General features: G+C 52.8%; 47 protein-coding genes and 1 tRNA gene. 21 read left to right on the forward strand and 27 right to left on the reverse strand.

Features of this window, described 5'->3' with window-relative positions; translation table 11 throughout:
- Nucleotides 1–139 precede the first annotated feature (139 nt).
- The gene (locus tag DBR37_RS15505) at nucleotides 140–727 is read left to right on the forward strand and encodes an NUDIX hydrolase (protein ID WP_124575430.1); all 588 of its coding nucleotides are present in this window, start codon (nucleotides 140–142) and stop codon (nucleotides 725–727) included.
- Nucleotides 728–804: 77 nt separating this feature from the next.
- Here the strand turns inward: DBR37_RS15505 and DBR37_RS15510 are convergent, their stop codons facing one another.
- Complete coding sequence (locus DBR37_RS15510) at nucleotides 805–2,007, reverse strand: ammonium transporter (protein ID WP_124575367.1); 1,203 nt, start codon at nucleotides 2,005–2,007, stop codon at nucleotides 805–807.
- Nucleotides 2,008–2,188: 181 nt separating this feature from the next.
- On the opposite strand from DBR37_RS15510, the gene aat reads away from it, so the two are divergent.
- The 3 genes from aat (at nucleotide 2,189) to DBR37_RS15525 (ending at nucleotide 4,864) form a co-directional block, all read left to right on the forward strand.
- Nucleotides 2,189–2,923 carry a leucyl/phenylalanyl-tRNA--protein transferase gene (gene aat, locus DBR37_RS15515; protein WP_124575368.1) on the forward strand — a complete coding sequence of 245 codons (735 nt, stop codon included), beginning with the start codon at nucleotides 2,189–2,191 and terminating at the stop codon, nucleotides 2,921–2,923.
- Nucleotides 2,924–3,018: 95 nt separating this feature from the next.
- Complete coding sequence (locus DBR37_RS15520) at nucleotides 3,019–3,768, forward strand: arginyltransferase (protein ID WP_124575369.1); 750 nt, start codon at nucleotides 3,019–3,021, stop codon at nucleotides 3,766–3,768.
- 58 nt (nucleotides 3,769–3,826) lie between these two features.
- On the forward strand, nucleotides 3,827–4,864 hold the full coding sequence (locus DBR37_RS15525; RefSeq protein WP_124575370.1) for a quinone-dependent dihydroorotate dehydrogenase: 1,038 nt from the start codon (nucleotides 3,827–3,829) through the stop codon (nucleotides 4,862–4,864).
- Nucleotides 4,865–4,961: 97 nt separating this feature from the next.
- Here DBR37_RS15525 and clpA read toward each other — a convergent pair whose 3' ends face one another.
- Both clpA and clpS read right to left on the reverse strand, forming a co-directional pair.
- Entirely contained in the window at nucleotides 4,962–7,265 is a 2,304-nt protein-coding gene (gene clpA / locus DBR37_RS15530; RefSeq protein WP_124575371.1) for an ATP-dependent Clp protease ATP-binding subunit ClpA, read from the reverse strand.
- On the reverse strand, nucleotides 7,262–7,570 hold the full coding sequence (gene clpS / locus DBR37_RS15535; RefSeq protein WP_011871837.1) for an ATP-dependent Clp protease adapter ClpS: 309 nt from the start codon (nucleotides 7,568–7,570) through the stop codon (nucleotides 7,262–7,264). Before clpS ends, clpA begins: the two co-directional genes overlap by 4 nt.
- Before the next feature lie 333 nt (nucleotides 7,571–7,903).
- Here clpS and DBR37_RS15540 point away from each other — a divergent pair, with 333 nt between their 5' ends.
- The 3 genes from DBR37_RS15540 (at nucleotide 7,904) to DBR37_RS15550 (ending at nucleotide 9,549) form a co-directional block, all read left to right on the forward strand.
- Nucleotides 7,904–8,107: a cold-shock protein gene (locus DBR37_RS15540; RefSeq protein WP_009665919.1), complete on the forward strand. Its 204-nt coding sequence runs from the start codon at nucleotides 7,904–7,906 to the stop codon at nucleotides 8,105–8,107.
- Nucleotides 8,108–8,431: 324 nt separating this feature from the next.
- The gene (locus DBR37_RS15545; protein WP_124575372.1) at nucleotides 8,432–8,995 is read left to right on the forward strand and encodes a pseudouridine synthase; all 564 of its coding nucleotides are present in this window, start codon (nucleotides 8,432–8,434) and stop codon (nucleotides 8,993–8,995) included.
- 98 nt (nucleotides 8,996–9,093) lie between these two features.
- Nucleotides 9,094–9,549, forward strand: a complete 456-nt coding sequence (locus DBR37_RS15550; protein ID WP_124575373.1) for a DUF192 domain-containing protein — start codon at nucleotides 9,094–9,096, stop codon at nucleotides 9,547–9,549.
- Between the two features lie 96 nt (nucleotides 9,550–9,645).
- On the opposite strand, the gene rpsT is transcribed toward DBR37_RS15550, so the two are convergent.
- Nucleotides 9,646–9,909 carry a 30S ribosomal protein S20 gene (rpsT, locus tag DBR37_RS15555; protein ID WP_012080371.1) on the reverse strand — a complete coding sequence of 88 codons (264 nt, stop codon included), beginning with the start codon at nucleotides 9,907–9,909 and terminating at the stop codon, nucleotides 9,646–9,648.
- Nucleotides 9,910–10,238: 329 nt separating this feature from the next.
- On the opposite strand from rpsT, the gene murJ reads away from it, so the two are divergent.
- Both murJ and DBR37_RS15565 read left to right on the forward strand, forming a co-directional pair.
- Nucleotides 10,239–11,789, forward strand: coding sequence for a murein biosynthesis integral membrane protein MurJ (murJ, locus tag DBR37_RS15560; RefSeq protein ID WP_124575374.1), 1,551 nt, complete (start codon nucleotides 10,239–10,241; stop codon nucleotides 11,787–11,789).
- Nucleotides 11,790–11,858: 69 nt separating this feature from the next.
- On the forward strand, nucleotides 11,859–12,698 hold the full coding sequence (locus tag DBR37_RS15565) for a SirB1 family protein (protein WP_124575375.1): 840 nt from the start codon (nucleotides 11,859–11,861) through the stop codon (nucleotides 12,696–12,698).
- Between the two features lie 59 nt (nucleotides 12,699–12,757).
- Here DBR37_RS15565 and DBR37_RS15570 read toward each other — a convergent pair whose 3' ends face one another.
- Nucleotides 12,758–14,668 (reverse strand): ATP-binding cassette domain-containing protein, encoded by a 1,911-nt coding sequence (locus DBR37_RS15570; RefSeq protein WP_124575376.1) that lies wholly within the window; start codon nucleotides 14,666–14,668, stop codon nucleotides 12,758–12,760.
- 160 nt (nucleotides 14,669–14,828) lie between these two features.
- Between DBR37_RS15570 and DBR37_RS15575 the strand changes: the two genes are divergently transcribed.
- Nucleotides 14,829–14,903: transfer RNA gene (locus DBR37_RS15575), tRNA-Arg, on the forward strand.
- Between the two features lie 90 nt (nucleotides 14,904–14,993).
- Here DBR37_RS15575 and DBR37_RS15580 read toward each other — a convergent pair.
- Nucleotides 14,994–15,914, reverse strand: a complete 921-nt coding sequence (locus tag DBR37_RS15580) for a hypothetical protein (RefSeq protein WP_124575377.1) — start codon at nucleotides 15,912–15,914, stop codon at nucleotides 14,994–14,996.
- A 66-nt stretch (nucleotides 15,915–15,980) separates the two neighbouring features.
- On the reverse strand, nucleotides 15,981–16,673 hold the full coding sequence (locus tag DBR37_RS15585) for a hypothetical protein (RefSeq protein WP_199739133.1): 693 nt from the start codon (nucleotides 16,671–16,673) through the stop codon (nucleotides 15,981–15,983).
- 310 nt (nucleotides 16,674–16,983) lie between these two features.
- On the opposite strand from DBR37_RS15585, the gene DBR37_RS15590 reads away from it, so the two are divergent.
- Complete coding sequence (locus DBR37_RS15590; protein WP_124575378.1) at nucleotides 16,984–19,191, forward strand: tetratricopeptide repeat protein; 2,208 nt, start codon at nucleotides 16,984–16,986, stop codon at nucleotides 19,189–19,191.
- Nucleotides 19,192–19,220: 29 nt separating this feature from the next.
- On the opposite strand, the gene DBR37_RS15595 is transcribed toward DBR37_RS15590, so the two are convergent.
- From DBR37_RS15595 to DBR37_RS15615, 5 genes are all read right to left on the reverse strand, one after another.
- Complete coding sequence (locus tag DBR37_RS15595; RefSeq protein WP_124575379.1) at nucleotides 19,221–19,850, reverse strand: pyridoxamine 5'-phosphate oxidase family protein; 630 nt, start codon at nucleotides 19,848–19,850, stop codon at nucleotides 19,221–19,223.
- A 214-nt stretch (nucleotides 19,851–20,064) separates the two neighbouring features.
- Nucleotides 20,065–22,032 (reverse strand): family 2A encapsulin nanocompartment cargo protein cysteine desulfurase, encoded by a 1,968-nt coding sequence (locus DBR37_RS15600; protein WP_199739134.1) that lies wholly within the window; start codon nucleotides 22,030–22,032, stop codon nucleotides 20,065–20,067.
- A 9-nt stretch (nucleotides 22,033–22,041) separates the two neighbouring features.
- A complete protein-coding gene (locus DBR37_RS15605; protein WP_124575380.1) occupies nucleotides 22,042–22,974 on the reverse strand; it encodes a family 2A encapsulin nanocompartment shell protein in 933 nt (310 codons plus the stop codon).
- Nucleotides 22,975–23,087: 113 nt separating this feature from the next.
- A complete protein-coding gene (locus DBR37_RS15610) occupies nucleotides 23,088–23,357 on the reverse strand; it encodes a helix-turn-helix domain-containing protein (protein ID WP_041296589.1) in 270 nt (89 codons plus the stop codon).
- Nucleotides 23,358–23,376: 19 nt separating this feature from the next.
- A complete protein-coding gene (locus tag DBR37_RS15615) occupies nucleotides 23,377–23,844 on the reverse strand; it encodes a rhodanese-like domain-containing protein (protein ID WP_124575381.1) in 468 nt (155 codons plus the stop codon).
- A gap of 387 nt (nucleotides 23,845–24,231) precedes the next feature.
- Between DBR37_RS15615 and DBR37_RS15620 the strand changes: the two genes are divergently transcribed.
- Nucleotides 24,232–24,762: a glycine zipper 2TM domain-containing protein gene (locus DBR37_RS15620; protein ID WP_124575382.1), complete on the forward strand. Its 531-nt coding sequence runs from the start codon at nucleotides 24,232–24,234 to the stop codon at nucleotides 24,760–24,762.
- Between the two features lie 266 nt (nucleotides 24,763–25,028).
- Complete coding sequence (locus DBR37_RS15625; RefSeq protein ID WP_124575383.1) at nucleotides 25,029–25,727, forward strand: GntR family transcriptional regulator; 699 nt, start codon at nucleotides 25,029–25,031, stop codon at nucleotides 25,725–25,727.
- 68 nt (nucleotides 25,728–25,795) lie between these two features.
- Here DBR37_RS15625 and DBR37_RS15630 read toward each other — a convergent pair whose 3' ends face one another.
- From DBR37_RS15630 to DBR37_RS15665, 8 genes are all read right to left on the reverse strand, one after another.
- Nucleotides 25,796–27,391 carry a gamma-glutamyltransferase family protein gene (locus tag DBR37_RS15630; RefSeq protein ID WP_124575384.1) on the reverse strand — a complete coding sequence of 532 codons (1,596 nt, stop codon included), beginning with the start codon at nucleotides 27,389–27,391 and terminating at the stop codon, nucleotides 25,796–25,798.
- A 106-nt stretch (nucleotides 27,392–27,497) separates the two neighbouring features.
- The gene (gene oxlT, locus DBR37_RS15635; RefSeq protein WP_124575385.1) at nucleotides 27,498–28,823 is read right to left on the reverse strand and encodes an oxalate/formate MFS antiporter; all 1,326 of its coding nucleotides are present in this window, start codon (nucleotides 28,821–28,823) and stop codon (nucleotides 27,498–27,500) included.
- Nucleotides 28,824–29,345: 522 nt separating this feature from the next.
- The gene (locus DBR37_RS15640) at nucleotides 29,346–30,071 is read right to left on the reverse strand and encodes an ABC transporter ATP-binding protein (protein WP_124575386.1); all 726 of its coding nucleotides are present in this window, start codon (nucleotides 30,069–30,071) and stop codon (nucleotides 29,346–29,348) included.
- On the reverse strand, nucleotides 30,071–30,841 hold the full coding sequence (locus DBR37_RS15645; protein ID WP_124575387.1) for an ABC transporter ATP-binding protein: 771 nt from the start codon (nucleotides 30,839–30,841) through the stop codon (nucleotides 30,071–30,073). Before DBR37_RS15645 ends, DBR37_RS15640 begins: the two co-directional genes overlap by 1 nt.
- 9 nt (nucleotides 30,842–30,850) lie before the next feature.
- Nucleotides 30,851–32,065 (reverse strand): ABC transporter ATP-binding protein, encoded by a 1,215-nt coding sequence (locus DBR37_RS15650; RefSeq protein ID WP_124575388.1) that lies wholly within the window; start codon nucleotides 32,063–32,065, stop codon nucleotides 30,851–30,853.
- 9 nt (nucleotides 32,066–32,074) lie between these two features.
- Nucleotides 32,075–33,004 carry a branched-chain amino acid ABC transporter permease gene (locus DBR37_RS15655; protein ID WP_124575389.1) on the reverse strand — a complete coding sequence of 310 codons (930 nt, stop codon included), beginning with the start codon at nucleotides 33,002–33,004 and terminating at the stop codon, nucleotides 32,075–32,077.
- Between the two features lie 352 nt (nucleotides 33,005–33,356).
- Nucleotides 33,357–34,286, reverse strand: coding sequence for a 4-hydroxy-3-methylbut-2-enyl diphosphate reductase (gene ispH, locus DBR37_RS15660; protein WP_124575390.1), 930 nt, complete (start codon nucleotides 34,284–34,286; stop codon nucleotides 33,357–33,359).
- Between the two features lie 110 nt (nucleotides 34,287–34,396).
- Entirely contained in the window at nucleotides 34,397–34,852 is a 456-nt protein-coding gene (locus tag DBR37_RS15665) for a peptidylprolyl isomerase (protein WP_124575391.1), read from the reverse strand.
- A 103-nt stretch (nucleotides 34,853–34,955) separates the two neighbouring features.
- Here DBR37_RS15665 and radC point away from each other — a divergent pair, with 103 nt between their 5' ends.
- The 4 genes from radC (at nucleotide 34,956) to bluB (ending at nucleotide 37,043) form a co-directional block, all read left to right on the forward strand.
- The gene (gene radC / locus DBR37_RS15670) at nucleotides 34,956–35,630 is read left to right on the forward strand and encodes a DNA repair protein RadC (protein WP_124575392.1); all 675 of its coding nucleotides are present in this window, start codon (nucleotides 34,956–34,958) and stop codon (nucleotides 35,628–35,630) included.
- A 233-nt stretch (nucleotides 35,631–35,863) separates the two neighbouring features.
- Complete coding sequence (gene rpmB, locus DBR37_RS15675) at nucleotides 35,864–36,100, forward strand: 50S ribosomal protein L28 (protein ID WP_041296590.1); 237 nt, start codon at nucleotides 35,864–35,866, stop codon at nucleotides 36,098–36,100.
- A 22-nt stretch (nucleotides 36,101–36,122) separates the two neighbouring features.
- Nucleotides 36,123–36,290 carry a 50S ribosomal protein L33 gene (gene rpmG / locus DBR37_RS15680; protein ID WP_011871858.1) on the forward strand — a complete coding sequence of 56 codons (168 nt, stop codon included), beginning with the start codon at nucleotides 36,123–36,125 and terminating at the stop codon, nucleotides 36,288–36,290.
- Between the two features lie 108 nt (nucleotides 36,291–36,398).
- A complete protein-coding gene (gene bluB / locus DBR37_RS15685) occupies nucleotides 36,399–37,043 on the forward strand; it encodes a 5,6-dimethylbenzimidazole synthase (protein ID WP_124575393.1) in 645 nt (214 codons plus the stop codon).
- A gap of 6 nt (nucleotides 37,044–37,049) precedes the next feature.
- On the opposite strand, the gene DBR37_RS15690 is transcribed toward bluB, so the two are convergent.
- The 7 genes from DBR37_RS15690 to mdcA are packed head-to-tail and all read right to left on the reverse strand — an operon-like array spanning nucleotide 37,050 to nucleotide 43,189.
- Nucleotides 37,050–37,997 (reverse strand): ACP S-malonyltransferase, encoded by a 948-nt coding sequence (locus DBR37_RS15690; protein WP_124575394.1) that lies wholly within the window; start codon nucleotides 37,995–37,997, stop codon nucleotides 37,050–37,052.
- Nucleotides 37,998–38,026: 29 nt separating this feature from the next.
- Nucleotides 38,027–38,938 carry a triphosphoribosyl-dephospho-CoA synthase MdcB gene (gene mdcB, locus DBR37_RS15695; protein WP_124575395.1) on the reverse strand — a complete coding sequence of 304 codons (912 nt, stop codon included), beginning with the start codon at nucleotides 38,936–38,938 and terminating at the stop codon, nucleotides 38,027–38,029.
- Nucleotides 38,935–39,606: a malonate decarboxylase holo-[acyl-carrier-protein] synthase gene (gene mdcG / locus DBR37_RS15700; protein WP_124575396.1), complete on the reverse strand. Its 672-nt coding sequence runs from the start codon at nucleotides 39,604–39,606 to the stop codon at nucleotides 38,935–38,937. The genes mdcB and mdcG overlap by 4 nt, the downstream gene beginning before the upstream one ends.
- Entirely contained in the window at nucleotides 39,590–40,306 is a 717-nt protein-coding gene (locus DBR37_RS15705) for a biotin-independent malonate decarboxylase subunit gamma (RefSeq protein WP_124575397.1), read from the reverse strand. The genes mdcG and DBR37_RS15705 overlap by 17 nt, the downstream gene beginning before the upstream one ends.
- Nucleotides 40,303–41,202, reverse strand: coding sequence for a biotin-independent malonate decarboxylase subunit beta (locus DBR37_RS15710; protein ID WP_124575398.1), 900 nt, complete (start codon nucleotides 41,200–41,202; stop codon nucleotides 40,303–40,305). The genes DBR37_RS15705 and DBR37_RS15710 overlap by 4 nt, the downstream gene beginning before the upstream one ends.
- Nucleotides 41,199–41,513, reverse strand: a complete 315-nt coding sequence (gene mdcC, locus DBR37_RS15715; RefSeq protein ID WP_124575399.1) for a malonate decarboxylase acyl carrier protein — start codon at nucleotides 41,511–41,513, stop codon at nucleotides 41,199–41,201. Before mdcC ends, DBR37_RS15710 begins: the two co-directional genes overlap by 4 nt.
- Nucleotides 41,514–41,521: 8 nt before the next feature.
- The gene (gene mdcA, locus DBR37_RS15720) at nucleotides 41,522–43,189 is read right to left on the reverse strand and encodes a malonate decarboxylase subunit alpha (RefSeq protein WP_124575400.1); all 1,668 of its coding nucleotides are present in this window, start codon (nucleotides 43,187–43,189) and stop codon (nucleotides 41,522–41,524) included.
- 276 nt (nucleotides 43,190–43,465) lie between these two features.
- Here mdcA and DBR37_RS15725 point away from each other — a divergent pair, with 276 nt between their 5' ends.
- The 4 genes from DBR37_RS15725 (at nucleotide 43,466) to DBR37_RS15740 (ending at nucleotide 45,560) form a co-directional block, all read left to right on the forward strand.
- Nucleotides 43,466–44,137, forward strand: a complete 672-nt coding sequence (locus DBR37_RS15725) for a GntR family transcriptional regulator (protein ID WP_124575401.1) — start codon at nucleotides 43,466–43,468, stop codon at nucleotides 44,135–44,137.
- A gap of 135 nt (nucleotides 44,138–44,272) precedes the next feature.
- Nucleotides 44,273–44,728, forward strand: coding sequence for an NUDIX hydrolase (locus DBR37_RS15730; protein WP_124575402.1), 456 nt, complete (start codon nucleotides 44,273–44,275; stop codon nucleotides 44,726–44,728).
- Nucleotides 44,721–45,272, forward strand: a complete 552-nt coding sequence (locus tag DBR37_RS15735; protein ID WP_124575403.1) for a GNAT family N-acetyltransferase — start codon at nucleotides 44,721–44,723, stop codon at nucleotides 45,270–45,272. Before DBR37_RS15730 ends, DBR37_RS15735 begins: the two co-directional genes overlap by 8 nt.
- Before the next feature lie 15 nt (nucleotides 45,273–45,287).
- Nucleotides 45,288–45,560, forward strand: coding sequence for a hypothetical protein (locus DBR37_RS15740; RefSeq protein WP_124575404.1), 273 nt, complete (start codon nucleotides 45,288–45,290; stop codon nucleotides 45,558–45,560).
- Nucleotides 45,561–45,829: the final 269 nt, after the last annotated feature.

Raw genomic sequence — 45,829 nt, forward strand, 5'->3', positions numbered from 1 at the left:
TGAAGATATGAAGTATATATGGTATCGCTACGCAAAGCAATCTTAATTGCAGCTTCTTTATGCGGTGATACACTTCTCACCTTGCAATCATGTCTGCAATGATCCGGATAACCAGGCTTTTCAACGATTTGTAATGCTTATGAAATTTTGTTCCGAGTGCGCGCACCCAGTAACCCTGTTAATTCCTGAGGGTGACAATCGCCCGCGTTATGTATGCAGCAATTGCGGCACCATCCATTACCAGAACCCAAAAATGGTATTAGGCTCGATCCCGGTCTGGGACGAAGACGGTGATATGCGCATTCTGCTTTGCAAACGCGCAATCGAACCACGCCTCGGTTACTGGACGCTGCCAGCCGGCTTCATGGAAAACAATGAAACCACCAGCAATGCAGCGATCCGCGAAACCACCGAAGAAGCCGGCGCCAACATTCGCCTGCATGAATTGTTTTCTTTATTAAATGTGCCGCATGTACATCAGGTGCATATGTTTTACCGCGCCACCTTGCTCGACCTGAACTACGAAGCAGGCATTGAAAGCCTGGAAGTCAAATTATTCGCCCCCGAAGATATCCCGTGGGAAGACATAGCCTTCCCTACCGTGCATCACACCTTGCAATTCTTTCTGCAGGATCACGCCAACCGCAAGAATGGAGGCTCCTATGGCTTCCACACACTGGACATATTGAAGCCCATGTTGAGCCCGGAAGCATTTACCCCGACCTGACAAATAACAGATGCAAACAAAAATGGCGACTCACACTAGTTGAGCCGCCATTTTTTTAACCTCGATTCATTATTGCATCACCAATATGTTTCACGCTCCGGTGTCGCGCTGACATTGTGTATCGACAAATCAGCGCCATTAAATTCCTGCTCCGGATCAAGTCGTATGCCTACCGTCACTTTCAACGCACCATAAATCAGGAAGCCGCCTACCAGCGCAATCGAAATACCCAGGCCGGTTCCTATCAATTGCGACATGAAGGAAACACCACCCATACCACCCAATGCCTGCAAACCAAAGATACCGGCCGCGAGTCCACCCCATGCGCCGCACAAGCCGTGCAAAGGCCAGACACCCAGCACGTCATCTATCTTCCATTTGTTTTGTGTCAGCGCAAAAGCCCAGACGAAAATAAGGCCAGCAATAACACCTGTAATCAGCGCCCCCAGCGGATGCATAACATTGGAACCCGCACAGACAGCAACCAGTCCGGCCAACGGTCCGTTATGTACATAGCCGGGATCATTTTTACCCGCCAGGAATGCCGCCAGCGTACCGCCCACCATCGCCATCAATGAATTCACAGCGACCAGACCATTCATCTGTTCCATGGTCTGCGCACTCATGACGTTGAAACCAAACCAGCCGACGGTCAATATCCATGCACCCAGTGCGAGGAAAGGAATACTGGAAGGCGGATGCGCAGCGATCGTACCCTCCCTGGTATAGCGTCCACGACGCGCACCCAGCAGCAGCACGGCAGGCAAGGCGATCCAGCCGCCGACTGCATGCACGACAATGGAACCGGCGAAGTCATGGAAGTTTGCACCGAAGGTGCTATTAAGCCAGGCTTGTATGCCGAAGTGCTGGTTCCACGCGATACCCTCAAAGAACGGATACACCACGCCGACGACTAAAGCGGTGGCCAGCAATTGCGGATGAAAGCGCGCGCGCTCGGCGATGCCGCCGGAAATAATCGCCGGAATCGCAGCAGCAAAGGTCAGCAGGAAAAAGAATTTCACCAACTCATATCCATTACGCTGCGTCAGCACTTCGGCACTGCCAAAAAAACTCACACCATACGCAATGCTGTAACCAACGAAAAAATAGGCGATGGTCGAAACAGCAAAATCGACTAATATTTTGACCAGGGCGTTGACCTGGTTTTTCTTGCGCACCGTACCCAGCTCAAGAAAGGCAAAACCGGCGTGCATCGCCAGGACCATGACAGCACCGAGCATGATGAATAATGCGTCTGTGCCGTGTTTAAGTGCATCCATGCAAAAATCTCCCAATATGTGTGCGTAACGGATAAACGGATGCACCATAAAAGCAAAAATCGTTCCATTTTGGTGATTTTTATAAGACGTTGATTTTTAAAGATAATATTTACTTGCATTACGGAAACCCGGATAACGCACCAAAAATGAACGAAGGTATGAGCCAAAACAGGGAAAACGCATGATTCCATGGCTGGAAGCGGATGATCCTTTTCCGAATGTCTCTAGTGCATTAACCGAGGCGGATGGTGCGGCTGGCTTGCTGGCTGCCGGTGCCGACCTGTCACCCGGGCGCTTGCTGGAGGCTTATCGCAATGGGATTTTTCCGTGGTTTTCCGAAGGCCAGCCCATACTCTGGTGGAGCACCGATCCGCGCATGGTCTTGTTCGTCAAAGACTTCAGGATTTCACATAGCCTCAAAAAGAAGCTGAAACAGATCCATCGCAGCATCTGCAATCGCGACGGCCGCTGGGAAGTTCGTTTCGACCATGCGTTCGAAGAAGTCATGCGCGCCTGCGCCGAGCCACGTGATGGTGAAGGCGGCACCTGGATTTCCGATGAGATCATTGCCGGCTATGTCGGCCTGCATAAACTTGGGTATGCACACTCTTCCGAGCTGTGGCTGGATGGCGTACTGGTAGGTGGTGCTTACGGCGTCAGCATAGGACACATGTTCTATGGTGAGTCGATGTTTGCACGCGTACCGGATGCATCCAAAATTGCATTGAGCTACCTCGTACACTTCTTGCGAAATCATGGTGTTTCGATGATAGACTGCCAGCAGGAGACCTCGCATTTAGCTACGCTGGGCGCAGCGCCGATCGCACGATCAGAATTCATTTCACGCTTGCGTCAGGCTGCAGGTGGCCCGCAAATTAAAGACTGGCAGCCAATTGCATTGTTTCCAAACACATGAAGTAGTATTGTTACATCAGCTGTCTGATATTGATCTGGCCGACGAAGTCGCGAACTCGGGACGCACGAATTCGAAACTTAATTAAGTACGCAATCATGACGCACCCTAAGGAATTACCGTTCTCAACACTCCAGTTCTACGCAACTGCACCTTACCCGTGCAGCTATCTGGATGGACGGCAGGCGCGCTCGCAAGTTGCCACCCCATCACACCTGATCAACGCAGACGTCTATTCCGAACTGGTCAAGAGCGGCTTCCGTCGCAGCGGCATTTTCACATACCGTCCATATTGCGACGGCTGCCAGGCTTGCACACCGGTGCGCATCAAAGTCGCCGAATTCGTTCCAAATCGCAGCCAGCGCCGGGCGCAAGCCAGACATAGTGATTTACAAACCTCTGTTACCAAACTGACCTATCTGGCCGAACACTACGACCTGTATCTGCGCTATCAGACCGCACGCCATGCCGGTGGCGGCATGGATCAGGACAGCCGAGAGCAATATGCGCAGTTCCTGCTGCAAAGCAAAGTCAACACACGGCTGGTGGAATTCCGCGAAGACGACGGCACTCTGCGTATGGTCAGCATCATTGATGTGCTGGACGATGGCTTGTCATCGGTCTATACCTTCTACGATCCGGCACCACAAAACGCTTCTTACGGCACCTACAACATCCTGTGGCAAATCGCGCAGGCACAGGCGCTGCAGATGCCTTACATCTATCTGGGCTACTGGATCAAGGAAAGCCCGAAAATGTCGTATAAAACCAATTTCCAGCCTCTGGAAGCCTTGCAACAAGGCGAATGGATCCCGCTTCCGCCCCTCGATCCATCGTCCACGCGGTAAAATACAGGGTTCGCAAATCAGTTGATTTGCCCTTTGATTTACCAACCTGATCCTTACCGTGTCCGACAAACTTCTCTACGCTCTCGCGCGCCCCTTTCTGTTCGCCATCGATCCGGAAGCCGCCCATAACCTGACCCTGCCGGCACTGCGTCGCGCCGCTGCACTGGGCCTGACCTCTTCCATCGTCAAACCTGCACACGATCCACGCACCGTGATGGGCATCACCTTTCCAAACCCGGTCGGCCTGGCCGCCGGTCTGGACAAAGACGGCGCCTATATCGATGGCCTGGCCACATTGGGATTCGGTTCGATAGAGGTTGGTACCGTCACACCACGCGCACAACCTGGCAACGCGATGCCACGCATGTTCCGCCTGCCACAGGCAAACGCCATCATCAATCGCATGGGCTTCAACAATGGTGGCGCGGATGCTTTCGTTGCCAACGTCAGGGCTTCGAAGTTTTATCAAAACAAGGAAGGTGTGCTCGGCCTGAATATCGGTAAGAACGCCGACACGCCTATCGAACGTGCGGTGGAGGATTATCTGATTTGCCTGGAAAAAGTGTATCCGTACGCCAGCTATGTGACGGTCAACATCTCTTCACCGAACACCAAAAACCTGCGTCAGTTGCAAGGCGCATCCGAACTCGATGCATTGCTGTCGCAATTAAAAGAAGCACAGCAACGTCTGTCCGACCAACACAAACGCTATGTTCCGATTGCCCTGAAAATCGCACCGGATATGGAACTGGAACAAATCCAGACGATTGCGCAAGCATTGTTGCGCCACAAAATGGATGGTGTCATCGCGACCAACACCACCATCAGCCGCGACGCAGTGAAGAATCTCAAGCACGCAGAAGAAACTGGTGGCTTGTCCGGTGCACCGGTATTTGAAGCATCGAACAAAGTCATACGCGCACTGAAGAGCGAGCTTGGTGACGCACTGCCTATCATAGGCGTGGGCGGGATTTTATCCGGCAGCGATGCGCAAGCGAAGGTCGCCGCGGGTGCTTCACTGGTACAACTGTATACCGGCCTGATTTATCGTGGCCCGGCGCTGGTCAAGGAATGCGCTGCTGCATTGCATGCCTGAACGTTGAAGAGTTAACGCCAGCCTCAATTCTCACGCACGAAATTAAAAAGCCCGGACCACTGAGTGGTTCGGGCTTTTTATATTGAGCAGACAGCGCTTATTCGACTTCAACTGTCTCCGGTGTTGCAGCCGGAGGAGCCGTATCACCTTCACTGAAGTCCAGCTTGATCTGATCTTTATCATCCAGATCAACTGTGACTTTACCGCCAGTGACCAGGCGACCAAACAGCAATTCATCAGCCAGTGCCTTGCGTATCATGTCCTGAATCAGACGCGACATCGGACGGGCACCCATCAACGGATCAAATCCTTTCTTCGCGAGGAAAGTACGCAGCTTCTCGGTGAAGATCGCTTCTACTTTCTTCTCGTGCAGTTGTTCTTCCAACTGCATCAGGAATTTATCGACCACACGCAGGATGATTTCTTCATCCAGTGCACGGAAGCTGATGATGGCATCCAGACGATTGCGGAATTCAGGCGTAAACATACGCTTGATATCGGCCATCTCGTCGCCGGTTTCTTTCTTCTCGGTGAAACCGATAGTGCGTTTCTGCAGGCTTTCAGCACCGGCATTCGTCGTCATGATGATGATCACATTGCGGAAGTCCGCTTTACGACCATTGTTATCAGTCAGCGTGCCATGATCCATCACCTGCAACAGGATATTGAAAATATCCGGATGCGCTTTTTCGATTTCATCCAGCAGCAAGACCGCATGCGGCTTCTTGGTAATCGCTTCAGTCAGCAAACCACCCTGATCGAAACCGACGTAACCCGGAGGCGCACCAATCAGGCGGCTGACCGCATGACGTTCCATGTACTCGGACATATCAAAGCGTATCAGGTCGATGCCCATGATGAAGGCCAGCTGTTTCGCCGCTTCGGTTTTACCGACACCGGTAGGACCGGAGAACAGGAAGGAACCAATCGGTTTATCCGTTTTACCCAGACCTGCACGTGCGACCTTGATCGCCGAACCCAGTGCTTCCAGCGCCGGATCCTGACCGAACACGACATTTTTCAAATCGCGGTCTATGGTCTGCAATTTCGATCGATCATCCTGATTGACCGTTTGCGGAGGAATACGCGCGATCTTGGAAATGATGTCCTCGATCTCGGATTTGCCGATCGTTTTCTTTTGCTTCGACTTCGGCAAGATGCGTTGTGCTGCGCCCGCTTCATCGATCACGTCGATAGCCTTGTCCGGCAAGTGACGGTCGTTAATAAAGCGTGCGGCCAACTCAGCTGCTGAAGTCAACGCCGATGCCGAATACTTCACGCCATGATGTTCTTCAAAGCGCGATTTCAAGCCACGCAAAATCTGTATGGTTTGTTCGACGGTAGGCTCGTTCACATCGATCTTTTGGAAACGACGTGACAGTGCATGGTCTTTTTCAAAGACACCGCGGAATTCGGTAAACGTGGTCGCACCGATACATTTCAACTGACCATTCGACAAGGCCGGTTTCAGCAAGTTGGATGCATCCAGCGTGCCGCCCGAAGCCGAACCCGCACCGATGATGGTGTGGATTTCGTCGATGAACAGGATGCCGTTAGGATTATCTTTCAGTTGCTTGAGCACTGCTTTCAGGCGTTGCTCGAAGTCGCCGCGATATTTGGTACCAGCCAGCAAAGCACCCATGTCCAGTGAATAGACAACAGCGTTTTGCAAAACTTCAGGTACATCGCCCTGCGTGATGCGCCATGCCAGACCTTCCGCGATTGCGGTTTTACCGACACCAGCCTCACCTACCAGCAGTGGATTGTTTTTACGACGACGGCACAAGGTTTGAATCACGCGCTCGACTTCGCCTTCGCGGCCGATCAGCGGATCGATCTTGCCTTCGCTCGCCATCTTGTTCAGATTTTGCGTGAACTGATCCAGCGCGCTTTCTTTTTGCTGGCCTTCAGCCGATGGCGCATCCTCGGCACCTTCAGGTGCTTTTTGCGCATCGCTTTGCTGATCCTTGCGCACGCCGTGCGAAATGAAATTGACCACGTCCAGACGCGTCACACCTTGCTGATGCAAGTAGTAAACAGCGTGCGAATCTTTTTCACCAAAGATGGCAACCAATACGTTTGCGCCTGTCACTTCCTTCTTACCATTGGAAGCGGACTGCACGTGCATGATCGCGCGTTGGATCACGCGTTGGAAACCAAGTGTAGGTTGGGTATCGACCTCTGCGGCGCCAGGCACCGTAGGCGTATTGTCGCCAATAAAATTCGTCAGCGTTTTTCGCAGGTCTTCGATATTGACCGCACAAGCACGCAGAACCTCGGCCGCTGATGGATTATCCAGCAGCGCGAGGAGCAAATGCTCGACGGTGATGAACTCATGGCGCGCCTGTCTTGCTTCGACAAACGCCATATGCAAACTGACTTCTAATTCCTGCGCAATCATACTTCCTCCATCACGCACTGCAGGGGATGCCCCGCTTTTCGGGCGTGGTTCAAAACCAGCTCAACTTTCGTAGACGCGATATCTTTCGGATACACGCCACAAATACCTTTTCCGTCGCGGTGAACCATGAGCATGATTTGCGTTGCTGTCTCACGATCTTTACTAAAGTATTCCTGAAGAATCATCACGACGAATTCCATCGGCGTGTAATCATCATTCAGCAATAACACCTGATACATAGACGGCGGCTTGAGTTTTTGCTCTTGCCGCATAAGGACCGTACCATCGTCATGCTTAATTGCCATAGGTCTATTCTAATACGTTCGACCGTGTGCACAATGCCCAGAAGAACAGAGAAACAAATTAATTTAATATTACGCGTTTTCTTCTGAATACGCAGATAACGATCAAATGCAAAAAATCAAGAGTCACCCACTTTCCCCCTGAAAATAAAGTTTTTACCCCCACGAAAAGCGCTTGACTTTTGTATTTTTTGCGTAAAGAATGAATCTTATTGACATGCTTGACAACAATGGCTTGTCAATACGAAGTGAGCAGGTTTTAGGAGGGGCAACGTAAACGAGGCTACTTTCTTTTGCGGCTCGTGTGATTAAGTCTATATTAGAAAGACGCTTTTTATGGCAACAGGTACCGTCAAGTGGTTCAACGATTCCAAAGGCTTCGGCTTTATCACCCCGGATGACGGCGGTGAGGATTTGTTCGCACACTTTTCCGCAATCCAAATGAACGGCTTCAAGACCCTCAAAGAAGGTCAGAAAGTTCAGTTCGAAGTCACGCAAGGCCCTAAAGGCAAGCAAGCTTCCAACATTCAAGCTCCTTAATTTTTTAAGGACTTGCGAAAAACCCCGCTTCGGCGGGGTTTTTTATTGCCATTTTCATTGCGATCTTTACGACGTTATACCTTAAACACAAGCTCTCTTCCTCGCATATAACTACGCAACGAATTTCACACGCAAAATTATTTCTCCCATATATATGGGATGTAGTTAAAGCCTCGGCATAACACCACGCGACAAATTTGCAACACTCTGAAATTATTTACACACGTAATTTCGTTGCGATATTTCTGCAATACTTTGATATCGCATTCAACAAAATCTCTTTACCATCGCAACTCAGTCGTCACATGTCACCGCAACTACACCATGCCCCTGATTCTGTTTAACAAGCCCTTCCAGACCATGTGCCAGTTTTCGCCGCACCCTACGCGCAAATCGCTGGCCGACCACATCGACATACCAAATATTTATCCTGCCGGACGACTCGATGCAGACAGCGAAGGTTTGCTACTACTGACTGACGACGGCAAGCTGCAACACGCCATCAGCCATCCGGATCGTGAACACACTAAAACTTATCTGGTACAGGTCGAAGGCACACCCGATAGTGATGCACTGGCACGCTTGCGCGCTCCGCTCGATCTGGGCGATTTCGTCACGCGCGCATGTGTAGTCAAACGCGTAGCAGAACCTGATTGGTTATGGCCGCGCAATCCACCAATACGTGAACGCGCTAACGCACCAACCAGTTGGCTGACCATCACACTGTCGGAAGGAAAAAATCGGCAAGTGCGCCGCATGACAGGCGCAGTGGGTTATCCAACTTTGCGCCTGGTACGCATCGCCATCGGACCGGTGTCACTGGAGAGCCACCCACTGTGGCCGGGTGAATGGCGCGAAATTTCAGCCAAGGAACTAGGACTGAGCTAAATCATCCAAGCAGAGTTCTCAGCGCGGCCAAGGCACGCGATTTTGTCTTTTTCATTTACACTGCCCCACATCGCATTACTACTTACCAAGTCCATTCCATGAACAAATTCTTCAGCACTTGTGCGCTGACCATTGCATGTGCAGCCACCCTGACCGCAAGCGCCAGCTACGCCCAACAAGATAAGAAATTTCCAGTCATTTCATTAACCGCGGGGATGAATATCATCAAAGCCGAGGTCGCTTCCAATGAAGCCGAGCGTCAGCAAGGCTTGATGAACCGCGCCAGCATGGGGCCGAACGAAGGCATGATCTTCCTGTTCGGCGCACCGGCCGGTGTTTGTATGTGGATGAAAAATACCCTGATCCCGCTCTCAGTCGCCTTTATCGACGCCGACGGCAAGATCGTGAATATTGAAGATATGAAGCCGCAAACCCTGGAATCGCATTGCGCGAAAAAACCGGTACCGTATGCGCTGGAAATGAATGAAGGCTGGTTCAAGCATAAAAACCTGAAACCGGGCAGTGTCATAGAAGGCCTGCCGAAACTGCACTAAGCAGCACATGCAAACAAAAACCCCGCACGATCAAAATCGTGCGGGGTTTTTAATGTATTGCTCAGTGCTGCGCCTGGGCGCAGCTGACAAAAACGATTAAGCCAGCGCTTTCAAAGCAGCTGCGAGGCGGCTTTTATGACGTGCTGCTTTGTTTTTGTGAATGATTTTCTTGTCAGCGATACGGTCGATAGTCGACACGGATGCCAGGAAAACTTGCGCTGCAGCAGCTTTGTCGCCCGCTTCAATTGCCTTACGAACAGCTTTAACAGCTGTACGCAGCGTGGAACGCTGGCTGGAATTGTGAGCGTTTTGCTTAACTGCTTGACGAGCGCGTTTGCGTGCTTGTGCGGTATTTGCCATGAATATTATTTCCTAAAAACAGGTCTACGCGCATTCGCAAACACGCATGTTAGTGAGACAGAATTCTGTGAAGCTGCAGATTATAGCCGTATTTTCCTAATCAGGCAAATAGATGCTGACTCCCTTGCAAGATTGTTGCAAGGTGACCGCAATTGCAGAAATGTATATTTTTAACAACATTTTTAGACGCGGCGGCAAGGATAGAAGAATATTAATAAATATCCCTACAAGCGGAATTATCCCATGCCGGCAGGTACTAAGCGCTATCTCTTGTATGCAGGCCTCTTATGCACCCATCGTTTTACCTTGAACAGATATAATTCCGCTCCATGAACTTGCACAAAACGCTTGCGGCGGTCTCCGGCATGACGATGGTTTCTCGTGTGACAGGATTGATCCGCGAGATCCTGTTTGCCCGTGCATTTGGCGCGTCTGCCTATACCGATGCGTTCAATATCGCATTCCGCATCCCCAACCTGCTGCGCCGCTTATTCGCTGAAGGCGCATTTTCGCAGGCCTTCGTCCCCATCCTGGCCGAATATAAAAGCCAGAAGGGCGAAGAAGCGACCAAAAGCCTGGTTGACCATGTAGCAACAGTCCTGATCTGGACCATGCTGCTGACCTGCCTGATAGGCGTAGTCGCCTCCCCGTTTATTGTTTACCTGATCGCCACCGGACTCAAAGCCAAGTCCGAGATCTTCGACGCTTCGGTCTGGATGACCCGCGTGATGTTCCCATACATAGGTTTCATGGCCTTCGTCGCACTCAGCGGCGGCATCCTGAATACCTGGCGCGAATTCAAGATTCCGGCATTCACACCTGTTTTACTGAATCTATCCTTCATCGTCGCCACGCTGTTCCTCGCACCACATCTGGATCAGCCTATCTATGCAATGGCAATTGCCGTCATCGTTGGTGGCGTATTGCAAATGGCGATCCAGATCCCGGCCTTGCTGAAGATAGGCATGCTGCCGCGCATCTCGCGCAATCCATTCGCCAGCCTCGGCGATGCCGGTGTACGTAAAGTCCTGAGCAAAATGGGGCCTGCGGTGTTTGCCGTATCGGCCGCGCAGATCAGCCTGATGATCAATACCAATATCGCCTCGCGCCTGGAAAGCGGCAGCGTATCCTGGCTCTCGTATGCGGATCGGCTGATGGAATTCCCGACCGCCCTGCTGGGTGTGGCACTCGGTACTATCCTCTTACCTAGCCTGTCAAAAGCAAATTTTGAAGGCAATACCGAAGAATATTCATCCTTGCTGGACTGGGGCCTGCGTCTGACCTTTTTGCTGGCGCTGCCCTGCGCAGTCGGCCTTGCCACTATTTCCGAACCGCTGACGGCGACACTCTTCCACTACGGCAAATTCAACGAACTGTCGGTCGAAATGACCTCGCGCGCACTGGTCGCTTACGGTGTCGGCCTGATCGGCCTGATCCTGGTAAAAATCCTGGCGCCCGGCTTTTACGCGCAACAAAACATCAAGACTCCGGTCAAAATCGCCATCGGCGTGCTGATAGCAACGCAATTGATGAACATGATCTTCGTGCCGTGGATCGCCCATGCCGGTCTGGCGCTGTCGATCGGACTGGGAGCCTGCCTGAATGCCGGATTCCTCTACTGGGGACTGAAACGCCGCGGCATCTATAACGCACTGCCCGGCTGGCGCATCTTCTTTATCCGTCTCAGCGGTGCGTTGTTTCTGATGGCTGGCGTGGCACTCTGGACTGCCGGTCAATTCGACTGGGTCGCTCTGCATGCAACACCGTTCATACGGATAGGCGCATTATTAATTGTCATGGCAGCGTGCGGAATTAGTTATTTCGGCGCATTATTAGCCATGGGATTTCGCTTTCGGGATTTCAAACGCATCGCACGTTAATCCAAACTCATCGCCAGAGTCGGAACGAAGATCTGCACGATCACGGCATCATCGCTATGATGGAGGCATATGACGATCCAATCTCTCGAGTATTTCTCCACGCTGGTGCAGCAGGACGACAGCATTCCATTGTTCGAAGCTGCGCTCGCCATTGCACAGGATGCAGAGCCCAGTCTTGACCTGGCCGCATCGCAAGCGGAAGTCGATATGCTTGCCGTCAAATTAAAACAGCGCTTGCCGGACGACGCATCCACGCTGCAAAAGCTGCGGATGCTGAATCATTATTTTTATAATGAGCTGGGCTTCAGCGGCAACGTCAACGACTACTACAATCCAGAAAACAGTTACCTGCATCGCGTGATCGATACCCGACGCGGCATCCCGATTTCACTCGCGGTGTTGTATATGGAACTGGCGCAACAGATAGATCTGGATGTGCAGGGTATTTCTTTTCCCGGCCACTTCCTGATGAAGCTCGCCGTGCAATCCGGCCAGGTCGTACTGGATCCATTCAATGGCGCCAGCCTGTCGCGCGAGGAATTGGAAGAACGGGTCGAGCCTTACATCATGCAGCAAGACTTTCCCGATGATTTCCAGCTCACCGCCTACCTTGATGCCGCCAGCCCGCGTGACATCCTGGTGCGTATGTTGCGCAACCTGAAGACGCTCTTCATGCAGCAGGAACGCTGGCAACGGCTGCTGGAAGTGCAGGAAAGATTATTGATTTTGTTACCGCATGAAATTGCCGAGCGACGTGATCGCGGCATTGCGTACATGCATCTGGAATGTCCGCAAGCAGCCTTGCTGGACCTGGAGGCCTATGTCAAACACCGGCCTTATGCGATGGATACGGCGGAACTGCGAGCGCAATTCCCGAAACTGCGTGACGATATCAGCCGCCTGAATTAAAGCACTGCCACACAACTACTGCCTGCTGCCCTCATCACGGGTGCAGCAGGCAGTTTGGTTTACGCCTGGCTACGCGCTTCGATTGCTTCCCACTTCTCCAGCGCTTCCAATAGCAAACCATCGATTTCAGCAAAACGCTGATTCAGTTTCTTCACTTCGTCCGGCTGTTGCGTGTACAGGCTGGCATCGGCCAGTTTCTCAGTGATCGCTTTTTGCTCGTCTTCCAGTTGTGCGATCAAAGCCGGCAAGGCTTCCATCTCGCGTTGTTCCTTGTAGCTGAGTTTCTTTTGCTTGGCAGCAGGTGTCGCGACTGGCGCTGCTTCCGCTTTTACTTCCGCCTTGGCCACCGGCTTCGGAGCACCCGCAGGAATAGCGGCCGGACGCACACGCTCCCAATCGCTGTAACCACCGATATATTCACGCCATAAGCCATTGCCTTCAGCGACGATGACTTCGGTCACGACGTTATCGAGGAAGGTTCTATCGTGGCTGACCAGGAACACGGTACCTTTGTAGTCTTCCAACAATTCTTCCAGCAATTCCAGTGTATCGATATCCAGATCATTGGTCGGTTCATCCAGCACCAGCACATTGGCTGGCTTGGCAAACAAACGCGCCAGCAGCAAGCGATTACGCTCGCCACCCGACAGGGACTTGACTGGTGAACGCGCGCGTTCAGGTGCAAACAGGAAGTCGTTGAGGTAAGTCATCACGTGTTTACGCTGACCATTGATCTCTACCCAATCGCTACCCGGCGCGATCGTATCGGCCAGGCTGGCGTCTTCATTCAATTGCGCGCGCATCTGATCGAAGTATGCAATCTGCAGCTTGGTACCTTGCTTGACGGTACCCGAATCCGGCTCTTCCTCGCCCAAAATCATTTTCAGCAAGGTGGTCTTGCCTGCACCGTTCAAACCGATCAGGCCTATCTTGTCACCGCGCAGCAAAGTCGCGCTGAAATCGCGCACGATAACTTTGTCGCCATAGCTCTTGTTGATATTTTCCAGCTCGGCGACGATCTTGCCGGAGCGATCACCGGACGACACATCCAGCTTGACCTGCCCTTGCTGTTCACGACGTGCGCTGCGCACCAGACGCAAGGCTTCCAGACGACGGACACGACCTTCATCGCGGGTACGACGTGCTTGCACGCCTTTGCGTATCCAGACTTCTTCCTGCGCCAGGAATTTATCGAACTTGGCGTTTTCAACTTCCTCGATTTCCAGTTGTTCTGCCTTGCGCACCTGGTACGCGCTGAAATTACCAGGGAAAGACAGCAAGCGACCGCGATCCAGTTCTATGATGCGGGTCGCCACGTTATCCAGGAAGCTACGATCATGGGTGATGAACAGGACGCTACCCTTGAAATCGCGCAACAGACCTTCCAGCCACATGATGGAGGTGAAATCCAGATGGTTGGTCGGTTCATCCAGCAACAGCACATCAGGTACGCTCACCAGCGCGCAAGCCAGCGCCACGCGCTTTTGCATACCGCCGGACAACGTACCCATCAGCGCGTCCTTCACCAGATTCAGGCGATCCAGCGTCGCTTCGACCTTATTCGTCAGGTTCCACGCATCCGCCGCATCCAGCTTGAGCTGAATTTCGTGCATGCGCTCCATCAGCGCGTCATCGTTGTCACCACCGAACTGGCCGGTCAGTGCATCGTACTCAGCCAGCAAAGCTTGCATATCGCCCATACCGGACGCCACCGCATCGAACACGGACATGTCAGGTGAGAAATGCGGCTCCTGCTCAACGTAGGCAATCTTGATCCCTTGTTGCATGACAAACAAGCCATCATCCAGCCTGGAGCGACCCGCGATGATTTTCAGCAGCGAGGACTTGCCGGTACCATTGCGGCCGATCAAACCTACACGCTCCGTGGTTTCGAGGGAAAACTCGGCGTGATCGAGCAAAGGGACGTGACCGAACGCGAGCTGCGCGTTCGAGAGTGAAATGACTGCCATAAATGCCTGAAGGTGTAAGGTCGGAGCGCGATTGCGGGCGACCAATTAAAAGAATGAAGACCGCATTGTACCGATAGCGGCAGCATTCCCGCTATTCTTTGCCATATCGTCAGCTATAATCGCGGTCGTAAGTAGCAAAGTGTTGCTCACTTTCAAGCGTCTCGCCGTAGTTCAATGGATAGAACGAGTGCCTCCTAAGCGCTAGATACAGGTTCGATTCCTGTCGGCGGGACCAATTACTGCTCCCCCAAGCGATATCAAATAATAAAAAAGCCGCAAAACTAAAAAAGTTCGCGGCTTCCAATCAAGACCATGCACCAGAAAATCAGGTGCATTTATTTACTTCCGCAGGATTACTGTTCTCCGTTTTCAAGGGAACAGACATTAAATGCCCTCTCAAGGTTTTAATAAGCATGCGATTGCAGTCAGTCTTGATGACTTTTGCCCGCTCCATTTTTTCAGCACCGCCCTGACGATAGCGCACTGTTCTATATGGGGCATCATCATCCTTGCCCTTTTTTTCGAACTCATTCAATGCAAGGTCTAAAGACTGCGCATACAACTTGACGCTTTCCTCGTGCATCTTCGCACCTTTTTCCGCCATCCAGAACTTGGATAATGTCGCCTCATCCTGCGGCGCTGAAATAACCCGAATCACCGTCATATAAGCAGTTGAAGGGTCTGCCCCCACTTGCGACATGGTGATTGCATTATCGAGAATAATGGCTGTCTCATCCTGCGTAACAGAAAAGATCGGCTGGGCTTCTATAACCCATTCATTTGTCATCTTTTCTGAAAATGCCATTAAGCGACTGCCCTTGATGGATGTTCGCTCCAGGCTATGCTGAACCAGTTCGCTCAGGCGAAATGAAAGCAATGTGTCCCGATACGGTAAAAGAAGGCGATCTGCACTCGCTTGCATTTTCGATTTCTGAATACTTTTAGAGGACTCATTTAAGACACCATGCGTCACCACTGCCGCTAAAAATCCAACCAAATTCGGTGCCGGATATAGCATTCCACCTGCCGGGGTATTCCCCGCATTATCCATGTTAAGCACACCCCGGTAATCTATGGTGTCAGTCGGCGGAAGCCTGACAACCCAGGCGGGTGCGGCAACAGTTGCCGGAACTACCGTATCACTGATCGCAGATGCATTTTCTTCTTGCGACCATGCCGTATGACTCACAAAAAGAGCAACACACGCTAAAGAGCGAACAAGTACGTTTGATATCCGGAATGTCATGACGAATCCACTCAAAAAAGAAAAAGCCCACATTCCTTTGTGAGCTTTTTCAAATTAACAGGTCCATTATTTCAGGAAAGGTTCGCGGAACTGATCCTTGCCCGTTTCCAAAGCCTGGAAATAAGCATTCGTCAAACCAGGGAATTTTGGCGGTTCATCCCACTGGCTTTCGCTGGCTTTTACGATATTGATCCGCTTATACCATTCATAAGCGTTCGTCTTTAAATTCACCAGATAACCTGTGCCGACCACCATTCCTTTCGGATCGCTGGTTGGGACATAGGCTGAATAGGTACGCACCATACCGAGTGAAGTAATTTCCACCATCAGCAACTTATCGATCGCGTATTTTTTCTGTAACTGCGAAAAGTCTTTCTTCGCTATACCTGGCGCAGCTTGTGCATTATCGGGCAAAGTCTTGATGTCGATGACTTCCTGAATCACGACGACGTCACCGCCTTTTTTACGAATTAAATCTGCCAGCTCATTTTTAAGCGTCACCAGATCTTCGTGCGGCAAGGTATTGGTATGTGTAGTCAGGGCAGAATTCGATGCCGATGCAAAGGCATAGCACAGCAAACAACCTGCTCCCGGAAATTCTGTATCCACTTTAGGTAGTGCCGTCATTGCCACGCCAACACGCCCTTCGCTGGCTTTTACCGCAGTCGGTGCAAGCCCGACAGGATATTGCGGTTTGACTGCACAGCCGGTCAGTATTACGGAAACAGCGACCAGCAACAAACCAACATTCCATCTCATAGTTATACTCCCTGATTGTAAATTTTCTCAGTGCTGCTCTGCGGCGGACATCTGAAATGCTGTTTGTGCACCCTGCCAATAGCTGATACCGCGCAAATTATATACGTGCCCCAAAGCAAGTAGATGTTGTTTTAACATCCTTCAAAAAAATAAATCGTGCGTGCGATCGTGGCTTGATCAGCAATAATTGGGCTTCTACTTATATATAATCGCTGCGGCACATCGAATACAAAAATTCCCCGGATGCTTACCCCGATTTTCCCGCTTGCCAATCGATACCCATCGCCAGAGAAATAAATCGCTGTTGACTATGAACACACAAAATAACGCTCAATTAATCAAACTGGCGGAGCATTACTTCAGGAACGGAAACTACCCATTTGCGCAAAACTTCTTGAAGCAAATACTTGATTCGAATCCCGCAGATTCCAAAGCAAATGAATTAGCCGCATATATAGCGGGTAATACCGGGAATGTTGAATTAGCGCATACGCTGCTTAAAAAGGCATCTCAACAAGCAAATTGCTCCCCGGAAGCGCTTTATTACCTTGGGGTCGCCTACCTGAGGAACAATCAATTTGACGATGCAATCGCATCTTTCGAGCGAACCTTAAAAACAAGCGGTGATTTTTTTGAAGCCCTGCATGATTTAGGCTTGGCCTACTTCCATATTCAAAAATACACAGAATCAATCGAGGCCTTTAAGAAAGCTGTTCCGCTTAGACCAAATTCATTCGAAGTCTTAACGAATCTGGGAAATTCGTTAAAAGCCATAAAGGAAAACGAAGAAGCACTTGTATATCAAAGCCAGGCTGTAGAAGCCGACCCTGGACGTGCAGAGGGATGGTTAAACAAAGGGGTAATACTGAATGCGCTTAAGCGCTACGAAGAGGCGTTGGCTCAATATAATCAAGCCCTCCTTTTAAAACCCGACTATATAGAAGCCTGGTCCAATAAAGGCAATGTTCTGCACACCCTAAAACGATTTGAAGAGGCGCTTTCTCATCACAATCAGGCTGTCACTTTAAGTAACTCGGACGCTGAAACCCTATTCAACAAAGGCATCACGCTGCACGAGCTCAAACGCTACGATGAAGCGCTGGAGCACCTTGATCGGGCCAGGCAACTGAGTCCTGAGCTGGATTTTCTGACCGGCACCCTCATTCATGAACAAATGATAGTTGGAGCATGGGGTAATTTCGAAAATAATATTGCACAACTCTCTGCGGAACTTGAAAGCCGCTTCAAAGTAGCGAGCCCATTCTCGGTTCTATCCGTCATTGATTCCCCACATTTGCATTTACTTGCGGCAAAGAACTGGGTCCAGCAAGAATACCCGGCCAATCCGTCATTGCCGCAGATACCAAAATATAAAAATGAAAAAATCCGTATCGCTTACTTTTCTGCGGATTTCAGGGATCACCCTGTTTCAGCTCTGACAGCCGAACTATTTGATTTACATGATCGCGCCACCTTCGAGCTTTTCGCTTTTTCTCTCCAGGGTGCACCTGGGAACGATCCAATGAGAGCAAGACTTAGCCAGACCTTTGATCACTTCCTCGATGTACAAGACATGTCAGACATCGACGTCGCTCGTCTGGCAAGAAAGATGCAACTGGATATCGCCGTTGATCTTGGTGGTCATACCAAAGACTCCAGGCCAGGAATATTTGCTCTCCGTGCAGCGCCGATTCAAGTCAATTACCTGGGCTATCCCGGCTCACTTGGTGCAGAGTATATCGATTACATCATCGCAGATAACACGCTTATCCCTACAAACAATCAGCCGCATTATTCGGAAAAAATCGTTTATCTACCTGGCACTTATATGGTGAACGATTCAAAACGGGAGATTTCGAACACTCCGTTAAAAAGATCTGAATTCAATTTACCGGACTCGGGATTTGTTTACTGCTGCTTTAACAATAGCTTCAAAATTACACCGCTGGTGTTTGCAAGCTGGATGCGTATTCTGAAAAAAGTCCAGGGCAGCGTATTGTGGCTCTCAGAGAACAATGCGTCCTTCAGATCCAATCTGAAAAAAGAAGCTGTAAAGCAAGGCATCGATCCGGACAGACTCGTTTTTGCCGATAGAGTTGAAGACCATGGCACTCATCTGGCACGACACAGACTCGCCGATTTATTCCTCGACGCAAAACCATACAACGCTCACACCACAGCAATGGATGCGCTGCAAGCCGGCTTACCTGTATTGACACAAATAGGTGACTCCTTCACCAGTCGCGTGGCTGCTAGCTTACTGAATGCGATTGATCTGCCGGAACTCATTACTCATAGCCAGGAAGAATATGAAGCACTGGCCATAGAACTAGGCAGCACTCAAAACAAAATAGAGATGCTCAAACAAAAATTGGTACGCAATCAATCTACAACTGCCCTGCTCAATACCCAGCTATTTACGAGGCACATCGAAAACGCTTACCAAATCATGCATGAACGTCAGCAAGATGGCTTGGCGCCTGATCATATTTATATTGAATCAAACGCATCTACATAGTCATAAAACGACGCGGGTGAAACTATTCATTAATAAATCGACGTTTTCAAACGCTGCGGCAAGTCCGCATCGTATTTTTCACCGTCTATCTCCGATCCGCTCAGATCGCTCAAGATAGTACCGAGGCTAGGCAAGGAACTACGTTCTATCTGCTGTTCCGCTTGCCACAGACCCGAACGCAAGATCGCGCGTGAGCATTGGAAGAAGACAGTTTCGACTGCTATCTTCAATACGGTGTGTGGCGTCTTGCCCTCTATCGCAAAGCGTTCAAGTAATGCAGGATCGTTATGAATGCTGGCACGGCCGTTGACCCTGACAGTTTCACCTATGCCTGGAATCAGGAAGATGAGTGCGACACGCGGATCACTGATGATGTTGCGCAGACTGTCTATGCGATTATTACCGCGACGATCCGGCAGCAATAGTGTTTTCTCATCCAGCACATGGACGAAACCAGCCGGATCACCACGCGGCGACGCATCCAGTCCGTCCGGGCCACTGGTCGCTAACACGGCAAACGGCGCAGCGTCGATGAAGGCCTGATAATGCGGATGAATGTAGTCGATTTCCTTGCGTATTGAAGCGGCCATGGGCTGGCCGTATATGCGTTCCAGCGCTGCCAGGTCTGAAATCTGATGTGCTTTGCTTGGTCCGTCCACGGATAGGCTCCTGAAGGTGGGCTGTAGTGAGAAAAAACCCTGAAGCTGCGTCGCTTTAATAAGCGCGCAATAGACAGATGATAGCGAAAATCAGGAACGGTCGTGATGGAAGCCCGGGATGAGCGCGTCCAAATAATAATGGCAGCTGAATTACCGGACAGATAAAACGCTATCTGCCGGTAACTCAATTGCCATCTAGTGCGAAAACCGGAGCCTATCTGGTCGCCAGTTTGCGCTGCGATGCAAGCCGCGTAACTACCGCGACCAGCCTGTCGATTTCATCATAGGTATTGTAGAAAGCCAGTGATGGACGCACTGTCGTTTCCACACCGAAGCGACGCAAGATCGGTTGCGCGCAATGATGTCCGGTACGTACTGCGATACCTTCCTCGTTCAGTGCATGACCGACTTCTTCAGTGGTGTAACCCTGCAACACAAATGACATGACGCTGGCTTTGTCCACTGCCGTACCTATCAGGCGCACGCCAGGGATGGCGCCCAGTTTTTGCATGCCGTAGACCAGCAGTTCGTGTTCGTAGCGAGCGATGTTTTCAATACCGATTTTGTTGACATAATCGATCGCTGCGCCCAGACCTACCGCATCCGCTATATTGCCGGTACCGGCTTCGAACTTGTTGGGTATCGGCTGGAATACCGTTTTTTCAAACGTCACGTCGGCAATCATATTACCGCCGCCCTGCCATGGCGGCATGTCTTCCAGGATTTCGCGTTTGCCCCAGACCACACCTATGCCGGTCGGGCCAAATACCTTATGCCCCGAGAATACAAAGAAGTCGGCGCCGATATCCTGCACGTCTACCCGCATGTGCGAAATCGATTGCGCACCATCGACCAGGGCCTTGGCTCCGGCACGATGTGCCAGTGCGACGATCTCTTTTACCGGGACCACGGTACCCAATGCGTTCGACACTTGCGTGACGGCGACAATTTTGGTTCTGTCGTTCAGCAGCTTCTGGTATTCAGAGAGGATGACCTGTCCGCTGTCATCGACCGGGATGACGCGCAGCTTTGCGCCCTTGGCCGCGGCGAGCTGCTGCCACGGCACGATGTTCGCATGATGTTCGAGATTGCTGACGATGATTTCATCGCCCTCACCGATATGCTGCCCACCCCAGCTTTTTGCCACCAGGTTGATCGCCTCTGTCGTTCCGCGGACGAAAATGACTTCATTCACATCTGGTGCATTGATGAAGTTTTTTACACGTTGCCGTGCACCTTCATAAGCATCTGTTGCACGTGCTGCCAGCTCATGCGCAGCGCGATGAATGTTTGAATTTTCGTGTTCGTAGAAGTAGGCGATACGATCTATGACGGATTGTGGTTTATGTGTGGTTGCAGCATTGTCAAACCAGACCAGTTGCCGACCGTTGACACGCTCCTGCAAGATTGGAAAGTCACGGCGTACGGCGTGTACATCGAACGCCGGATGACGACTCTGATCTGCTTGCGTGATTCCGGTTGCTTGGGTACCACCATGCGGATGTGCTTTGACTGGCGTGACATAACCACTAGGCAAAACTACCGAGTCTACGAAGTAGTACTTGGGTTCGGTTGACGGCTGGGTGACCGGCACAGCAGCTTGCGACTTCGATATGTCAATACCGACTGGCGCAGCAAAAGGTTGATGCGCCAGTTGATCAAGTATGTTGACCGGGGTATTGCCGCTATCACGTCCACCCGCCGCCACTGGTCCTTGCTGCAGGAAGTAATACGGTGCACTGTCCTCGCCAGGTACCCGGGTCGGCAAAGCAGCTGCTTGCGGCACGCCGAGCACTGCTCCGCCCAGACGCGGCTCATAGGCCGGCAAAGTGCTGATCACTGTATCCGGCACACCGTTAGGTGCGCTCGCATGCGGTAACAAAGCAGGCACACGATTGGCCAGCGATGGCAATTGCGCCGGCGAAGCAGGCAGCAAATTACTGCCCGGGATCTGCCCTTGCGGAATCGGCGTACCCGGTACCGACGGGCCCAGGCCGGCAGGACTGGCAAGTGGTGAACCCGGCGGTGCAAGATTGACCGGCGCTTGCACGCCAGGCAGGGATGGCGCACCTTGGTTCGGCAAAGCAGAAAAGAAGGCGCTCGCCATCCGTGCCAGCACGGCCGGATCGATAGGCGCTTCACCGCCAGGCGGGAGTGGCGCAGGAATGGATGTGTTACTCATGGTCGCGACTTAGCGGTAGGTGTCCGGATAGTCGTGGTATTTATTAATTTCCACATCATCCAATACTGCCAGCGCATCAGGCGTCAACACCGCCAGCGAGCAGTACAACGAGATCAGGTAAGACGCGATGGCCTGACCATTGATGCCCATGAAACGCACCGACAAGCCCGGGCTTTGCTCACCTGGCAAACCAGGCTGGAACAAACCGACCACGCCCTGACGTTTATCGCCTACGCGCAGCAGGATAATTTTGCTCTTGCCATCTGCGACCGGCACTTTATCCGAAGGGATCAGCGGTACGCCGCGCCAGGTAATAAATTGCGAACCAAACAGGCTGACAGTCGGCGGCGGTGTGCCACGACGGGTCGCTTCACGGCCAAAGGCAGCGATGGTCAATGGATGCGCCAGGAAGAAAGCCGGTTCTTTCCAGACTTTGGTCAGCAATTCATCGAGGTCATCCGGTGTCGGTGCACCGGTCAACGGGAAGATGCGCTGCTCATCCGTCACTTGCGCCAGCAGGCCGTAGTCCGGATTGTTGATGAGTTCGCTTTCCTGATTTTCCTTGATGGTTTCTATGGTCAGGCGCAGTTGTTCCTTGATCTGGTCATGCGGGCTGCTATACAGATCGGAAACGCGGGTGTGCACGTCGAGGATGGTACTGACGGCATTCAGGTAATGTTCACGCGGTGTTTCTTCGTAGTCGACGAAGGTACGCGGCAACTGGTTTTCTTCTTCACGCGAGGTGCAGGTGACTTTGATCGATTCAGGATTTTTAACCTGATTCACGCGGTAGATACCAGCTTCGACCGGCACCCATTGCAACAAATGCGTCAGCCAGCGCGGTGAGATGATCGATAACTGTGGAACGGTTTTGGTTGCATTGGCTAACTGGCGCGCTGCATTGTCGCCCAACGCCACTTGTGATGAAGAAGTATCTGCCATGAGAATTTCCGTTAATTAGAGATAAATAGAGAGTGATGTAAAAACTAAGAGCTAGACGTAACAATGAAACCGCACGACTCAGGCGCTGAGTGTCAGCGGGATTCGACCTGGCCTCAACATGCTATAGCCGCCAAGTTGAGTTTGTAGACCGCCTGCAAACCGCTGATGCGTTCGCAGTGCAGCAACAAGTCAGAGACTTTCAGGCCGAGTGCACTGGCCAGTTTGTCCAGCGTAATCAGTGACGGTATCGTTTTGCCACGCTCGACTTCACCGACATAAGAACGATTCAATTGTGCTTTTTCAGCCAGTGCTTCCTGCGACCAGCCCTGTGCTTCACGCAATTGCCGGACTGCCAGACCCAAAGACACACACAACTTGCTCATCGCGTATCCAGTCAGGCAATCAGGCCTGTACCCACGGCAGTTGGTGATGGCGCCAACCATCACTGCCACCGCGATGTTGCTGCTCATCCAGCTCGCCTTCAAAACCTTCCAGCACATTGAAGACCTGGGTGAAACCGGCTTTCTGCGCGGCCTCTGCTGCCAGCGCCGAACGCTTGCCGCTGCGGCACAGGAGCAGGATGGTTTTATCCTTGCCGGTTTTAGCTTCCAGTTCACGCACAAAACGCGGGTTGCGTGTCAGGCTGGTACCAGTCGCCCACGCTACGTGGACGCTATCTGGCACATAGCCGACGAAAGCACGCTCCTCGGTAGTACGCACGTCGACCAGCACTGCCTTGCCGCTGGAAAAAAGCTGCCATGCGAGTTGCGGCGCTACGCCGTCTTTAGACAACAGTTCAGAAACCGGGGCTAAACCTTCCTCTTTTTCGTATGTGCGGGCTGCGACAGCAGATTGGACAGATACACTCATTTCGTTTTCCTTTACTTGACTGCTCACAGCCATCATTGATGACCGTGTCTGAATTCGTGCAATCAGAATATAAGAAAGCAAATACGCGACAAACGAATAAAAACGCGCTTGATTATGAGAATTTCGCTGCAGTGATTTGGCGTAATGAGCCAGTCCGGGGAAAATGATGACAACCGTCTACAGGCAGCAGATATTCATCATTTGTTACAAATGAGCGTGTCCATTTACATAGTTTCAGTAGCACTTTCATCCCGGAATGAGGTCTACTGAGGCAATCGGGATTTACAGGTCGGACGCAGCGCGCAAGGCAATTCAATAAAGTGCCAGCGCCAGATTAAATTCCCGACTAATATTGTTCTTTAGTACAGAATTGTCCTTGGAGTCATCATGAAAACAAATAAAACGGTCATCGTCCTCGCCATACTTGCCGCCACCGTGTTGGGCGGTTGTACGACCTACTACCCAAACGATAACGTGCGCCAATATCCGGCATACCCGCAAGCGACCTATCCTGCACAGGGTTACCCGGCCGCAGGCTATCCACAACAACAATATCCGAATCAGGGCTATAACCAGGGTTATTACAAAGGTACCGGCATCGTCGATTCGATCCAGCCTATGCAAGTCCGCAGTGAAGGCAGCGGCGGCGGCGCGCTGGCAGGTGGTGCAATCGGCGGCGTCCTGGGCAACCAGGTCGGCAAAGGTGGCGGTCGCGCAGTGGCAACCGCAGCCGGCTTGATCGGCGGCGCCTTGCTGGGCAACCAGATAGAGCGCAACAGCACGCCGGCACAACAGTATTTCCAGGTGAATGTCCGACTTGATAACGGCGGCTTCCAAACCTTTAATCTGCAAAATCCGAACGGCCTGCAAGTCGGCGAACGCGTCCATATCGAAAACAACCAGATTTACCGCTACTAAACAGCCCCTCTCAAGGCAAAAGCCCGTTTCATGCAAATGAAGCGGGCTTTTTGTATGGCGGGACATTTTTTGAGGCACTAGCGGTACCGAGCGGCCGATGTCTATAAAGAAAACTGGATTACAAGACAGGACGAATCGTATAATTTGCACAACCCGGCATGCAAAATGCTTCAATCCCCCCACGTTCGTGCGGTAGGGAATAGCCCTTTGCGGCACGCATAGGATACTGATTTATTTCGAATATTCGCTATTTCAAAGGTTGAGCAATGATCACGGAAGAACAAGTAAAAGCCTTACAGTCCGAGATGGAGGGGAACGGGGAGAACCAGGCACAAATGGCCTACCGCATCCTGGAAGAGATGATCGTGACACTGAAACTGCCGCCCGGCAGCAAGATATCCGAAAAAGCACTGAACCGCTCGCTCGGTTTCGGCCGCACGCCTTTGCGTGAAGCATTGCAGCGTCTGGCAATCGAAGGCAACGTGAAAATCCTGCCGCGTTCCGGTGTCATCGTTTCCGATATCGACCTGGCAGATCAGCTCAACATGATAGAAGTCCGGCGCGAACTGGAAAAAATCATCGCGGGGCGCGCGGCGCGCCTGGCGATGGAAGACCAGCGCGAGATCTTCCTCAAACTGGCTGGCGAATTCGACCGTGCCGCCCAGCAAAACGACGGCAGTGTTTTTATCGAAACGGACCGGGAATTCAATTCGCTCTGCATAGAGACCGCGCAAAATAAATACGTGTCGTATGCAATAGGTCCGATAGAAGCACAGACACGTCGCTTCTGGTATCTGCATTTCAAACGCTTCGGTGACCTGCAACGCGTATCGCAATTACACGCCGGCATCGCACGCGCGATTGCCGCCAACGACGAAGCCGGCGCCCGCGACGCCTCGGACAAACTGATCGATTACGTGGAAGAATACACGCGCAAAACCCTGCAGTTTATGGGTGGCCTGTAACATCGGCGCACATGAAAAAAGCGCAGACTGAGAAATCAGCCTGCGCTTTTTTACGCCCGCCTCAGAACTTAGAAACCGGCTGCGATACCGTTGCTGCGCGGATCGAAACCACCGGCAAAGATGCCGTCTGCATCACGCACGATGGCGGCAGCATGCCCCACCATTTCATCGAACTCGCCGATCACATCCACTTCATGACCAAGCTTGCGCAAGCCATCGATGATTTCCGGTGCGAAGCGGCTTTCCAGCTTGAGTGAATCCGAGCTCTGACCCCAGGTCCGGCCCAGCAACCAGCGTGGCGCAGTAATCGCCTGCTGCACGGCTTGCCCGAACACAGCGTAACGGGTGAATACTGCTGCCTGTGTTTGCGGCTGTCCATCGCCACCCATGGTGCCGTACACCATGGTGCGACCATCTTTCAGACGTGCGAGCGCAGGATTGAGCGTGTGGAAAGGTTTCTTGCCTGGCACCAGCACGTTCAGGTGCTGCGGGTCCAGCGAGAATGAGCAACCGCGGTTTTGCCAGTTGATGCCGGTACGTGGCAAGACCACACCGCTGCCGAACTCGTGATAGATACTTTGGATGAAGGAAACTGCACGCCCTTCACCGTCAATCACACCCATCCAGATCGTGTCGCCCGGTCCTTTACCCTGGCCCCAGGGCAAAGCTTGATCAACGCGGATCTTGGCGACGTAAGGTGCGAGGAACTCGTCGGTTAATATGCTTTGCGGATCAATCGACATATACGCCGGATCGATCACGTAACGATCGCGAATCGCAAATGCCTGTTTGGTCGCTTCCACTACCAGGTGGATGTATTCCAGGCTGTCTTCCTTGTACTGGCCGATATTCAGGCGATCAAGAATACCGATGATAGCCAGCGAGATCACGCCTTGTGTCGGTGGTGCAGTATTGTAGACATCGCCGAGGCTATGTTTGAGGTGCATAGGCACGCCGGTGCGTGCGTGATAGCTATTCAAATCCTGCAGCGTAATCGGGCAACCGACTTCTGCCAGATCCGCTGCGATTTCTTTTGCCAGCTCGCCACGATAGAAACTATCCAGGCCTTGTTCAGCCAGCGTGCGCAAAGTTTTACCCATGCGTTTTTGTACGAAACGGCTGCCTGCTGCAGGCGCCTTGCCATCCACCAGGAAGGTGTCGGCAAAGCCTGGTTGATGCACCAGTTCTGCGAGCTTGGCCGAAGTGCTCGCGTACTGCGATGGCGTTACCGGGATGCCTTGTTCTGCGTAATGAATCGCATCGCCCAGCAAGCGGTTCAAAGCCAATTTACCGCCCCAGCCGGCGCTGATGTTCAGTGCTTCCTGCCAGCCACCGACTGTGCCTGCCATGGTATTTGCTGCTACCGGGCCACGCATCGGAATCGTATCCAGCTTGCGTTCTTTGTAATAATCCAGCGAGACACCCGCGCCGACGACGCCGCAAGCTTCAATCGCCACAACCGGTTTGCCCGGTTCCGACACCACCCAGAAACCATCACCGCCTATGCCGTTCATATGGGGATAAACAACTGCAATCGTCGACGCCGCGGCGACCATCGCCTCAATGGCGTTACCGCCATCCTGCAGGACCGACAAAGCTGCCTGTGCAGCCAGTGAATGTGGCGCAACTGCCATGCCACGTGTTGCGTGGGTAGTATTGAGCATAAAAACCTTCTGAATCGATAAATAAAAACAGTATTGCCCGGCGAACTCCGGGCAATTCCTAAACGTTTTTCCGGAACCGATACAGCTGGATTCCGGAAAAACGGTATTACTTCAGCGCCGTCGCAGGTGCTACTGCGCTATTCATTTCCATTTCATGCGGTGTATTGGCCAGGAACTTGCGGCGCATAGGCTTGAGAATGATCAAAGCCAGGAACGCAGTCAGGAAATCCATCCCGATCACGGTCATGAACACTGGTGTCCACGAACCGGTAGCTTCGTGCATCATCGCTGCCAGCGGACCACCCAGCACAGAACCCACACCTTGTGCCATGTACAGGAAACCGTAGTTAGTAGTCGCATGTTTGGTACCAAATGTGTCCGTCAGGATAGATGGGAACAGCGAGAAAATTTCACCCCAGCCGAAAAATACAACACCCGACAGCAACACAAACAACACTGGATTATCAGTTGTCATCAACCACAAGGTCATCGCCACGCCTTCCATGCCGAAGGCAATGAACATGGTGTTTTCACGACCAATGCGATCCGATACCCAGCCGAAGAACGGACGGGTCAAACCATTTGCAAATCGATCGATCGTCAATGCCAGCGGCAAAGCGGCCATACCGAAAACCATCGCGTCATGTACGCCAAAGTCTTTGGCGAACGCGCCCATTTGCGAAATCACCATCAGACCGGAAGTCGACATCATGGTCATCATGATGAACATCAGCCAGAACACTGGTTTCTTCAGCATCTCGCTCGATTTATAGCTGTACTTGGACTCCTTATTCGCATCGCTGGCCTTGTGACGCACGGCCAGCTCCGCCACTTCATCCGCTTTCGGGCGGCGCATGCCTTGTGCAGCAAGGAAACCGACTACACCGATGATCAGACCGAAGGTCATCAGGGTGCTCGACACACCGGCACTCTTAATGCTGCTGGAAATCGCAAACGTCGTCATGATCGCGCCGAAGCCGTAACCGGCAGCCACCATGCCGACCGCAAAGCCGCGCTTCTCCGGGAACCACTGCACCATCAGGCCAATCACGCCGACATAAATAATGCCGGTACCGACACCGCCCAGCAGGCCGTAGCTAAAGTACAAACCCCACACGCTAGTGGCTGAAGCTGCCAGTACCCAGCTCGCGGCGGTCAGGATCGCGCCGGCCGACAACAACAAGCGCGGACCAAACTTATCGATCAGGAAACCCTGGAATGGCGACAGGAAGGTTTGCGCCACGATCAGGATCGCGAACGTGACTTGCACTTCGGTCAGCGACGCGTTGAGCAAAGTAGTCAATTCAGTTGTAAACAATGCCCATACATATTGCGGGCTCGAGATAGCCATCATGGCCACCACGCCAAAGCAAAGCTGCCACCATCTGGTGCTGCTCGACAAACTCGAGCTGGTTGTACTGATGCGATTCATAAAGATCTCCGATGTAGTTATAGAACTTCCTGGCCCTTCAAATCCGCATGTCTATCACTGACATGTCAGATTCAGGCGTAAGTTAAGCCCCATAAAAACATTTGTCAAGGGTTGAAAAATAACGATCAAACTGGTTTGCAGCAAGCCTGCATAAATTTACTGATCATTCCCCTTTAAGCAATCTTAGTGCCAGTTACCAAAAATAAGACAAAAGATGCAGCAACCGACAAGTGCCATGTTAGTTTCAGCCAAATAAGATGAAAAGCATTTTTGTGAGAGATGCCGCCCCTGCTTCCGTCGTGCGCATCTTTTTAGTGCACCCATTACTCGACGCAACAAGCAAACGCACGAAAAAAGAGCGCCTCTTGGCTGAGGCGCTCCGAAATGGCAATCTGTGCCCCCCCCGAGAGGAGGGCAATTCAATTTGATATTTGATACCGGTCAGGAGTAAGCAACCGGATTCTCGTCAGGCGTGCTTTACCCATCCAGCGATAGATCAGAAAGAAAAAGCGCCAGCCGGAATCAGCCTTCGCCCAAATACGCGGCCTTGACCTTGGGATCATTCAGCATTTGCTGTGCATCGCCCTGCATGGTGACCAGACCAGATTCCATCACATAAGCACGATTCGCTGCCTGCAAAGCCAGCTTGGCATTTTGCTCTACCAACAGGATGGTGATGCCTTGTGCCGATACGGTACGGATCACTTCAAAGATTTTCTCGACCATGATCGGCGATAAACCCATGGATGGCTCATCCAGCAACAGCAATTCGGGATGACTCATCAGGGCACGTGCCATCGCCAGCATTTGCTGCTCGCCACCAGACAAGGTTCCTGCCATTTGCGCAGAACGTTCCTTCAGACGCGGAAATACGCCGTACCAGCGCTCTATGTCCGCTGCGATACCTTCCTTGTCATCACGCGTGAACGCACCCATCAGCAGGTTTTCCTGAATCGACATGCGCGTGAAAACGCCACGCCCTTCCGGTACCATCGCCAGTCTTTTGCGCACCAGTTCAAACGAATGCAAACCTTTGATCGGATGCCCGGCATATTCGATATGCCCTTCCACGCGGCAATTCGGCAAGGTGCCGGTGATGGCTTTCAGCGTCGTGGTCTTGCCTGCGCCATTCGCACCGATCAGCGTAATAAGTTCACCCTGGCGAACTTCAAGATCCACGCCTTTGACTGCCTCGATGCCACCGTAGGCAACCTTCAGTCCGCTAATGCTCAATACGATATCAGCCATTAGTGCGAACCTCCCAGATAGGCTTCAATCACAGCCGGATTTTTTTGTACCTCAGCCGGCACGCCTTCAGCAATCGGCTTGCCATAATCCAGCACCGTGATGCGGTCGCACAAACCCATCATCAGTTTGACGTCATGTTCAATCAATAAAATAGTTTTACCTTCCGCCTTGATCTTGACCAGTAAATCACGCAGGCCGAGCTTTTCTGTTGCGTTCATACCGGCAGCCGGCTCATCCAGCGCCAGCAGTTGCGGATCGGTAGCCAGCGCACGTGCAATTTCAAGACGTCGCTGATCGCCATACGATAAATTGCGCGCGGTACGTTCAGCAAATTGCGCGATGCCGACAAACTCCAGCAACTCCATCGAGCGCTGGCGTATCTCTGCTTCTTCACGACGTGCCGCCCTGTGATGAAACACTGCGCCGAACAAACCCTGATGCGTACGCACATGGCGCCCTATCATCACGTTCTCCAGCGCAGTCATTTCGCCAAACAGGCGTATGTTTTGAAACGTACGGGCGATACCGGCCTTCGCTACCTTATGCGGTGCCGATGGCGAGTATGGTTTGCCAGCCAGTTCGAAGCTGCCGGTGTCGGCCTGGTACAGGCCGGTGATCACATTAAAGAAGGTGGTTTTACCGGCACCGTTCGGTCCGATCAAACCGTAGATCTGGCCTTGCAAGATCTTGATGTTAACATCTGACAATGCCTGCAAACCGCCAAAGCGCTTGCTGACACCAGCGATATTGAGAATGATTTGTTCGCTCATGGCACCCTCTTATACCGCCACAACATCGGTGGATTTTTTCGCCGTATCGTTGTCCGTGGTTGGCCGGTCTTCGCTCTTGGGTGAAGGCCACAAACCGGCAGGACGGTACAGCATGATCAGAACCATCGCCAGGCCATACAACAATTGGCGCAAGACTTCTGCATCGATCAGCACTTCACCGAACAAGCTCTTTTGCAAAGGCTCCACTACGTGACGCAAGACTTCAGGCAAAGCGGCAAGAATGATGCCGCCCAAGACTACGCCCGGTATATGTCCCATGCCGCCCAGAACTACCATCGCCAGTACCGCGATTGACTCGGTCAGCGAGAAAGACTCGGGTGAGACAAAGCCCTGGAAGGCGGCGAACATCGCACCCGCCACACCACCAAAGGAGGCGCCCATCGCAAAGGCTAGCAACTTCACGTTACGCGTATTGATACCCATGGCCTTGGCTGCAATCTCATCCTCGCGGATCGCCACGAAGGCTCGACCCAGACGCGAATTTTGCAGGCGTACCGAGATGAAAATAATCGCGATGCACAGGAACAGAAACAGGAAGTAATAGGCATTCACTGAAGGCATTGCGTAATCGCCTATCATCACCGTCGCGCGCGACCCGGCTTCTCCGTTAAGAGAAACGCCGAAGATGCGGATCGGATCGATCATATTGATACCTTGCGGACCATTGGTGATATTGACCGGGCCGTTCAGGTTGTTCATGAAGATACGGATGATTTCACCAAAGCCCAGCGTCACAATCGCAAGGTAATCACCACGCAATTTCAAGGTAGGCGCACCCAGCAAGGCGCCAAAGAAACCGGCAACCAGTGCCGCCAGCGGCACAATCGCCCACAAGGAGAGATGGATGCCGTTTTGCGCGATCTCGGGACCAAAGACCCACAGCAAGGCTTCTCCGATGGGCGGATATTGATTGACGAAGGATTCGAGTACGACCGCAAATTGTGGCGACGCCAGCAGGGCCGTCAGGTAAGCGCCAATGGCGTAAAAGGCGATATAGCCCAGATCGAGCAAACCAGCAAAACCAACCACCACATTCAAGCCCAGCGCCAGCATGATGTAGAGCAGCGCAAAGTCCATGATGCGCACCCAGGAATTACCGAAATTTTGCGCGATGAACGGGAAGATCAGTGCAATCGCAAGTATCACCAGCAAACCGCTATACGCTTTGCGTGGGTTATTTTTGGTATCGAAATAATTTGCCATATCCCCTCCTTACGCGCGGTCAGGCACACGTTCGCCCATGATGCCGGACGGTCGCAGCGTAAGAACGATGATCAGTACCACGAAGGCAAAGATATCCTGATAGTGGCTGCCGAGGAAACCGCCGGTCAGGTCACCGATATAACCGGCCCCCAGGCTTTCAATCAGACCGAGCAGAATGCCACCCAGCATCGCGCCGTATATGTTGCCGATACCACCCAGCACCGCTGCTGAGAAAGCTTTCAAGCCAGGTACAAAGCCCATCGCGAATTGTGCCGATGAATAGTTGGCGGCCCACATCACCCCGGCGATCGCCGCCAGCACGGCGCCGATGGCAAAGGTCATCACGATCACGCGATTGGAATCGACGCCCATCAAACCAGCGACGCGCGGATTCTCCGAAGTCGCACGCATGGCGCGACCCATTTTGGTTTTTTCTATCAGCAAGACCAGCAAGCCCATGGCCACCGCTGCCAGGATCAGCAACATGACCTGGGTCGGCGAAATCAGCGCACCCATGATGTGCAGCGGCTCGGTCGGCATTTCCTGCGGAAACGGAATCGGGCTGCGGCCCCAAATCATCATGGCCAGCGTCTGCAGCAGGATGGAAACACCGATAGCGGTAATCAACGGCGCCAGGCGCGGTGCATTACGCAAACGCCTGTAAGCAACACGCTCAATCAGCACATTCACCGCGACACAGACCGGGATCGCACCAAGGATGGCGATAATCAATTTAACGATGCCGGGCAAGTCCGGCGCCACCGTATTGAGCATCTTGAGGATGGTCAGCCCTGCCATCGCACCTATCATCAGCACATCACCATGCGCAAAGTTGATCAGGTTAAGCACGCCGTACACCATCGTATAGCCGAGCGCGACGAGCGCATACATGCTGCCCAGCACCAGGCCATTAATAATTTGCTGGATGAAAATATCCATGTTTTGACTACTCTCTTAAAGGATGGTGTTCCATCGTTTGCGACTACGGAGCACTTTGCCAGCCCGCTCTGACAATATAGCTGTCGCAAAAATCATTCCAGATAAAACAAAAACGGCACCCTGATTCAAATCGAAGGTGCCGCGCGATATACAGCTGTTTATTCGGAAGGACGAATGATGATCGTCATGATCGGGGAAATTCGGGCAGGAATCATCATCTTATTGTCTCCGGTTTGTCTCTGGATAAACGTTTGCAGACAGCTGCAAACAATGAGGAAGCTGGCGGCGATTATACCGAATGCCAGGTCACCATCATCCAATTTATCCGTAGATACTAAAGACAAATCAGTAATTAACGCTTCAGGCCCTTCGGCAACGGGAAGGTCACGTTTTCTTCCACGCCATCCAGCGTACGCACACTTTGCGCGCCACACTCTTTCAAACGGTCTATCACAGCCTGAACCAGCACTTCCGGTGCCGAAGCGCCAGCGGTCAGGCCGATACGACGTTTACCGCGCACCCAATCTGGATCGATTTGCGATGCATTGTCGACCATATAGGCTGGTACGCCGCGTTTCTCGGCGACTTCGCGCAAACGGTTGGAGTTGGAGCTATTTGGGCTGCCGACCACGATGACCATGTCCACCTGTGGTGCCATGAACTTCACGGCTTCCTGGCGGTTGGTGGTGGCGTAGCAAATGTCAGCCTTCTTCGGTTCCGAGATATTCGGGAAACGGCTCTTCAGGGCTGCAATCACATCAGCGGTATCGTCTATCGACAACGTGGTTTGCGTGACATAGGAAATCATGTCCGGATTGCGCACTTGCAACTTTTCGACATCTTCGACTGTTTCGACCAGATGCATGCCGTCTTCGATCTGACCCATGGTGCCCTCAACTTCCGGATGGCCATCATGACCGATCATGATGATCTCGCGACCATCACGACGCATCTTTTCCACTTCGATGTGCACCTTGGTCACCAGCGGGCAGGTCGCATCGAATACGCGCAAGCCACGCTTCTCGGCCTCTGCCTGCACCGCCTTGGAGACGCCATGCGCAGAAAAAACGACGGTATTGCCGGCCGGTACATCGTCCAGTTCTTCGATAAAGATCGCACCCTTGTTGCGCAGGTCGGTCACCACATAGGCGTTGTGCACGATCTCGTGACGCACATAAATCGGTGCACCGAACTCAGTCAGCGCACGCTCTACGATTTCAATCGCACGATCAACGCCTGCGCAAAAACCACGCGGTTGGGCCAGTAAAATTTCGGTATCCATCTTTATCCTTTGATGCCCCGGCCTTTGCGTATGCAAGCACCGGTTAATAAACGTATGTCTGTATGAGGCTCTATGTTTCAGGCTCTGCGTTTCGGGTTTAATCGCACACCTTACAGTATGCCGATGATCTTTACTTCAAACTGCAGCGTCTGACCCGCCAGCGGATGATTAAAATCAAACAAGGCGGTTTCTTCATCTATATCACGCAGCACACCGGCAAACTTGCCGCCGCTGGGAGCCGCAAACTCAACCAGGTCGCCGATCACATAATCGTCACCCGGCAAGGAATTCTTATCCAGCACATTACGCGACAAGCGCTGCAACAATTCCGGATTGCGCGGACCGAAAGCACGTTCCGGCGGCAAATCAAATGTCTGGTGCGTCCCCTCCGGCAAACCCAGCAAACAAGCCTCAAGAAACGGCGCCAGTTGCCCCTGCCCCAACTGCAAGGTAGCCGGATTGTCTGCGAAGGTACTGACGATATCCTCGCCCTCACTGGAAGCAAGGCGGTAATGCAACGTCAGGTATGCAGTTTCCGTAACGACAGGCTGTAATTGGTTTGACATGAGAAAATTCCGGGTTGTGCGACTAGCGCTATTTTAAGCCACCTTGCACATTCCAGCCCTCTGATAATTGAAATCCCATATTCCTTTCCAGACGGAGGCAATTTTGGCAATTACAGACTGGCCGGAGCAAGACAGACCACGGGAGCGCCTGATCAGGCACGGCGCGGCCATCCTATCGGACGCGGAATTATTGGCGATCTTCCTGCGACTAGGCGTTGCCGGTAAAAGTGCGGTTGATCTCGCACGCGACATGCTCTGGCACTTTGGTTCGCTGCACGAAATGTTTTCTGCCAGCATGACCGACTTTTGCAAGCTTAACGGCCTGGGTCCGGCCAAATACGCCCAGCTACAGGCAGTACTGGAACTCACCCGTCGTGCGCTGAGCGAAGAATTGCAAATCGGCATTGCACTGAATTCACCACAGGCGGTAAAGAAGTATTTGCAGTTAATTCTGGGCAACAAGAAGCATGAAGCGTTTGTTGTACTCTTTCTTGACGTCAAGAACCGCCTGATCGCCTGCGAAGAACTCTTTCGCGGCACCCTCACCCACACCAGTGTTTACCCGCGTGAAATCGTGAAAGAGGCGCTTACGCACAACGCCGCCAGCGTGCTGCTGGCGCATAACCATCCTTCCGGCTCCCCCGAGCCCAGCGCCGCTGATCAAAGCCTGACGCAAGCCCTGAAGCAGGCCCTGGCCTTAATAGACGTGCGAGTACTCGATCATTTCGTCATTGGTGGCAAAAATATCTATTCCTTTGCCGAACATGGCCAGTTGTAAACCGGTATCTGGCTGATAACAGAGCGCTAAGCCGCCTGCCTGCCACCCCATGCTTACACTCTGTAAACCGGCAATTACCCGGGGCGACGGGACTTGTTACTTACCCGCCCTCAAATTGTTAAATAATACGAATGCACAAAGACACAATTATTTCACGCAAGTCATTGAATAAATGCGAATTTTTGGCTATACTCTCGTTTTTTCCAATTCCGGAAATCTTTAGGAGCACAAATATGGCACGTGTCTGCCAAGTCACTGGGAAGGGGCCGATGGTCGGCAACAATGTTTCCCATGCAAACAACAAAACGAAACGTCGTTTTTTGCCTAACTTGCAAAATCGCCGTATTTTCGTTGAGTCCGAGAATCGCTGGGTTTCCCTGCGTCTGTCCAACGCCGGTTTGCGTGTAATCGACAAAATCGGCATCGATGCTGTTTTGGCTGATATGCGCGCTCGTGGCGAAAAAGTCTAACTAGCAGAATAAAGGAATTATCATGGCGAAATCAGGCCGCGACAAAATCAAGCTGGAATCGACCGCAGGCACGGGTCACTTCTACACCACGACTAAAAACAAGCGTACGACTCCGGAAAAAATGTCGATCATCAAGTTCGACCCAAAAGTCCGTAAGCACGTTGAATACAAAGAAACCAAGATCAAGTAATCGATCTTATGTTTCGCAGAAAAGCCGCTTCCATGAAGCGGCTTTTTTTATTCCTCGCGCTGCCATCACCGGTTAAGCTAAGGGCACGCCCGGTACTCCAGAGAAGATATGAATCCAAACAAGTTCTCCGATGCTGAGATTGCATCCGTCTACAAAGCGATACGCGAACGGCGTGACATGCGTCACTTCCTGCCCACGCCGCTGGAAGAAGGACAACTGGAGCGCTTCATCCAGGCAGCGCACATGGCGCCCAGCGTCGGCCTGATGCAACCCTGGCGCTTCATCCGCATCACGGACACAGCGCTGCGCGGGACAATTCAACAGCATGTAGAAAGTGAGCGGCGTGCCACTGCCGACGCCCTCGAACAGCGCTCTAATGAATTCATGCGGCTGAAAGTAGAAGGAATTTTGTCCTGCGCCGAAGTGCTGGTGGTCGGCCTCACCGATCATCGCGAGAAATACATTTTTGGCCGCCGCACCATGCCGGAGATGGATCTGGCTTCTGCCAGTTGTGCAATACAGAATATGTGGCTGGCAGCCAGAGCGGAAGGTATCGCCATGGGCTGGGTATCCCTGTTCGATCCGGAAACACTGCGTCAGTTGTGCAAGATGCCGGAGGGCAGTCAGCCTATCGCGATTTTATGTCTGGGTCAGACGGCGGAATTCTATCCGGCACCCATGCTGGAAATCGAAGCCTGGGATAAGCGCAAGGCCATCGCCGATATCTGTTTTGAGAATTCCTGGGGCGATTAAGCAGACTCATGCATCAGTATATTGCTCGACCCATTTCCTGATTCCTGACAACGAACGAAACTCGGCGACCGAGCGACATTGAATATGCGGATGACGCGCCTTGAGCATACGCACCAGCGCAGCACCCGGCCCCAGTTCCAGTGCCATCGTCACACCTGCTTCATGCAAGCTATCCATCACTGCCTGCCAGCGTATAGGCTCTGCCAGCTGGCGCGATAAATTACCGGATGCGGCATCTTTATCCAGCAAGCGCGCGCCGGAGATGCCCGCCAATACCGGAAATGCCGGAGCCTTGATGCCGCTGCTTGCAATAGCCAGCTCAAATGGCTGCACCGCAGCCTGCATCCACGGTGTATGTGATGCGATCTCTATCGGCAAGCGCGTGACCTTGCCACCAGCATTGCCAATCGCAGCTTCCAGTGCATCAGCCTGTTTCAGCAAGCCACCGGCAATCACCGAGTCGTCATCTACCTCTATCGCCATGTAAAAACCATGCGCATCCAGCAAAGGCCGGATCTCCGACATTTGCACCAGAGATTGCGAGAGTGAAATCGCCAGCATGACTTGCGGCTGATCAGTGGCGATGCATGCTTGCAGCAAGTTCGCACGCAAAGCCGCCAGCCTGATCGCTTCTTCAGCACTGAGCGCACCGGCCACGGCCCATGAGGCCAGCTCGCCTATGCTGTAACCAGCAACCACGACAGGTTTGGGGATGATGTTTTTGACGGCTTCCCAGGTAGCAAGAATGGAGGCGACTACCAGCGGTTGCGCGATCGGATTGGCAAACAGGAGTTTTTCATCGGCCAGTACTTCGCGCAAAGAATGACCGCATAACTCTTCCAGCGGCCAGGCCTGCAGCAATTGTGCTGCGCGTGTATCTTCCCGCGCAAGGTCGAACATACCGGCATGCTGGCCAGCCTGACCGGAACACAGAATAGCGACGCGATTCATCATGGGAACTCAGTATACAAACCCTGCCATCCCTATACAACCGTATGCGTGAGTTGATGCACCAGCCAGCTCGCAGCCAACATATCCGCAGCGCCGCCAGGCGACAGATTCCGCCCTACAAATAAACGATGGCAGGCCAGCGCCGTCACGCGCCATTCCGGATGCCCGGTGCCGCCCAATTGTATGAAATCCTGTGCGGCCAGCCTGACCAGTGCAGCACCGACTGTACCGCCACGATGATAAATATTGGAATCCGTCATCTGCGCCATCAAGGCAAACAAGGCATCAACTTGCGCATCCGATGCATCACGTCCCTGCGCCAATGACAGCCGCAGTTGCGGCAGGCCGATTTCAAAGACGGCAGGAAAGGCTTGCGCCCCTTCTGTCCGTGCGCCACTGACCGCATATAAATGAGCGACCCGTATGCCATTAGAGAGTTTGGCAACGGAAGGACTGGCATGATCAAACAAGGCTGCCCCCCACTGCTGACGTATCACTTGCCGCAAACGATCCGGGGTAAGAGGTAAGGCGTGCGCATGACTGTAACCAGCCGCTGCACACAATAACCCGAGCGAAAAAATCGCACCTCTATGCGTATTGATGCCACCAGTCGCTGCCAGCATGCGCCGTTCCGCCCGCAAGCCCAGGTCCTTCAGGCCATCGAAGGTCGCGGACTCGCTACCAGCCTGCGCCATATGCCTGAAATAATGTCGCAAGGAAAACAGACTGCGCATGAATAAGTCCGCATCCATATCGCTGTGGCTGCCATTGTCTACCGGCGATACCAGACCCGGCTTCGGATACAGCACGAGTTCTGCATGCAGGCTGCGCACTGCGTATATCGCCGTCTGCAAACATAAACTGCGCAGTGATGAACTGACGGATACATCTATCAGCGCAGCGGAGCCGCAGACCCCTGATCTTGGTAAAACTGCGTGTTTCACGATAGCTCTTCCAGTCCGGACAATAAAGCCGATACATCCAGCAGACTCACGGTACGCATGCTTTTCACCATGACTTTTACCTTATCCGGGCTATTGACCGCTGCTACCCATTCCTTCCATGCCACCGCATGCCCGGAAGGAAAAACGATTTCACCATCCAGCGGCAAGCTTTGCGCATAGTGCTGGAGCAGGTGTAAGCCCTGCTGTAGTTGTACATGCGTCGCCGGATAAAACAGTACGTCGATATCGGAAGTCCTGGTCATGTACGGCAAACCCGTCATCGCTTGCAAGGACAGTGAGCCATACACACGGAATTCCAGTTGCGCCGCAATCAAGTCATGCGACAAGGCAGTAAAAGCTGCTTGCCAGATGGCAGGCAAGGCACTCGCTGCATGCGCAAGAAGCAGGGGCGCTTCATGACGCGCAATATCGCCCGGGTGAACCGACAAGGGTATGCGGATTTTCCTGCCACCGTTCGCTGGCGGTGGCAGTGCCAGTCCCACGGCAATGGTCTCAACCTCATACCCGACGTCGCTGCGACGTACTACCAGCGGCCAGTCATTCTCTGCCCAGCGTTGCAAATCCGGCAGATGCGCTTTATCCACTGCAGCACACGCATGCTGCCAGCCTGTGCTGCTCAGCCAGATGCGGTTATGACGGCAAAACATCGCGCTCCCCCAGTACAAACTGGGTGACCGGCAATGACATCTTGCGTCCGCCTCGTTCCAGACCGCGTGCGCTGCGATGATCCTGGCTATCGGCCTGCTGCAAGGCACGCGCGAGACAAGACTCCAGATCACCCTGCCAGATGGCTTCCACACCGCCCATGTTGAGGTAATTTTCTGCGCCCGGCGCAAACACCGGATTGGCTACCGCGAGTTCAGTCAGACGTTCCAGCGGCACCTTGGTAATGCGTGCCATTGCCGCCAGGCCCATCACGCGTATCTCTGCTTCAGGCAGCGCATAGCACGCATCCGCCATCAGGCCGCTGGTGATAAATCCGCCCGACAGCGCCTGGTCATACACCAGCCCTATCACTTTGTGACCACGCCTGCGCGCGACATCTATGCACTTGCCCAGATGCGCCATATAACGATTGATGCCCAGCATTTCATCGCGATAACGCAGGCGCTGACCTTGGGTATCCACCAGGATGACCAAAGGGCGTCCCGGGAAGTTGCGCATAGTATCGAGGATGGCATTAGCCTGAGCCAAAGCGATCTCCACACCGATAGGTGTATGTCCGGTAGTGCCTATGACCGCCACCGTCTGCTCACCTACTCTGGCCGTCCCGCGCAAGAAGTAATCATGTTCAACAATGTCGTGCCCTTGCGGGAATAATTGCGCTGCGAGTGTCTGCCATTTCATTGTTGCTCTCCCGCGCGCTTGCCTGCAACTTCCTGCATGAAAGCTTGCGCTTCCAGCATCGGCAGAATCTCAGGTTTAGCTACACCCAGACGGGACCAGATATCCATCGGTTCAGAGAAATTGCCAAAGTCTTGCAGGCGATGGCTCAGCAAGCTGTGCTCGGATTCGAGATCTTCCAGCGTCAACTCTGCCAGAGTTGTTTGATAGCGCAGCAAGGCATCCAGTGCCGCCTGGCGGAAAGCGGCGATATCGTCCGGCAGGACCGCGCTGCAATCGCCCAGCAGATATCTATGCTTGCCGCCGGTGGTGCGCCATACCAAAGCGCGATCACGTGAATCAAACTCTTCCACGCCGTGCGTGGTTTCTATTACTTCCGGCCCCGACATCGCCAGACGGCCTTCTTCCGACATCAATATCTCATTCGCACAGCAAGCGACTATACCCATGCCGCCGAAGCAACCATTCGCACCGCCGACCAGCACGATCACCGGAATATTCGCAGCACGTGTATCCAGCACAGCGCGCATCACTTCGGAGACGGCGATCAAACCGGCATTCGCTTCATGCAAACGTACGCCACCGGTTTCCAGCAACAGGATCACACCATCCACACGCTCAGCAACGGCACGCTTCAGCAGGCCGACCAGTTTGGCGCCATGCACCTCGCCCACGGCACCGCCCATGAAACCACCTTCCTGCGCTGCTGCCAGCACTTTGCGTCCCTGCAAAGTGCCGCACCCGATCACGATGCCGTCATCAAATGAGGCTGGCGTATCCAGTTGCGCCAGATGCGGACTGACGACAAGCAGGCTGGGCGGCAGGAATTCTTCAAACGACGACGCATCCAGCAAGGCATGCATGCGCTGACGTGCATTCGCTTCCAGGTAACTGATCATGCCTGCACTCCCATTACCGATTCCACCGCCTGATCCAGACGCAGGCTGACTACTGCGGGCGTGGCGCCGGCATCGTTGATCAGAATGCGTACATCCTGCAACGACCAGCGTGCGTCGAAGTCAGAAATCACTGCCTGCCAGATCGCACCGAAACCGACCGCTGCGGTTTTGATTTCAACTTCACAGCCGCCGTTCAGGTCCGCGGATGCGATCAATACTTCCAGATTGCCCGAGCTGACGACACCCACCATATTGGCTTGTGCAGCCAGACGCTGGCGACCCTTTTCAAAACGAAAATTCAAAGTTTCCATATCCCGTCCTACCAGTTTCTGAAACGCTTGGGTGGTGTGTACAAGCCACCGGATGCACGTACCAGGTCTTTCATATTCTTGGCCGCGAGCAAATCACGGGTCGCCATGCGCTTGTCTATGCCCATATCTTCTGCACGCAGGATCACACCGCGGTCACGCAGGTTTTCCACCATCTTGCGATCACGCGCCATGCCGACTGCGGTATAGCCGGCAACGCCACGTATCGCCTGTTCGCGCTCTTCTTCGCTACGGCACAACAGCAGATTGGCGATACCCTCTTCGGTCAGGATGTGCGTGACATCGTCACCGTAAATCATGACCGGTGGAATATCCAGCTTGGCTTGTTCAGCCAGCTGCCAGGCATCCAGTTCTTCGACGAATGCCGGTTGCATATGCTCGCGGAAGGTTTCGACCATTTGCACCACCAGCTTTTGTCCACGCGGCATTTTCTTCTTGCCTTGCTGCGCTTGCTGTCCAGCCTTCAGCCAGGCCGGACTGGAATGACGTCGGCCACGCGCATCGGAACCCATATTCGGCGCGCCACCAAAACCGGCAATGCGTCCCAGCGTCGCAGTCGATGAATTACCCTGCAAATCTATCTGCAAGGTAGAGCCGATAAACATATCGCACGCATAGTGTCCGGCCACCTGGCACATCGCACGATTGCTGCGCATCGAACCATCACGCCCGACAAAAAACACATCCGGGCGCGATTCGATGTAACGCTCCATACCCAGCTCGGAACCAAAGGAATGCACCGATTCGACAAAGCCTGCTTCGATTGCAGGAATCAAAGCCGGGTGCGGATTCAACGCCCAGTGACGTCCTATCTTGCCGCGCAATCCCAGCGATTCGGCATAAGTCGGCAAGATCAGTTCGATCGCTGCAGTATCGAAACCGATGCCGTGATTGATACGTTCTACACCGTACTCGGCATAGATGCCCTTGATCGCCATCATTGCCATCAAAACCTGCACTTCGGAGATCAGTGCCGGATCACGTGTGAACAAAGGTTCGATGTAATGTGGTGTTGGCGCCTGCACGACGAAATCCACCCAGTCTGCAGGTACGTCGACACGTGGCAGCACATCAACGATTTCATTGACTTGTGCGATCACGATGCCGTTTTTGAACGCCGTTGCTTCGACGATGGCTGGCGTGTCTTCAGTGTTCGGCCCGGTATATAAATTCCCGTGCATGTCCGCGGCCTGCGCAGCGATCAAGGCCACCCGCGGCGTCAGGTCAATGAAGTAGCGACCGAATAATTCCAGATAGGTATGGATTGCACCGATATTGATTTTCCCGGCAGCCACCAGACGCGCGAGTTGCGCGCCTTGTGGCCCGGAGAAAGAAAAATCCAGCTTGGAAGCGATGCCCTTCTCGAACAGATCCAGATGTTCGGGTAAGGCCAGCACCGACTGCAACATGTGCAGATCATGCACTTGCGCCGGATCCAGCTGGCACAAGGCAGTTGCGAGGAAATCGGCCTGTTTCTGGTTATTGCCTTCGAGGCAGACGCGGTCACCGGATTCGATCACGCTATGCAGCAACTCGACCATGCGCTCGGCCGGTACCAGCTTGCCGCTGAGCGCGGCTCCCAGTTTTCCGGCAGCCCTTGTCAGTCGCGCATCGCGGTTCTTCTGGCGATGATCCCACTCGCGCTTACTACCTTGCATTTACTTTTCTCCCATTAAGATATCTGGCAATGCTGTTGCTGTTTCCTGGAACAGGCATAGCAGGATCATCGCAGCAGCTATTGCTACTTTTTGCGTCCATATAGACAGACCTGTGATGTGATGCCATGCCTCTCCCGTAGTTACAATGGAGATATTTTTCAACTAAATGTTTTTTATGGTTTATCCTTGTATACAAGATCGTACGATATGCATACATTGTCAAGCGTAAAATTGTACTCAAAACCACAAGATTAAATTGTGAGATACACAGAAAACATGACCGACACCACTCAAACGCGATCAGAAACCTTGCGTGAGCAAATAGAGGAAATGATTGCCGTCGGGACACTCAAACCCGGGCAACATCTCGATGAAACCGTGCTGGCCGAGAAATTCGGCGTATCCCGCACACCTATACGCGAAGCCCTGATTCAGCTGGCTTCGATGGGCATCATCGTAATCCGGCCACGTCGTGGTGCCATCGTGGCCGAGATAGGGCCGCAGCAACTGATAGAAATGTTTGAAGTCATGGCCGAACTGGAAGCCATGTGCGCACGCCTGGCCGCCCGTCGGATGAGCCCGGCGGAACATGCCGTATTGAAAGCGACCCACCTGGCCTGCAGGGAAGCCCGGGACGAAGCCGATTCCGACGCCTACTTTTACAAGAATGAAGAATTCCACCAGCAGATTTATATAGGCAGCAAAAATTCCTTCCTGGAAGAACAGGCGCGCGTGCTGCAACGCCGCCTGCGTCCTTATCGCCGTCTGCAACTGCGCGTACGCAACCGCGTCACCGCGTCCTTCGACGAACATGGTGCGGTAGTCGACGCCATCATCGAAGGCAAAGGTGAGCTCGCAGCCGAACTGCTGCGCCAGCACATCATGATCCAGGGTCAACGTTTCAGCGACCTGATCGCATCCCTCGCTGAACTGACCAGCGAAGCCTGATACCTGCAAAGCCGGACACATATACAATATGCGTCCGGCCAGGGAAACTTGCATCGCCTGCAAGCACGCACAGCCATTCGCCACTGCGCACTCCCCTCACCATCCCGTTGTTAACTTCTGACTACTCGTGTACCCATGCGCCTACGTACTGCTTCTCGCCTGCTGATTACCGATCCTGATGATCGCGTCCTGCTGTTCTTCTTTGAACATAAGAAAGGTGCTTTGGCCGGACAAAGTTACTGGGCCACACCTGGTGGCGGCGTCGAAGGCGAAGAAAGCTTTGAAGAAGCAGCCATACGGGAGTTATGGGAAGAGACCGGAATACAGGTAACGGAAGTCGGTCCGCAGATTGCGCAACGCCAGTTGATACTGCAAATGCCCGATGGCGAATACGTGAATGAAGACGAGCGCTACTTCCGTATCCGTGTCACTGACACTCAATTATCAAAAAGCGGCTGGAGCGCGAATGAAGTCGAGTGCATGACGGCACACCACTGGTGGTCGCAGAGTGAGCTCGAACAAACCACAGAACAGGTATGGCCGGAAAACCTGATTGCTATGCTGCAGACCAGCAGCACCACAGATGCATAAGCTGAACATCCGCGCGGCACGATCTGATGACATAGACCGCATCATGGAACTGGAAGACGGCGGCTTCCATCAACGCATACAGGAAGACAAAAGTGTGATGCTGGAACGCATGCGCCACTTCCCTGCCGGCTTCCTGGTATTGGCGAATGACTGCGATGTAGCAACCGGCTACCTGTGCTCGGAGCTCTGGGACAACGATGCTACTTTGCAGGAAGCCGCCTTTGCGCTCGGTCATGACATCAAAGACACCCATCGCGCCGATGGCAGCCAGCTCTATATTTCATCGATGACTGTCGCGCGCGAATACCGTGGCAGCGGACTGGGCAAGAAATTCTTCCAGCAATCCGTGCACATGTTGCGCGCCCAACTCACGCATTTGCGCGGCTCCATCCTGCTACTGAGTGCAGAGTGGACGGGTGCGCACAAGATATATCAAGACAGCGGCTACACCGAAATCGCACGCCTGAAAAACTTCTTCGCCACTAGCGCAACGCATGACGCCGACGCCATCATCATGCAAACGCAATTCAGTAAAAAGCGCTAATACAGAAAGCACACTATGTACGCATTATTCGCGTGGGAAAACGGTCAGCAAAAAGGCGGCATCGGCGACTTGCTGACCATGGGTTCAGTGGATGAATGCCAAAAGACTTTCCAAACATTCGTCAGCGCGCTCAGCCATCCCGCGACAGGCGAAATCATCGACATGTACACGCTCAAAATCGTACTACGTGCCAGCCTCATCGCGAGCAAAGATGCGCGTCTGCCGGACTGGGTTGCGCCTAGTGGGTGGCTGATTGAATGGGTCAAACCGCAGGCCGGGATTAAATAAAAGAAGCTGCCTCAGGCAGTGCATGCCCACATTTGAGCATGAAATGAAATCTTTTATTTTTCAATGACATAAGTGACTTGCTCTGAGGTTATCCACAAGCCTGTGCACAAAAAACGGGGATAACTTTAGTAGTTATGCACAGTGCTGGTAACGGCAATGTTTCGGTCTGAGGGACTGATACTTTTCTCTATCCGTAGAGAGGTGCGTTGTCGGGGGTAGCCCGACAGCTACTTACTTTTCTTGCTTCGCTGTATAGATTCATGACATAG

The organism is Herminiimonas sp. KBW02 (assembly GCF_003852535.1).
Lineage (GTDB): Bacteria > Pseudomonadota > Gammaproteobacteria > Burkholderiales > Burkholderiaceae_D > Oxalicibacterium.

What these genes read in the sequence shown, in the direction of transcription:
- DBR37_RS15665 (WP_124575391.1), bottom strand. Translation starts at nt 34,852, where the DNA reads ATGTCAAACCAATTACAGCCTGTCGTTACGGAAACTGCATACCTGACG.
- DBR37_RS15545 (WP_124575372.1), top strand. Translation starts at nt 8,432, where the DNA reads ATGCCCCTGATTCTGTTTAACAAGCCCTTCCAGACCATGTGCCAGTTT.
- DBR37_RS15735 (WP_124575403.1), top strand. Translation starts at nt 44,721, where the DNA reads ATGCATAAGCTGAACATCCGCGCGGCACGATCTGATGACATAGACCGC.
- DBR37_RS15510 (WP_124575367.1), bottom strand. Translation starts at nt 2,007, where the DNA reads ATGGATGCACTTAAACACGGCACAGACGCATTATTCATCATGCTCGGT.
- DBR37_RS15625 (WP_124575383.1), top strand. Translation starts at nt 25,029, where the DNA reads ATGATCACGGAAGAACAAGTAAAAGCCTTACAGTCCGAGATGGAGGGG.
- rpmG (WP_011871858.1), top strand. Translation starts at nt 36,123, where the DNA reads ATGGCGAAATCAGGCCGCGACAAAATCAAGCTGGAATCGACCGCAGGC.
- DBR37_RS15585 (WP_199739133.1), bottom strand. Translation starts at nt 16,673, where the DNA reads ATGAGATGGAATGTTGGTTTGTTGCTGGTCGCTGTTTCCGTAATACTG.
- mdcG (WP_124575396.1), bottom strand. Translation starts at nt 39,606, where the DNA reads ATGTTTTGCCGTCATAACCGCATCTGGCTGAGCAGCACAGGCTGGCAG.
- murJ (WP_124575374.1), top strand. Translation starts at nt 10,239, where the DNA reads ATGAACTTGCACAAAACGCTTGCGGCGGTCTCCGGCATGACGATGGTT.
- DBR37_RS15705 (WP_124575397.1), bottom strand. Translation starts at nt 40,306, where the DNA reads ATGAAATGGCAGACACTCGCAGCGCAATTATTCCCGCAAGGGCACGAC.
- DBR37_RS15725 (WP_124575401.1), top strand. Translation starts at nt 43,466, where the DNA reads ATGACCGACACCACTCAAACGCGATCAGAAACCTTGCGTGAGCAAATA.
- DBR37_RS15570 (WP_124575376.1), bottom strand. Translation starts at nt 14,668, where the DNA reads ATGGCAGTCATTTCACTCTCGAACGCGCAGCTCGCGTTCGGTCACGTC.
- DBR37_RS15505 (WP_124575430.1), top strand. Translation starts at nt 140, where the DNA reads ATGAAATTTTGTTCCGAGTGCGCGCACCCAGTAACCCTGTTAATTCCT.
- DBR37_RS15620 (WP_124575382.1), top strand. Translation starts at nt 24,232, where the DNA reads ATGAAAACAAATAAAACGGTCATCGTCCTCGCCATACTTGCCGCCACC.
- ispH (WP_124575390.1), bottom strand. Translation starts at nt 34,286, where the DNA reads ATGGATACCGAAATTTTACTGGCCCAACCGCGTGGTTTTTGCGCAGGC.
- DBR37_RS15730 (WP_124575402.1), top strand. Translation starts at nt 44,273, where the DNA reads ATGCGCCTACGTACTGCTTCTCGCCTGCTGATTACCGATCCTGATGAT.
- DBR37_RS15550 (WP_124575373.1), top strand. Translation starts at nt 9,094, where the DNA reads ATGAACAAATTCTTCAGCACTTGTGCGCTGACCATTGCATGTGCAGCC.
- bluB (WP_124575393.1), top strand. Translation starts at nt 36,399, where the DNA reads ATGAATCCAAACAAGTTCTCCGATGCTGAGATTGCATCCGTCTACAAA.
- DBR37_RS15630 (WP_124575384.1), bottom strand. Translation starts at nt 27,391, where the DNA reads ATGCTCAATACTACCCACGCAACACGTGGCATGGCAGTTGCGCCACAT.
- DBR37_RS15650 (WP_124575388.1), bottom strand. Translation starts at nt 32,065, where the DNA reads ATGGCAAATTATTTCGATACCAAAAATAACCCACGCAAAGCGTATAGC.
- DBR37_RS15690 (WP_124575394.1), bottom strand. Translation starts at nt 37,997, where the DNA reads ATGATGAATCGCGTCGCTATTCTGTGTTCCGGTCAGGCTGGCCAGCAT.
- DBR37_RS15645 (WP_124575387.1), bottom strand. Translation starts at nt 30,841, where the DNA reads ATGAGCGAACAAATCATTCTCAATATCGCTGGTGTCAGCAAGCGCTTT.
- rpmB (WP_041296590.1), top strand. Translation starts at nt 35,864, where the DNA reads ATGGCACGTGTCTGCCAAGTCACTGGGAAGGGGCCGATGGTCGGCAAC.
- oxlT (WP_124575385.1), bottom strand. Translation starts at nt 28,823, where the DNA reads ATGAATCGCATCAGTACAACCAGCTCGAGTTTGTCGAGCAGCACCAGA.
- mdcC (WP_124575399.1), bottom strand. Translation starts at nt 41,513, where the DNA reads ATGGAAACTTTGAATTTTCGTTTTGAAAAGGGTCGCCAGCGTCTGGCT.
- rpsT (WP_012080371.1), bottom strand. Translation starts at nt 9,909, where the DNA reads ATGGCAAATACCGCACAAGCACGCAAACGCGCTCGTCAAGCAGTTAAG.
- clpS (WP_011871837.1), bottom strand. Translation starts at nt 7,570, where the DNA reads ATGGCAATTAAGCATGACGATGGTACGGTCCTTATGCGGCAAGAGCAA.
- DBR37_RS15520 (WP_124575369.1), top strand. Translation starts at nt 3,019, where the DNA reads ATGACGCACCCTAAGGAATTACCGTTCTCAACACTCCAGTTCTACGCA.
- DBR37_RS15640 (WP_124575386.1), bottom strand. Translation starts at nt 30,071, where the DNA reads ATGGCTGATATCGTATTGAGCATTAGCGGACTGAAGGTTGCCTACGGT.
- DBR37_RS15590 (WP_124575378.1), top strand. Translation starts at nt 16,984, where the DNA reads ATGAACACACAAAATAACGCTCAATTAATCAAACTGGCGGAGCATTAC.
- DBR37_RS15540 (WP_009665919.1), top strand. Translation starts at nt 7,904, where the DNA reads ATGGCAACAGGTACCGTCAAGTGGTTCAACGATTCCAAAGGCTTCGGC.
- DBR37_RS15565 (WP_124575375.1), top strand. Translation starts at nt 11,859, where the DNA reads ATGACGATCCAATCTCTCGAGTATTTCTCCACGCTGGTGCAGCAGGAC.
- DBR37_RS15600 (WP_199739134.1), bottom strand. Translation starts at nt 22,032, where the DNA reads ATGAGTAACACATCCATTCCTGCGCCACTCCCGCCTGGCGGTGAAGCG.
- DBR37_RS15655 (WP_124575389.1), bottom strand. Translation starts at nt 33,004, where the DNA reads ATGGATATTTTCATCCAGCAAATTATTAATGGCCTGGTGCTGGGCAGC.
- aat (WP_124575368.1), top strand. Translation starts at nt 2,189, where the DNA reads ATGATTCCATGGCTGGAAGCGGATGATCCTTTTCCGAATGTCTCTAGT.
- mdcA (WP_124575400.1), bottom strand. Translation starts at nt 43,189, where the DNA reads ATGCAAGGTAGTAAGCGCGAGTGGGATCATCGCCAGAAGAACCGCGAT.
- clpA (WP_124575371.1), bottom strand. Translation starts at nt 7,265, where the DNA reads ATGATTGCGCAGGAATTAGAAGTCAGTTTGCATATGGCGTTTGTCGAA.
- DBR37_RS15610 (WP_041296589.1), bottom strand. Translation starts at nt 23,357, where the DNA reads ATGAGCAAGTTGTGTGTGTCTTTGGGTCTGGCAGTCCGGCAATTGCGT.
- DBR37_RS15710 (WP_124575398.1), bottom strand. Translation starts at nt 41,202, where the DNA reads ATGATCAGTTACCTGGAAGCGAATGCACGTCAGCGCATGCATGCCTTG.
- DBR37_RS15580 (WP_124575377.1), bottom strand. Translation starts at nt 15,914, where the DNA reads ATGACATTCCGGATATCAAACGTACTTGTTCGCTCTTTAGCGTGTGTT.
- DBR37_RS15740 (WP_124575404.1), top strand. Translation starts at nt 45,288, where the DNA reads ATGTACGCATTATTCGCGTGGGAAAACGGTCAGCAAAAAGGCGGCATC.
- DBR37_RS15615 (WP_124575381.1), bottom strand. Translation starts at nt 23,844, where the DNA reads ATGAGTGTATCTGTCCAATCTGCTGTCGCAGCCCGCACATACGAAAAA.
- DBR37_RS15605 (WP_124575380.1), bottom strand. Translation starts at nt 22,974, where the DNA reads ATGGCAGATACTTCTTCATCACAAGTGGCGTTGGGCGACAATGCAGCG.